The sequence below is a fragment of the Agromyces salentinus genome (assembly GCF_009749395.1).
Taxonomy (GTDB): domain Bacteria; phylum Actinomycetota; class Actinomycetes; order Actinomycetales; family Microbacteriaceae; genus Agromyces; species Agromyces salentinus.
The window spans coordinates 1-55541 of the sequence record NZ_WBIR01000002.1 but is presented as its reverse complement, the minus strand read 5'-3'; the positions used below and the strand labels follow the sequence as shown (position 1 = coordinate 55541).

The window sequence follows — 55541 nt, the reverse complement described above, 5'->3', positions numbered from 1 at the left end:
AGAGAACCTCGACCGCGGTTTCGAGGCCGTGATCCCCAAGCTCGACGACCTCGCCGCCGGTTCGACTCCGGGCGACGTGCTGAAGATGGTCGCCATGACGCTGATCTCCACCGTGGGCGGCGCCGCGGGGCCGCTCTACGGCACCGCCTACCTCAAGGCCGCGGCCGCCGCCGGGTCCGATGCGTCGCTCGACGGACCTGCCGTCGCGCGTGTGCTCGAGGCCGCCCGCGACGGGATCGTCGCCCGCGGAAAGGCGGAGGTCGGGGACAAGACGATGATCGACGCCTGGTCGCCGGCGGTCGAGGCGGCCGCGGCCGCCGCCGAGGCGGGCGCCGACGCCACGGCCGTGCTCGCGGCAGCGGCGTCGGCTGCGGCATCCGGTGCGGAGGCGACGGAACCGCTCGTGGCCAGGAAGGGACGCGCGAGCTACCTCGGCGAGCGATCGGTGGGGCATCGCGATCCCGGGGCGCAGTCGAGCGCGCTGCTGTTGCAGGCCGCGGCCGACGCGGCATCCGAGTCGACCGGTGCCTGAGGTGAGCGGCCGCGTCGGCGTCGTCTTCGTGTCGCACTCCTCCAAGATCGCGGCCGGCCTCGTGGAACTCGCCGCCCAGATGGCGCCGTCGGCTGCGCTCGTGGCAGCGGGCGGCACGGACGACGACCGCATCGGGACGAGCTTCGACCGGGTCATGTCCGCGATCGACGAAGCGGATTCGGGTGCCGGAGTGGTGGTGCTCTGCGATCTCGGCTCGGCGATCCTCACGGCGGAGACCGCGCTCGACTTCCTCGACGACGAGCTGAGATCCCGGGTACGGATCGTGGACGCACCACTCGTCGAGGGCGGTGTCGCAGCGGCGGTGGCGGCGGAGTCGGGTGAGGACCTGGAATCGGTCGTGCGGGCAGCGCTGTCCTCGGCGAGCGGAGGCGCGCCGGGCGTCGTGAACGGCGCTGGCGAACCGCAGGCGACGCTGCCCGGTCCGGCCGACGCCGGCCCCGGGACGTCCGCAGGTCCGGTGCGGACCGTCACCCTCGTGAACGACGACGGCCTGCATGCGAGGCCCGCGGCCGTGCTCGTGAAGCTCGCGAGCAGCTTCGACCAGAAGGTCACCGTGAACGGCACGGATGCCAGGAGCCTGCTCGCGATCATGTCCCTCGGACTCACCAAGGGCGCGTCGCTCCGGATCGCGAGCGACGACCCCGCCGCCGGTGACGCCGTCGCGGCGATCGCCGACCTCGTGGAATCGGGGTTCGGCGAGGTGTGACGGGGCGGCCGGCGCCGCCCGCCGTCGGTTCAGTTGCCGCCGGCGACCCGGATGTCCGCACCCGAGGTGTAGGACGCATCGTCCGACAGCAGGTAGACGACCGCTCCGGCGATCTCGTGGACCTCGCCGGGCCTGCGCATCGGGATCCCGGGAGCTCGTTCGTCGGGCGCGTTCGGCCGCCCGGCCGCGGCATGGATCTCCGTGCGCGTGGTGCCGGGGGAGACCGTGTTCACGCGCACGCCGACGGGGCCGAACTCCTTCGATGCCCCGGTGGTGAGCGCGTTCAGGGCGGCCTTGCTCATGGCATAGGTGATGTAGGTGTTCGGCGAACCGCTGGTCGCGGCGCCAGAGGAGATGTTCACGACGCTGCCGCCGTTGCCCCCGCGCTCGGTCGACATGTGGGCGATCGCGGCCTGCGTCACCACGATCGGCGCGAGCACGTTCACCCGGAACACGAGTTCCGTCTCCTCGAGGGGGGCGTCGAGGAAGGGGCCGATGCGACCGGTGATGCCCGCGTTGTTCACGAGACCCGTCACGGTGCCGAACTCCGCGATGGCGGCGGGCACGACGGCAGCGGCCGCGTCGAGGTCGCTCATGTCCACCGCGATCAGCAGCACCCTGGAGCCCGATGCCTCGCACTCGGCCTTCACCGACTCGGCATCCGCGACGCGATCGCGGTAGGTGATGACGAGATCGTGGCCGACCCGCGCGAGGCGCCTGGCGATCTCCGCTCCGATGCCGCGGCTCGCGCCGGTGATGATCGTGACCGGTCGGGTCGTTGCATCCGTAACCATGGGACCAGCCTAGGACGGCCACGGATGCTGGCGGCGATGTCGGCCGAGGCGTAGCATCCGCTCATGGCAAGCACTGTGGCGAGCCCGTCCGAGGGCAACGACCGAGACCTGTACCTGCGTTCGTCGAGCGAATCGAGCCGGCGTTGAGCGCCGCATTCGGCCAGGGGAAGCCGGTGGATTACGGTCCCGATGACTCGGCCCCGACCGAGGACCGCCCGTGTCCGCTCTGCGGCCACCGCATGGGGGACCACGCCATCGACCATTCGACGCCGGAGTCGATCCTCGTCTGCCCGACCACCGACCGACTTCCCGAGCGGCCGATCGACACCCCGCTCAACGAGTTCGGCATGCCGGTCGAACCGGTCGAGGACGGCCGCACGAGGGGCATGTAGCCACGACGGGGCGCTCGCGCGGGAGTGATCTGTTCTCGGGCCTCGTTCGTAGATTGATGCTCCGAACGCATTGATCGTCGCGGTGAGTGGCCGCGGGTGCATGGATCACGGCCGGATCCATGCATGACGGGACGGGACGATACGTCATGGATGTCCTCATCGACGCGCACCCACGGTGCGACGTGGCGTGTCGACATCGCTCACGGGGACGCGCCGGGTGCTGCGACGACGCCGATGCTCAGTGATCCGCTCGTCGTGCACGCGACAGGGGAGGGGTACGTCCTCGGAGCGAGTAAGGCACGACTGTCGTCCTCGCAGCGGACGGCGCCGGCGCCGGAGCCGGGTTCGGAGAGCGGCAGCACGGACCGTGCGTGGCAGGACGAGATTCGCGGAGCCTCGGATTACGATGTCGGCATGGCCGTCAGCCGGAGCCGCGCGGCGGTGTATGCACGTCGGCGAAAGCGTCGCCTGGCGCAGAACACGCACGACCTCACCGATGCGCAATGGCAGGCGCTGATGGCCGAGTGGGGCGGATGCGCCTACTGCACGGCGAGTGATCGCCAGTTGCAACGCGATTGCGTCCAGCCGATCTCACGGGGCGGACGCTACACGCTCGGCAATGTCGTGCCGGCCTGCGGAGCGTGCAATGCGAGCAAGTCCAACGACGAGGTGACGTCGTGGCTGCGTCGCAAGAATTTCGACGAACGGATGTTCCTGATTCGGCAACATGAGATCGGCAGGTTGCTGGAGGAGCGATTCGCCGAGCCGGGACTCGCCGAGGGGCAGCCGTGAAAGCCGAGAGCCTCATCCTGACCTTCGTTCCGACATAATGTGCATTATCGGCGCATGGGGCGAGTGCATGGGCGCTGCTCGGTCTTGCCGCGGCTCCGTGCTCGCCATCCCGCGTCAGGATCGATCTCAGGGCGGGTTCATCGGCGTCGATCGCCTGGGAACAGGTCTTCCGACACGCTGCGTCTGCTGCTCTGCGTCCTGAGCGCCTGCGCGCCGTCACGGGCCGGCGATCCGCCGAACGACGTCGCCGACCCGGACGACCGGCTCTCAGGTCGCCGCGGAAAGCTTCCTTCAGCCCAAGACTCGATCTCAGCCGGCGGCGCGCGTGACGAGTTCGGCGATGAGCTTCGTGTCGGCGGGCGTGAGCTTGGTCACGGCGTACGAGGTCGGCCACATGCTGCCGTCGTCGAGGGCTGCCCCGTCGTTGAAGCCGAGCGTCGCATACCGCGCCTTGAACTTGCCCGCGGGCTGGAAGAAGACGACGGCCTTGCCGTCGGCGCCTGCGTAAGCGGGCATGCCGTACCAGGTGCGGGGTTCGAGCTGAGGCGCGTGCTCGAGGACGATGGCGTGGATCGCCTCGGCCGCCGCGCGGTCGTCGCCGTCCATGGCCTCGATGCTCGCGATGCAGTCGGCCAGTGCCTCGGCCGCCTTCTCCTCCGCCGAGGCCTTCCTGGCAGCCCTCTTCGCCTCAGCGGCGGCGGCCTTCATCGCGGCCCTCTCCTCGGCGTTGAACGCCTGGTGCGAAGGTTCCTTCTTGGTGGTCTTCTCGGTCATCATGCTCCTCGGTCGCGTGTGGTGTTCGTCTGGTGTCCGTTGCGTGGGCGGCATCCGCAACGTCATACGGGCTGCTGGATGCGGACCATGTTCCCGGCCGGGTCGCGGAACGCGCAGTCGCGGACTCCGTACGGCTGGTCGATCGGCTCCTGGGCGACCTCTGCGCCGCTCGCGGCGACCTGCTCGAACACGCCGTCGACGTCGCTCGTCGACAGCACGATGCTCGCGTAGGTGCCCTTCGCCATCATCTCGGCGACGGTGCGGCGTTCGTCCTCGGTGGTGCCGGGATCGGGAGTCGGCGGCGTGAGCACGATCGACGTGTCGGGCTGTCCGGCCGGGCCGACGGTGATCCACCGCATCTCCTTGTAGCCGACGTCGTTGCGCACGTCGAAGCCGAGGGTGTCCCGGTAGAACCGCAGCGACTCCTCGGCGTCGGTGTGCGGCAGGAAGGTGTATTGAATCGTGATGTCCATGTCTCCACGCTACGTTCGGGGAGCCGGACCGGCTTCTCGATTCCTGATCGGTCTCGCGACGCGCTTCGCGAGCACCGATGGGACCGCTTCGAAGATGCCGTCGGGCTGCTGGCGATACACGCTCGGCGGCACTCCCACGAGCTCCGTGAATCGCGTGCTGAACGTGCCGAGCGACGAGCAGCCGACGGCGAAGCAGACCTCGGTGACGCTCAGGTCACCACGACGCAGCAGCGCCATCGCGCGTTCGATCCGCCTCGTCATGAGGTAGCTGTACACGGATTCCCCGTATGCGAGCTTGAACTGGCGGCTGAAATGCCCGGCGGACATGTTGACGCCGCGCGCGAGTTCCTCGACGTTGAGGGGCTTCGCATACTCGCGGTCGATCCGGTCGTGCGCGCGCCTGAGCAACGCGAGATCGCGCAGCCGCTGGTCCTCCCCCGCGTTTCCGGTCACAGTGCGATTCTGGCACGAGGGTGCTCGCGACGCCCGCGACGGTGCGGGTGGTCGAGTCGGAGACTCGCGGCGACATCCGCGACATCCGCCGTGGTCTGGGAATACGCTGTGAGCGCACCATCCTGTCGCCCATCGAAAGGACCCGCTCATGTCTTCCCAGCAGCCACCCGTCGTCTTCGCGGCTTTCTCGCTGAACTCCGCGAACATGTCGAAGTCGGCCATCAACACGGTGCGTACGACGCTCGGGATCTCGGGCGCGATCGCCCTGATCATCGGCATCTTCATCACCTTCTGGCCGAAGAACGCGGCCGACGTGCTGACCGTCCTCCTGGCGATCTACTTCCTGATCGCGGGCCTCGCGTACATCGGCCTCGGGATCTTCTCCAAGGGCATCTCCGGTGGTGCGAGGGCCCTGGACATCATCCTCGGCGTGGTCTTCGTGATCGCGGCGGTCATCGCGTTCGCGAACATCCAGGCAGCTGCGAGCCTGCTCGCGGCGGTACTCGGCATCGTCGTCGGCATCGTCTGGATCATCGAGGGGGTCGTCGCGCTCGTGCAGTCGGGCGACGCACCCTCGCGGGGCTGGGCGATCTTCTTCGGCATCCTCAGCCTGGTCGCCGGCATCGTCCTGCTCTTCTCGCCGATCTGGGGCTTCGTGATCCTCTTCGTGATCACCGGCATCAGCCTGATCATCCTCGGGATCGTGCAGATCGTGCGTGCCTTCACGTTCGGCAAGGGCGTGACCACGGCCTGATGTGCCTCGAGACGCCTGCGGGCCGGTCGGGATGCTCCCGGCCGGCCCGCAGGCGTCGATGATGCGCTTTCGCGACGGTGATCAGCCCTCGGGCGGGAACCCCGAGACGTCGCCCACGTAGCGCGTGTGGTCGGCCGGAATCGGCTCGACGGCCGCGGCCGCGACCTCAGCCGCGAACTCGGAGACGTTGTAGAGGCGACCGGCGTCGACCTTGCGCGCCTCGATCGCACCGGGGTTGGCCCGCTCGAGAAGGGTCGCCGTGATGGTTCCCTCGATCATGTCGCCCGAGACGGTGACGAACTCGACGCCCGCGGCGTCGAGCTCGGGCAGCTTCGCCCGAAGCGCATCCTCGCCGGCGCGCTTGGACAGCGCGACGGGCTCGTACTCGGGCATCGTCGGCGTCGTGCGGATGAAGTGCGCCTGGTGGCTCGTCACGAACACGATGCGGGCCCCATCGGCGAGGTGCGGGAGCGCGTTGTCGACGACGTTGACCTGCGCGTCGCGGTTCAGGCGCATCGCGTAGTCCTCGCCCATGCCGGTCTCCATGCCGCCGGAGGCATTCAGCACCAGCACGTCGACGGGCCCGAAGGCGGCGACGGCCTCTTCGAACATCGAGGTGACGGATGCCGCGTCGGTGAGGTCGGCGCCGATGGCCACGGCGCGCCCGCCCGCAGCCTCGATGGCGGCGACGACCTTGTCGGCGCGCGGCGCCTTGCTGCGGTAGTTGACGACCACGGCAGCACCGGCTTCGGCGAGGTAGCGGGCGGTGTCGGCGCCGATGCCGCGCGAGGAACCCGTGACGAGGGCCACCTTTCCGGTCAGGGATCCTGGGGCGAGTGGATTGGTCACGTGCGAGTCTCCTCGGGGCAGTTCGGGTCGGACCGGTCGGTCCCGGCGATGCGCCGCACCGAGGATATCAACCCCCCGCGGCATCCGTCGTCCTGATAGTTTCGGTAGTGGGGCCGTGCGAAGGAGAACGAATTGGATGTGCTCACCCAGTACGCGTGGATCGCCTGGTTGGTGCTCATCCTCGTGTTCGCCACCATCGAGGTGTTCACCCTCGAGATGACGTTCCTCATGCTCGCGCTCGGAAGCGTGGCGGGCCTGCTCTCCGGGCTGTTCGGCATCCCATGGTGGGCCCAGTTCGTCGTCGCCGCGCTCGTGGCCGTCGCCCTGATCCTGACGCTCCGGCCATCCCTGCTCCGAGCGCTCCGGCGCGGTGCCGATCCCGCGCGGAGCAACATCGACGCGCTCATCGGCGCGGACGGCCGGGTCGTGCACACGGTCACGGGTGCCAGCGGCCAGGTCCGGCTCCAGAACGGCGAGGTGTGGACGGCACGCCTCTCCCCCATCACCGAACAGGCCGATGTCCCGGTCGGCGAGCGTGTGCTCGTCACGGGCATCGACGGTGCGACCGCCGTCGTCGTACCGGTCGAGAGGAGCACCCCCCAGTGAATGCAGGAACGGTGATCGCGACGATCGTCGTCATCGCGATCGTCATCTTCGTGGTCGTCGTACTCGTACGCTCGATCCGAATCATCCCCCAGGCCTATGCGGGCGTCGTCGAACGCCTCGGGCGCTACCACAAGACGCTCATGCCGGGGCTGAACATCCTGATCCCGTTCATCGACCGGTTGCGGCCGCTCGTCGACATGCGCGAGACGGTCGTCTCCTTCCCGCCGCAGCCCGTCATCACCGAGGACAATCTCGTCGTCTCGATCGACACCGTCGTCTACTTCCAGGTCACGGACGCCCGGGCGGCCACCTACGAGATCGCCAACTACCTCGGTGCGGTCGAGCAGCTCACGACCACGACCCTCCGAAACGTCGTCGGCGGACTGAACCTCGAGGAGGCGCTCACCAGCCGCGACAACATCAACGGCCAGCTGCGCATCGTGCTCGACGAGGCCACCGGCAAGTGGGGCATCCGAGTCTCCCGTGTCGAGCTCAAGGCCATCGACCCGCCCCTCTCCATCCAGGACTCGATGGAGAAGCAGATGCGCGCCGAGCGCGACCGCCGCGCGCTCATCCTGACCGCCGAGGGCACCAAGCAGTCGGCGATCCTCACGGCCGAGGGCCAGCGGCAGGCGGCGATCCTCCAGGCGGAGGGCGACGCGAAGGCGGCCGTGCTGCGTGCGCAGGGCGAGGCCGAGGCCATCACCACGGTGTTCAAGGCCATCCACGACGGCGACCCCGACCCGAAGCTGCTCGCCTACCAGTACCTGCAGACGCTCCCCGAGATCGCGCAGGGGCCGGCATCCAAGCTGTGGATCGTGCCGAGCGAGCTCACCGAGGCATTGAAGGGCATCGGGACCGCCTTCCGGCTGCCGCCCGGGATGCCGGGCTCCAGCCAGCCCACGGCGCCGGGCGCGAACCCGCCTGCACGCGACTAGCGGGTGCGCTCGACCTACCTCGACCCGCCGAGGCCGCGTGTGCTCGCGCACCGCGGCCTCGCGATCGAGGTCCCCGAGAACTCCCTGGCCGCGTTCGAGCGGGCGCTCAACGCGGGTGCCGGATACCTCGAGACCGACGTGCGCCTGACGCGCGACGGCATCGTGGTGATCGCCCATGACGAGACCATCGAGCGCATGACCGGGCGGGGCGACTCCGTCGCCGCACTGACGATGGCGGAACTGCGCTCCATCGACCTCGGGTCGGGACAGACGTTCAGCACGCTCGCCGAGGCGCTCGAGGCATTCCCCGATGCGCGCTTCAACATCGACGTCAAGGTCGCAGATGCAGTCGGCCCCGTCGTCGACGTGATCCGCTCGACCGGGGCATCCGATCGCGTCCTGCTCACGAGCTTCTCCGATGCGAGGCGACGACGACTCGGCGAGCTCCTTCCCGGAGTGGCGACCTCCACGGGCCAGGCGGGCGTCATCCTCGTGCTGCTCGCCTCCTGGCTCCGTTCTCCGTCGCTCGCGCGACGCGGGCTCCGCGGTGCCGCGGCGGTGCAGGTGCCCGAGCGGTTCCGGATGATCCGGGTGGTCTCGCCCGGCTTCGTCGACGTCGTGCATCGCGCCGGTGCCGAGGTCCACGTCTGGACAGTGAACGAGACGGAGGACATGCGGCGGCTCCTTGCGATGGGCGTCGATGGCCTGGTGAGCGACCGTCCGGACCGCGTGATCGCGCTCCTCGACGGCCAAAACTGAGAATTCCCCGGCAATCACCCAGCCTCCGGAAGGGGAATGCCCAGCTTGATCGTTTATACCTAGAGACGATCGAGAGGAGCTCGCCATGGCAGACCGGAGCCTACGAGGCATGCGCATCGGCGCTCAGAGCCTGCAGAGCGAAGACGGAGTGATCTTCGCCGAGCGCGCTGAATACAGGTACCGCTGCGCGGCCTGCAACCACGAGACGGTCATGATCTTCTCGGCCGAAGCCGAAACCCCCGAGGAGTGGGAGTGCCGCAACTGCGGTGCGCCCGCAACGCTGCTCGTGGATTCGAAGCCGGTCGAGATCGACCGTTCGGGCGAGAAGGTCGCCCGCACCCACTGGGACATGCTGCTCGAGCGCCGCACGCGCGCCGAGCTCGAGGAACTGCTCGAAGAGCGCCTCGCCTTCCTCCGCGCCCGCCGCGGACAGAAGCAGAGCGCCTGACGCGTTCCCCCGTCGACGCCGCCTCCGTTCGGAGGCGGCGTTCGTGGTTTCAGGGCGACTTCGGGTGGCTCCTGAGCCGTGCGAGGATGCCTGCCACCACGAGACCGAGCGCCGCCCCCCAGACGAGCAGGGACGGCAGCCAGACGCCCATCGCGACGGCAGGCGTCGACCCGTCGCGGAGGGCGACGTCGGTCACCATCGCCCCCGGTTCATAGGCCGGGAGCGAATCGATCGTCCGGCCGGACGGATCGATGACCTGACTCGTTCCCACGGTCGAGATGTTGACGACGGAACGGCCCGTCTCGATCGCCCGGAGCCGCGCGATGGCGAGCTGCTGCTCGTTCTCGTCGGTGCCTCGGAAGTCCGCGTTGTTCGTCTGGAGCATGAAGAGCTGCGCGCCGTCGTCGACGGCCTCCCAGACGAGGTCGTCGTAGATCACGTCGAAGCAGATCGCGAGGCCCGTGACCGCGTCGCCCAGGTCGAAGACCGGGGCATTCGTGCCGGGCGTGTACCCACGCTGCACGAGGCCGATGAGGTCGGGCGCGATGGCGTAGTAGAAGTCGCGATCGGGGATGTACTCGCCGAACGGCACGGGGTGCCGCTTGTCGAACGTGGCGACGGCGCCCTCGCCGTCGCGCCAGAGCATCGACGTGTTGAAGTACTCCTCGCCGCGCATCGTCACCGTGTTCAGCAGCACGGGGGCATCCATGCGCTCGCTCAGGTCGTCGAAGACCCCGGCGACCTCCTCCGAGCGCGTCGGGTCGATGTCGGACCCGCCCTCGGGCCAGAGCAGCACGTCGATGCCCGCCTCGTCGGCGATGGGCTCCGTCGCATCGAGCTGCGCGCGCAGCACGTCGCCGGGTTCGCGCTCGTCGAAGTACCCCGACGGCCCGTTGCCCTGCACGCTCGCCACGCGCAGCGTGCCGGCATCCGTCGTCTGCCAGGCGGGGACGAGCATGGCGACCAGGGCGACGGCGACCGCGGGAACGGCCGACCGGATGCCGCGGCGCGAGCCGAGCCGGACCCACTCGATGATGCTCGCCACGATGAAGACCATCACGAAGCCGAGCCCGGTGCTGCCCGCCCAGGAGACCACGTCGGCGAAGGGGCTCTCGGACTGGCTCAGCGCGGCCCTGCCCCATGGGAAGCCGCCGTACGGGAACGTGCCGACCACGGCCTCCCGGAGGCACCAGAGGCCGGCGACGAGCGCGGGCAGCACGAGGACGCGGACCCAGGTCGCATCGCTCGCGCGTGGGACCCAGCGGTAGGCCAGCGTGATGAGCAGCGCTCCCCCGGCGACGAACAGCGATTCGAGGAGCGAGAGGGCCAGCCACGGGATGGGCCCGAGATAGAGCGAGGTCCAGGACACCTGCTGGAGATAGAAAGCCAGCCCGAACGACAGGCCGACGAGCAGGGCCCCCCACGCCGATCTGCCGATCAGGCTGACGAGGGCGAGGGCGATGCCGAGGAAGGCGAGCGGCCACCACGACACCCCCGGGAACCCCAGGTCGTAGATCAGTCCACCGATGACGGCGGTGACGACGGCCGCCCAGAGGGGCAGCACGGGCTTCGGGAGGGGCACCAGAATAGCCTAGGTCCAGTTCACTGGGAGGTCGCGAGCGCCTGCTCCGCTCACCCCGCCACGTCGTAGGCGACCACGCCGCGGCGGACCAGGTCGATGGCCGCGCGCGCCGTCGCCCCGAGTTCGGCATCGGCGACGATGGAGATCTGGTCGAGCAGGTCGACCACCTGCTTCGCCACGCGGACGAAGTCGCCCGCCGCGAGGTCGGTGTCGCCGAGCACGGCGCCGAGGCCGGCCCCGCTCGCCCAGGCGTGCATGGCCACGGCCAGCGCCGGTGACGGGACCTCGCTGCCGGCGAGCCGGTGGTCGCGCTCGAGGTCGTCGAGATGCGCCCACACGTCGGTCGTGCGCTCGAACGCGTCCCGGAACCGTCCGCGGGGCAGCCGGAACTGCTCGCCGCGATCGTCACGGCGGGGTTCGTAGATCAGGGAGACCGCCATCGCCGCGACGGAGGGCGCGTCCAGGCCGTTCCAGTACCCGTGCCGCAGGCATTCGGCAACCAGGAGGTCGCGCTCGCCGTAGATGCGCTTCAGGATGCGGCCGGCCGAGGTGGAGACGAGCGACCCGTCGTCGGCGCGCTCGAAGTAGCCGAGGATCTCGAGCACCTCCGCAACCCGGTCGAACCGCTTCGCGATCTGCCCCGTACGGCTGTGGATCTGACGCGAGAGCTGCTCGTGCTCGCGATGCAGGCGCCACCAGCGCTCCGCCCAGCGGGCATGCTGCTCCCGCTCGGCGCAGCCGTGGCACGGATGCGCCCGCATCTGCTTTCGGGCGGCCACGAGGTCGCGCTGCATCCGCTCGCGCTGGCCGTGCGTCGAATTGCCCTTCGACGCCTGGCGCTCGAGGTCGCCGATGCGTCGGCGGATGGCGGCGTACTCCGAGAAGTCGCCCAGATGGCACTGCATCGCCTGCTCGAAGCCCGCCATGGACTCCTCCTGCTTGCGCAGCGTGCGCGCGAGGTCGACCACGGCGCGGTCGGCCTGGAACTGGGCGAACGAGAGCTCGAGGATCTGGCGCGTGCGCTCGCGACCGAACTGGTCGACGAGGTTCACGGCCATGTTGTAGGTCGGCTTGAAGCTCGAGTTCATCGGGTAGCTGCGCCGTGAGGCCAGGGCGGCGACCGACTCGGGATCGAGCCCGTCGACCCATTGGATGACCGAATGCCCCTCGACGTCGATGCCCCGGCGCCCGGCTCGACCGGTGAGCTGGGTGTACTCCCCCGGCGTGATGGGGACGCGAGCCTCGCCGTTGAACTTCTCGAGCTTCTCGAGCACCACGGATCGCGCCGGCATGTTGACGCCGAGCGCGAGCGTCTCGGTGGCGAAGACGACCTTCAGCAGCTTCCTCTGGAAGAGCTCCTCGACCACCTCCTTGAAGGCGGGCAGCATTCCGGCGTGGTGTGCGGCGACGCCGCGCTGCAGCCCCTCGAGCCAGTCCCAGTAGCCGAGGACGGCGAGGTCCTCGTCGCGGAGCATCTGCACGCGCGACTCGACGATGCCCCGGATCTCGTCGCGTTCGGCCGTCTCGGTCAGGCGGATGCCGGAGCGGAGCACCTGCCGGACGGCCTGGTCGCAGCCCGCACGGGAGAAGATGAAGAAGATCGCCGGGAGCAGGTGCTTGCCGTGCAGGAGGTCGACGACCTCGGGTCGGTCGATGCGGCCGGTGCCCTGCCCGCCGCCCTGATGGAATCGGCCACGGTCGCCGCCTCGGCGGCCTCGGGCCGAACGCGAGGTGATCGATCGCCCGCCGGCGCGGGCGAGCTGCATGAGCTCGGGATTGACCCGGTTCGTCGCAGCGGTGCCCGAGGAGTCGAACAGGTCCACGAGCTTCGCCTTGACCAGGACGTGCTGCTCGAGGGGAACCGGGCGATCCTCCGAGACGATGACGTCCGTGTCGCCGCGGACGGCCTGCAGCCAGTCGCCGAACTCCTCGGCGTTGGACACCGTCGCGCTGAGCGAGACGAGCCTGACCGCCTCGGGCAGGTGGATGATCACTTCCTCCCAGACCGCGCCGCGGAACCGGTCGGCCAGGTAGTGCACCTCGTCCATGACGACGTAGGCGAGGCGGTCGAGCGTCGGTGACTCGGCGTAGAGCATGTTCCGCAGCACCTCGGTCGTCATGACGACGATGCGCGCGTTCGAGTTGACGTTGGTGTCGCCCGTGAGCAGCCCGACGTCCTCGTGGCCCCACGTCTCGACGAACTCCTGGTACTTCTGGTTCGAGAGGGCCTTGATCGGCGTCGTGTAGAACACCTTCGCGCCCGTCTCCTGCATCGCCAAGTACACGGCGAACTCCGCGACGACCGTCTTGCCCGCGCCCGTGGGTGCGGCGACGAGCACGCTTCGGCCCTCGTCCAGCGCGCCGCACGCGGCGCGCTGGAAGGGGTCGAGGTCGAATCGCTGCGCGGCGGCGAAGTCCTGGAGTCGGGGGCGTCGGCGCTGTTCGCGCGACAGGGCGTACCGTTCGGCCGGCGAGAGGCTCATCCCCTCAGCCTAGACAGCCGCGCCGAACTCCTCGCGGTTTCGGCGCTCGACACGGCGATCGTGCAGGTGGGCGATGAACCACGCCAGGAAGTACAGCCCGATCATGGGGATCGCGAGCATGAACATGGACACCACGTCGGCCGACGGGGTCGCGATGGCCGTGAAGAGGACGATCACGAGGATGGCGATGCGCCAGGACTTGATGATCGACGCGGCCGTGATGACCCCCGCGAAGTTCAGGAGCACGATGAAGACGGGCAGCACGAAGGCGATGCCGATCGCGATCACGAGCTTCTGCACGAAGTCGAGGTATTCCTTCGCGGTCAGCAGGCTCTCGCCGCCCTCGGGGACGAAGCTCGTCATGAGCCGCACGATGTTCGGGAGCACGAACCATCCGGCGGCGCATCCGGCCAGGAACAGCGGGATCGCGGATGCGAAGAAGCCCAGCGTGAAGCGTCGCTCTCGGGTGTTCAGCCCGGGCACCAGGAAGGCGAAGATCTGGTACAGCCAGACCGGACTCGAGATCACGATGCCGATGGTGAAGGCGAGTTGCAGGCGCAGGTCGAATGCGCTCGAGATCGTCGGGAAGACGATGCTCGTTCCGCCGGGAGCGCCTTCGGCACCATGGCCCTGGGCTTCCGCGGCCTTCAGCACCGGGTCCTGGATGGCGTCCCAGACGAACAGGTCGGTGAGGATCCAACCCACGATCGCGCCCGCCACGATCGCGATCGCCGCGATGAAGAGTCTCTTGCGGAGCTCGATCAGATGCGCGCCGAGCGACATCCGCCGCTCGCGGTTCTTCTCTCCGCGAGCCGTGGTCGCGGACATCGGGTCAGGCGCCCGAGGACGGATCGGGCTTCTTCGTGCCCTCGGCCGTGGTCGCCGCGGGCTTGGCCACGGCGTCGTCGCCGGCGTCGGTCGCGGTGCCGGCCTTCTCGGAGTCGGGGTCGCGAACCTCGGACTTGAGGATCTTCATCGACTGCCCGAGGCTCCGCGCGAGCGCCGGAAGCTTCGGCGCGCCGAAGAGCAGGAGGATGATGACCAGGATGATCAGGAAGTGCCATCCGGTGAGGTTTGCGAACATGCGGCGTCCAATTCTGACGGGGATGTGGCTGCCACTCTACCTGTTCGGAGTGACGACGACTCACGACTCGGGGACGGATGTCTCCTCGTAGCCACGAAGTCCTGCCGACGCCCACTCGGCCACGGCCGCACGCGCGTCGGCCGGCGCCACGACCGTCACGAGACCAGGCAGACCCGCGACCAGGCGCTTGAGGCCGTGCACGTGCGCGAGGCGGAGGGTCACGCGCAGCCGGTCGCCGACCGGTTGCGATGAGGAATCCGCCAGGTAGTCGGCCAGCAGGGGCAGCGCCTCGGCCGCGACGTCGACGACGACGTCGAGGTCGGAGGACGAGCCCTGGAAGAGCGTCTCGGGCACCTCGAGGCCCGCGTGGTCGCCCACGGGCTCGTCGGTCACGAGGACCGAGCTCATGCGGTCGACGCGGAAGTTGCGGACGTCCTCACGGGTGTGGCAGTAGGCCTGCAGGTACCAGTCGGCGTCCTGCGAGAGGATGCGCAGCGGGTCGGCACGTCGCCGGCCCGCCTCGCCTCGCGCGTTCAGGTAGTCGAACTCGAGCTGCCGGCCGCTCGTGATCGCCTCGCGGATGCGCGCGAGGGAGGCATCCGCAGCGGGCTCGGCGACGGCGAGACCCGAGGGCGTCGCCGACGCGCCGGCCCGCAGCTTCGCCATGAGCGAGGCCAGGGCGCTGCTGTCGGCGTTCTCGGGCAGCGCGGCGAGGTACTGCAGGCCCGCGATGAGCGCCGCCGCCTCGCGTGCGGCCAGGCGCGGGGCCTCGTCGATCGCGACGTGGTGGACGATGACGATCTCGTCGCCCTCCTCGAACGCGTCCCAGTCGATGTCGAAGAGGTCGTTCGACTGGTAGGTGCCCGTGTCGCCGGGCAGGCCCGACATCGCGATGAGGCGGACCGCCTCGCGGATCTGCTCCTCGGGCACGCCGAAGTGCGCCGCGGCCTCATCGACGCCGACCACCTGCTGCTCGATGAGGTAGGGCACGAGGGAGAGCAGGAACACGAGCTTGTCCGGCGCCCGGAGCGCCTGGCGGCGCGGACTCATCGGCCGGCCTCCGATCCGGTGGCGGCGTGGGCCTCGGCGACGATGCGGAGGCGGTCGCGCACGGCGTCGCGGAGCGACTCGGGGGTGAGGACGCGGACCTCGGGGCCGTAGGCGGCGAGCTCGTCGGCGAAGGCGTCGACATCGGTGAAGTGCAGGCGGATGACGCCCGCATCCTCGTCACCGCGCACCGCGCGCTTGCCGAGCCGGACCTCCGCGTCGCTGCCGGCCGTGACGGCGAGGTCCGCGGCATTGCTCAGGCGCAACTCGTCGAGTTCGGCGAGGATGCGGTCCTGCACGCCCTCGGGCGGTGCGTCGAAGCTCGTGCTCGCGAGGATCTCGACCGGGCCGACGATGCGCGAGAGCAGGAACGTGCGCAGCCCGTCGGCGTCCACATCGAGGCCGTGCAGGTGCCAGCGGCCCTCGTGCAGCACGACGGCATACGGGTTGACCCGACGACGACGCGGGGCGACTTCGCCCGGTTTGAGGTACTGGAAGCGCACCTGCTGGCGTCGATCGAGCGCCATCCGCAGCGGTTCGAACGCGGCATCGCGCACCCGCAGCCTCGGGGCGTAGCCGATGACCGGCTCGCGCGGCTCGATGCCGAGGCCGCGGATCTTGGTGAGCGCTCTGCGGGAGTCCTCGGAGAGCGAGACGCCGCGCCAGACCTCCCCCGCCAGGCCGAGCAGCGCGAGCTCGTCGGGCGTGAAGCGGACCTCGTCCGGCAGGTCGTACTGGCCCTTGGGGATGCGGTAGCGCAGGGCCTGGTTGTCGCCCGGTCGATCCGGCGACTCGACGGTCTCGAGCGGGATGCCGAGTTCGCGGATCTCGTCCTTGTCGCGCTCGAACTGGCGCTCGAGGTTCGCGTTGCCGCCGTGCCGGTCGTAGCGCTCGGCGTAGCCGCGCACGGTCGAGAGGATCTCGGCCTTCAGCAGCCCCGTCTCGGTCGCGAGGAGGGCGAGGACCAGCGAGAACAGGCGGTCCTCGACCGGGATCCTCACGTCTGGCTTCGCTCGCGCACCGGTCACAGGAGCGATCTTACCCACGCCTGCGCGCCCGGTCGCCCGGTCGCGCGAGGACGCCGGATCAGATCACGCCCAGGATGTCGATGACGAAGAAGAGCGTCGACCCGGCCGGGATCTGGGCATTCCCCTGATCGCCATAGCCCTCGGCCGGAGGGATGATCACGCCGACCTGCGAACCGACCTTCTGGCCGATGATCGCCTTGGAGAAGCCGGGGATCACCTGCGCGTCCTCGCCGACGGTGAACGTGGCCGGTGCGCCGTTCTCCCAGCTCGAGTCGAAGACGGTGCCCTCGTCCCACAGGACGCCGGTGTAGTTGACAACGACGGTGTCGCCGTCTTCGACGACCTCGCCCGAGCCCTCGAGCAGGGTCTCCTGCTGAAGTTCCTCCGGTGCGTCGGCCTTCGGCACCGTGATGCCCGGGCGGCCGTCGGGTGCGAGGACGACGGCCGGGAAGCCGTCGCGCGTGAGCTGAGGTGTTCCGTCGGCGCGCGGCGGGAACGCCCGCGTGACGTCCATCACGAGCACGAGGCTGTCGGTCGGCTCGACCTGCAGCGACGGGTTGCCGTTCGGTCCGAAGCCGTCCTCCGGGGGGATGACCACGGCGACCCGTGAGCCCTCACGTGCGCATGTGAGCGCCTTCGTGAAGCCGACCATCGGCTGGTTGTTCGCCGCGATCGGCACGGGGCCGGTCTCGTCGAACCCCTGCGTGGCGATCTCCTCGCCGGTGGCCCCGTTGTAGACGGCGAACCCGACCAGTGCCAACTGGCCCTCGGCGAGCACCGGTCCGGTGCCCTCGACGATCACGCTGCACTGCGACTCGGTCGGTTCGAGCGGGGTCGGGAAGGAGGCCTTCGGCTGCTCGCCGAAGTCGCCGGTGACGGCGACCGCCTCGGACGACCTGCCGGAGGTCGCTCCCGGGCTCGACGCCTCGTCGGAGGCGGGCGTCGAGGCGCAGCCGGTGAGGGCGACGGCGACGAGGCCGGCCGTGGCGATGAGCGCGAGGGACGAGCGCACAGATCCTCGATTCTTCGTGGGTCTCGGGAGGGACGGGAGAAGCCTACTCAACTTCGGTCGAGGGTTCGGTCGGAGCGTCCGCGAGGTCGTCGCCGTCGGATGCGGAACCGTGATCGCCGTCCCGCGAACGCGTGGCCGCGGCGTCCGCCGCCCGCACGCGACGGCGGAGCGCCTTGTCGCTGACCTGGCGCTCACCGAGCGCGCCGGGGGTCCAGGCCTCGACGTCCTCGTCGCTGAACTCGGTCTTGGACGGGCGTCGCTTCAGCTCGGGGAGGATCGTGTCAGGCGCGAGCCTGCGTGCCGTGAGCAGGAAGCCGGTATGCGCGATCATGCGGTGATCGGGCCGGACGGCGAGGCCCTGCACGTGCCATCCGCGGACCATCGTCTCGGAGGACTGCGGTTCGGTGTACTGACCCGTCGCGCGGATCGCCTCGGCGACCCGGGACAGTTGGGTGGCCGTGGCGATGTAGCAGAGCAGCACGCCGCCCGGCTTCAGCGCGGTCGAGACCGCGTCGAGGCACTCCCAGGGGGCGAGCATGTCGAGCACGACGCGGTCGGCGGATGCCTCGGGCGCGACGTCGGGGAGGACCTCCGCGAGGTCGCCGAGGGTGATGGACCAGTTCTCGGGGTCGGCGCCGTGGAAGGTCGCGACGTTGTCGCGCGCGACGCTCGCGAAGTCCTCGCGGCGCTCGAACGAGAGGAGGCGCCCGGCGGGACCGATGGCGCGGAGCAACCACAACGAGAGCGCGCCCGAGCCGACTCCGGCCTCGACCACGGTCGCCCCGGGGAAGATGTCGGCCTGCGCGAGGATCTGCGCGGCATCCTTCGGGTAGACGATCGCGGCGCCGCGCGGCATCGACATGACGAAGTCGCTCAGCAGCGGGCGGAGCGCGAGGTACTCGATGCCGACCTGGTTCTTCACGACCGACCCGTCGGGCCGGCCGATGAGGTCGTCGTGGGCGAGCAGGCCCTTGTGGGTGTGGAACATCTTGCCCGACTCGAGGGTGATGGTGTGCATGCGGCCCTTCGGGCCCGTCAGCTGCACGCGATCGCCGACGAGGAAGGGGCCGCTGCGCTCGCCCCGGCTCTGCTCGCTCATGCGGTTGCCTTTCGTGATTCGGTCAGGGCCGCGACGTCGGCGACCGTGCGGCCGTCGAGGCTGGACCAGAGCACGCTCGCGGGAGACCCGTCGAGCGAGACGATGTTGGGGATGCCGACCGTGATCGCACCGGCAGCCGCCGCAGAGGCGACGCCCGTGGGCGAGTCCTCGAAGGCCACGCAGTCGGCGATGTCGACGCCGAGCTCCCCCGCTGCCGTCAGGTACGGCTCCGGATGCGGCTTCGGATTCGTCACGGAGTCGCCGGTCACGATCGCGTCGAACGCGTGGAACGGGATCTCCTTGATGACGTCATCGGCCATCGCCCGGACCGACATGGTCACGAGCGCCGTCGGGACGGATGCCTCGCGGAGCGCGAGGAGCAGTTCGCGGGCGCCCGGCCGCCACGGCACGCCGAACTCGTGCAGCTGCTGCCGCACGCGCTCCGTGAGCCAGGCCACGATCGCGTCCGCGTCGAGCTCGACGCCGAGGTCCTGGAAGATCTTCGCCGACTCCCAGAGGCCGCTGCCGACCAGCTGGAGCGCGTCTTCGTGGGTCCAGGTCCCGCCGAACGACCCGACGAGCTCCTCTTCGGCGGCCATCCAGTACGGTTCGGTGTCGACGAGGGTTCCGTCCATGTCCCAGAGGGCGGCGGCGGGATGGCGTGTGGTCACGACCGTCAAGTCTACGGGGCACGGCCTATTCTGGAGTTGACCCGGCCTCCGCCGGGCGGAGAGTGGGGCACCAGGCGTGGATCAAGCGGCCGGATTCGAGGGCGGACGACTGCTCGTGGTCGCGTTCGAGGGGTGGAACGACGCCGGCGAGGCGGCGACCGGGGCTGCGAAGCTGCTCTCCGAGCGGCTCGGGCTCGTCGAGATCGTCGCGGTCGACCCCGAGCTCTACTTCGACTACCAGTTCACGAGGCCCACCGTGGTGCAGACCGACGACGGCTCTCGTCGCATCGAGTGGCCAGGTGCGGCGCTGTACGGCCCCGCCGACCGCCCGCCGCTCCTCCCCCAGGACCAGCCGTTCGACCCGTCCGCGGTCGACGAGGACGAGCGCGTCAGCGGGCCGGGCGCCGACACGTTGCACGTGCTGCTCGGCGCCGAACCGGCACGGAGCTGGAAGGGCTTCGCCGCAGAACTCGTCGACCAGGCGCTCGCCGCCGACATCGAGGGCGTGGTCCTGCTGGGCGCGATGCTGGCGGACGCCCCGCACACGAGGCCCCTCTCGGTCTTCGCCTCGAGCGAGAACCGGGAGATCCGGGATCGGCTCGGGCTCGAGCGCTCGAGCTACGAGGGACCGGTCGGCATCCTCAGCGTCATCGCCGACCAGGCCGAGCGCGCCGGGATCCCCACCGTCTCGTTGTGGGCGTCCGTTCCCCACTACGTGCACAACGCGCCCTCACCGAAGGCCGTGCTCGCACTGCTCGGCAAGCTCGAGGAGCTCACCGGCCTCAGCATCCCGAGAGGCACCCTCGAGGAGGAGGCCAAGACCTGGGAGTCCGGGGTCAACGCGCTCGCGGCCGACGACGAGGACATGGCCGGGTACATCGCGCAGCTCGAGCAGGCACGTGACGCCGTCGACGCCCCCGAGGCGAGCGGCGAGGCGATCGCGCAGGAGTTCGAGCGCTATCTGCGCCGCCGTGGCGACGGTCCCGACGGGCGCGGCGAGCCGCCCCGCGGCGAGGGGCCGCGCGACGACCCCCGGCGTCCGCGCGACGCCTGATCGCGGCATCCGCTCGCCTCCCGTGGGCGACGGTCGATCCGTGCATCGCCGCGTCGCGGCATCCGGCGGTCAGGGCTGGATGGCGCCCGTGCCGAGCAGGATGAACAGCGTGGTGCCGAGCAGCACCCGGTAGATCACGAACGGCAGGAAGCTGCGCTTGGAGATGTAGCTCATGAAGAACGCGATCACCAGCAGACCGACGACGAAGGCGACGAGGGTCGCCGCGCCGGTCTCCACGAGGTTGTAGACCGACGGCTCGCCCCAGCTCTTGGCGAGCTGGTACAGCCCGCTGCCGAAGACCGCGGGGATCGCGAGCAGGAATGCGTACCTGGCCGCCGCCGCGCGCTCGTAGCCGAGGAAGAGGCCGGCGGTGATGGTGCCGCCCGACCGCGAGACGCCGGGGATGAGCGCGAGCGCCTGCGCGAACCCGAAGATGATGCCGTGGCCGACGGTGAGGTCGTCGAGCTTGCGGCGCTTCGCGCCCGCCCAGTCGGCCAGCCCGAGGATCAGGCCGAAGACGACCAGCATCGTCGCCACGATCCAGAGGGAACGGAACGTCGTCTCGATCTCGTCCTGGAACAGCAGGCCGAGCACGACGATCGGGATCGAGCCGACGATGATGAGCCAGCCCATGCGGGCGTCGGGGTCGTTGCGGGGCACGCGACGCGTGAGCGAGCCGAACCAGCGCGAGATGATGCGCACGATGTCGCGCCAGAAGTAGACCACGACGGCCGTCTCGGTGCCGAGCTGGGTGATGGCGGTGAACGCCGCTCCGGGGTCTTGGGCGCCTGGCAGGAACTCCCCGAGGATGCGCAGATGGGCGCTGGAGGAGATCGGGAGGAACTCGGTGAGTCCCTGGACGAAACCGAGGATGAGCGCTTCGATCACGTGGGTGCCGCCTTCTCTCTCCGGCTACCCGGAGTTCAGACCGTCAGTAGTCGAGGAGCAGGTCGCGGAGGACCTGTCTACCGAAGACTAGTGCGTCCAGTGGCACGCGTTCATCGACCCCGTGGAACATCGCCGGGAAGTCGAGGCCGTCCGGGAGGCGCAGCGGGGCGAACCCGTACCCGCTGATGCCGAGCCGGCTGAGCGACTTGTTGTCGGTGCCGCCCGAGAGCAGGTACGGGAAGACGGGCGCTCCGGGGTCGTGCGCGTGGATCGCCCGGTGCACGGCATCGACGAGCGCGCCGGAGGTCGGCGACTCGAGTCCGACGTCGCGGTGCACGATCTGGATCTCGATGTCGTCGCCGGCGATTCGGGCGATCTCGGCGAGCACCTGCTCCTCCTCGCCCGGCAGGGTCCGGATGTCGACCAGCGCCTCGGCGCGGTCGGGGATGACGTTGTGCTTGTACCCGGCCTCGAGGCCGGTCGGGTTCGAGGTCGTGCGCAGCGTGGCCGTGATGAAGCCGGACGCCGATCCTGTCGCGAGGGCGAGCTCGTCGGGCGAGACCTGCTCGGGGTCGACGCCGAGCACGTTCGCGACCTCGCCGAGGAGCTCGCGCGTCGTGTCGGTCAGGCGCACCGGCCACTCGGTCGCGCCGATGCGGGCGATGGCGCCGGCGAGCTTCGTGATCGCGTTGTCGCGGATCAGTCGCGACCCGTGGGCTGCGCGTCCCCGGGCGATGAGGCGCACCCAGAGCAGCGACTTCTCCCCCGTCTGCAGCAGGTAGGCCCGCGTGCCGCCGACCGTGATCGAGTACCCGCCGACCTCGCTGATCGCCTCGGTGGCGCCGGCGAAGAGCTCGGGGTGGTCGTCGACCAGGCGGCTCGCGCCCACGCCGCCGCCCGCCTCCTCGTCGGCGAAGTACGCGACGACGATCTCACGTTCGGGGAGGCGGCCGGATCCGAGGATGTCCCCCAGCGCCGTGAGCATCATGGCGTCCATGTCCTTCATGTCCACCGCGCCGCGGCCCCAGAGCATGCCGTCGCGGATCTCGCCCGCGAAGGGGTCGACGCTCCAGTTGCGCGCATCGGCCGGCACGACGTCGAGGTGGCCGTGCAGCACCAGCGCCGGCTTGTCGGGATTGCGACCGGGCACGCGGGCGACGACGCTCGTGCGACGCGGTTCGGGCTCGAAGAGCTGCGGCTCCAGGCCGAGGGCGCGCAGGTGCGCCTCGACGTATTCGGCGGCCTCGCGTTCGCCCTTCGCCTTGCCCTCGCCGTAGTTCGAGGTGTCGAACCGGATCAGGTCCCGGGCGATGGCCGCGGTCGCCTCGAGTTCGACATCGGGGTCGTGGCCGGGGTCGTGCGCGGGCGTCGGTGCGGATGTCTCGGACATGCCCTTCACCGTAGCCGCCGGGGGCGGTCGGGGCGACGGATGCCGCAACGCGGCGGCATCCGGACACGTGAACGGGCCGCTGATCGGCGCTCGGCGCGTCGGGCCCGGTGGGTGCGCGTTCGGTTCGCGGCCGTGGTCAAACGGACGCTCGGAACCGTGCTAATGTCTTATCTCGTGCCAAGCGAGAGATCGCGAGGCAGACACAACGCGCGGGTGGCGGAAATGGCAGACGCGCTAGCTTGAGGTGCTAGTGCCCTAACGGGCGTGGGGGTTCAAGTCCCCCCTCGCGCACGCGATGTGTCGAGAAGGCCCGGATCGGTTTCGATCCGGGCCTTCTTGCATTCTCCCGACCGCATCCCTGCCGGGCGTCGATTCCTCGTGACGGTGATCTCCGGCCGGTTTCCGGTCGTCCTTCGAGTGCACCTCGAAGGTCGGACGTTCGGCGTGCTCGACTTGCCACATTCGAACATGTGTTCGAAACTGGTGGAGTGACCATGACCGCTCCCCGTTCCGCGCCCGCGCCGCATGCGACGCGCGTCGAGGAGCTGCAGGCCCGCATCCGCGGCATGCAGGCGACGCGCCTCGAGACGAAGGCCGTGCCCACGCACCCGGCCTTCGCCGACGTGCTGCCCGGCGGCACGCTGCGCGAGGGAACGGTCGTGCAGGTCGAGGGGTCGATGACCCTGCTCATGGCTCTGCTCGCGGGCCCGAGCGCCGGCGGCGCGTGGGCCGCGGTGGTCGGCATGCCCGAGTTCGGCGTCGAGGCGGCCTCCCGCTTCGGCATCGCCCTCGAACGACTCGTGCTCGTGCCCGACCCCGGGGCCCAATGGCTCGCGGTCTCCGCGGCGCTCGTCGACGTCATGCCGGTCGTCGCGGTGCGTCCGGCCACGAGGGTCTCCCCCGCCGAGGCGAGCCGCCTGCAGGCGCGGCTCAGGCAGCGCGGCACCACCCTGCTCGTGGCGGGTGCGTGGCCGGGCAGCGACGCCCGGCTCGGGCTCGAGGCCAGCGAATGGCACGGCATCGACCGCGGACACGGCAACCTGGTCGATCGCGAGGTCGTCGTGAACGCGGCCGGTCGCGGGGAGTTCGCGCGCCACGCCCGCTCACGGCTCCGGCTGCCGGGGAGATCGCTCGAGTTCGCGCCGGTGCCGGCCGGACCCGGACCGGCTGAACCCGTGCTCGCACCTGCAGCTGCATCTGCGCCGATCCCGCCGAGGTCGGTCGCCCCGGAGCTCCCCGCCCCGGTGTCGATCGTGCCGCGCCCGATCGCCATCGGACTCGTCGGCCAGGCCCGCAGGAGGGCCGGATGAACGCCGACCTCGGCCGCACGATCGTGCTCTGGTGCCCCGACTGGCCCGTGCACGCCGTGCGTCACGAACTCGGCATCGATCCGTCGGCGGCGATCGCCCTCATCGAGGGCGGCCTCGTGTTCGCCTGCTCCGAGGGGGCGCGACGGCAGGGCGTCCTGCGTGGGCTCAAGCTCCGCGAGGCGCAGCTGCGCTCGCCGGAGCTCATCGTGCACGACTACGACGCCGCGCTCGACGTGCGCGTGTTCGAACCGGTCGTGCGGCGCATCGAGCAGATCGTCCCCGGCGTCCAGGTGGTGCGCCCGGGCACGCTCGCCATGCGGGCACGGGGACCCGCTCGCTACTACGGGAGCGAGCAGGCCGCGGCATCCGCCCTGCTCGCGACGACCGCCGAGCTCGGGCTCGTCGACGTGGGCATCGGCGTGGCCGACGGGCCGTTCGCGGCCGAGCAGGCGGCGAGGGCGACCCGTGCGGGAACCCCGGCGACCGTGGAGCCGGCTGGATCCGGCGCGGCATCCGCGCCACCCTCGGTGAAGATCGTCGCGCCGGGGGCATCCGCCGTGTTCATCGCCCCGCTGTCGGTCTCGCTCGTTGCCGACCCCCGCACCACGACGCTGCTCAACCGGCTCGGCGTGCACACGCTCGGCCAGTTCGCGGCGCTGCCGGAGGTCGACGTGCGCCGGAGGTTCGGCGCTGCGGGCGCGTTCGCGCACGACCGCGCCTCGGGGCGCGAGCAGGCGCGGGTGCTGGCCCGCACTCCCCCGCCCGAGTTCGAGGTCGAGCAGCACTTCGAGCCGCCGCTGGACCGCATCGACCAGCTCGCGTTCGCGTTCCGCATCGGCGCCGAGGAGTTCATCCAGCGCATGCGTGCCGTCCGACTCGTGTGCACGGGCCTGCGGGTCGAGATCGACGACGAACGCGGAGGACACTCGAGTCGCAGCTGGCTGCATCCGCGCTGGTTCACGCCCGCCGACGTCATCGACCGGGTCCGCTGGCAGCTGCAGGGCGCGGGAACCGCCGACACCGGCCTCGCATCGCCGATCGTGCGACTCCGCGTCATCCCCGAGCGCGTCGACTCGACCGGCAACCACGAGGAGGGGCTCTGGGGCGGTGCGCCCGACGAGCGCGTGCACCACGGCCTCACGCGCGTGCAGAGCATGCTCGGGCACGATGCGGTGGTCACGGCATCCGTCGGCGGCGGGCGCATGCTGGCCGACCGGCAGGTGCTCGTGCCGTGGGGCGATCGCGCGCCGGCGCCGGCGCGGGCCGATGACGCCCCGTGGCCGGGCAGCCTGCCCGCGCTCGCGCCGGCGAGCGTGTTCCGCGATCGCCTGCCCGTGGCCCTGCTCGATGCCCGCGGCGCCGTGGTGACGATCGACGACCGCGGGGCGATCTCCTCGCCGCCCGAGCGATTCGCGGTCGGCGAGGCGCTCGCCGCCACCCCGACCACGCGGTCGCGGACCCGCGACGGGTTCGGCGCCGCCCCCGTGCGCGCCTGGGCGGGGCCCTGGCCCGTCGTCGAGCGCTGGTGGGACCCCGAGCACGCCAAGCGCGTGCACCGCTTCCAGATCGTCGACGACGACGGCTGCGCGTGGCTGCTGGTGCGCGACGCCGAGGGCTGGTGGGCCGAGGCGAGGTACGACTGATGGCGCGCAGACGCATGGGCGGGTGGTGCTGATGGGGTGGAACAACCCGGGCATCCCGTGGTCCGAACTCGAACGCCGACTCTCCGACCGGCAGCGGCCGGGGGCGCCGAAGCTCATCGCCGACGGCGGCGACGGTCCCGCGTTCAGCCGCAAGCGGCATCCGTACCGTCCGTCGGAGGGGCTCGAGGCGCCGGCCGGGCCGGTCGTGCCGTACGCCGAGCTGCACGCGCACTCGACGTACAGCTTCCTCGACGGCGCCTCGGCGCCCGAGCAGCTCGTCGAGGAGGCGCACCGGCTCGGGCTCACGGGTCTCGCGATCACCGACCACGACGGGTTCTACGGGGTCGTGCGGTTCGCCGAGGCGGCCGAGAGCTTCCCCGAGCTCGAGACCGTGTTCGGCGCGGAGCTCTCGCTCGGGCTCTCCGCCCCGCAGATGGGGGCGGCCGACCCCGAGGGCGAGCACCTGCTCGTGCTGGCCAGGCAGCAGGAGGGGTACCACCGCCTCGCGAGCGCGATCACCGAGGGGCAGCTCGCCGGCGGCGAGAAGGGGCGCCCGGTGTACTCGCTCGAAGCCCTCGCCGAGCATGCAGGCGATGAATGGATCATCCCCACCGGATGCCGCAAGGGAATGGTTCGGCGTGCGCTCGCGACCGAGGGGCCGGATGCCGCGTGGCGCGAGCTCGACCGCCTGATCGCCCTGTTCGGCCGCGACCACGTCGTCGTCGAGCTCTTCGACCACGGACATCCGCTCGACCAGCAGAACAACGACGTGCTCGCCGAGCTCGCCACGCGCGCCCGGATCCCGCTGCTGGCCACCAACGCCGTGCACTACGCGACCCCTGGCGAGCACCGGCTCGCCTCGGCGCTCGCCGCGGTGCGCGCCAGGCGCAGCCTCGACGAGCTCGACGGCTGGCTTCCGGCATCCGATGGGCTGCACCTGCGCTCGGGGGCCGAGATGGCCGAGCGGTTCGCGCGCTATCCGGGGGCGGTGGCCCGCTCGGCGACGCTCGCCGCCGAGCTCGGGTTCACGCTGCGGAGTGCCAGGCCCAGGCTGCCGAGGCAGGAGGTGCCGGAGGGGCACACGCCCATGAGCTGGCTGCGCGAACTGGTATGGGCGGGCGCCGAGCGCCGGTACCCCGGAATGCCCGAGCACGTGCGCGAGCGGCTCGCACGCGAGCTCGACGTCATCGAGCTGAAGGACTTCCCGGGCTACTTCCTCATCGTGTACGACCTCGTGCGAGAGGCGCGAAGCCGCGGCATCCTGTGCCAGGGCCGTGGCTCGGCGGCGAACTCGGCGGTCTGCTTCGTCCTGGACATCACCGCGGTCGACTCGATCTACTACGGGCTGCCGTTCGAGCGGTTCCTCTCGGCGCTGCGCGACGAGGAGCCCGACATCGACGTGGACTTCGACTCCGACCGTCGCGAGGAGATCATCCAGTACGTCTACGGGAAGTACGGGCGCATGAACGCCGCCCAGGTCGCGAACGTCATCAGCTACCGCCCGAAGGCCGCGGTGCGCGACATGGCGAAGGCGCTCGGCTACTCGACGGGCCAACAGGACGCCTGGACCAGGCAGGTCGAGCGGTGGGGCGCGGTGGTGAGCACCGACGACCACGACATCCCGGCACCCGTGGTCGAGCTCGCCGAGCAGCTGCTGAGCTTCCCCCGGCACCTCGGCATCCACTCGGGCGGCATGGTGCTCACCGACCGTCCCGTCGGCGAGGTGTGCCCCATCGAGCACGCGCGCAAGGAGCACCGCACGGTGCTGCAGTGGGATAAGGACGACTGCGCGTGGATGGGCCTCGTGAAGTTCGACCTGCTCGGCCTCGGCATGCTCGCCGCGCTGCAGTACACGTTCGACCTCGTGCGCGAGCACACGGGCGAGACCTGGGAGCTCGCGACGCTGCCCAAGGAGGAGGCCGCGGTCTACGACATGCTCTGCCGTGCCGACTCGATCGGCGTGTTCCAGGTCGAGTCCCGTGCGCAGATGGGCACCCTCCCCAGGCTGCAGCCCCGCTGCTTCTACGACCTCGTCGTCGAGATCGCGCTCATCCGCCCCGGGCCGGTGCAGGGCGGTGCGGTGCACCCCTACATCCGCCGGCGCACGGGCGAGGAGAAGGTCAGCTACCTGCATCCGAAGCTGGAGCCCGTGCTCGAGCGCACGCTCGGCGTGCCGCTGTTCCAGGAGCAGCTCATGCAGATGGCCGTCGCCGTCGGCAACTGCAGCGCGGCCGACGCGGACCTGCTCCGCCGGGCCATGGGCTCCAAGCGCGGCGTCGAGAAGATCGACCGACTGCGCGCCAAGCTCTACGCGGGCATGGCCGAGAACGGCATCGAGCCCGACGTGGCCGATTCCATCTACGAGAAGATCGAGGCCTTCGCGAACTTCGGCTTCGCCGAGAGCCACGCCCTGAGCTTCGGCCTGCTCGTCTACGCGAGCTCGTGGCTGAAGCTGCACTACCCGGCTGCCTTCCTCGCGGCCCTCCTGCGCGCCCAGCCGATGGGCTTCTACTCGCCGCAGACGCTCACCGCCGATGCCAGGCGACACGGGGTGCAGACGCTGCGGCCCGACATCCTGCGCTCGGGGGTGCATGCCGGGCTCGAGGCGCTCGATGCCGGCGTGTCGGGCGGCCGCGACGGTCCGGCCGGCGCCGACCGCGACGATGCGGGCGGCTCGGCAGGTCACGCGGGCGGCTCCGAAGACGACGGATGCCGCGAGCCGACGGGCATGCCGACGTGCATCGATCCCGTGCAGCCGCCCGTGGGAACGTTCGTCAGGGAGGCACCCGACCGCTCGGCCGAGCACCGCCGCGACGGGGCGTTCGCCGTGCGCCTCGGACTCGCCGACGTCTCCTCGATCGGCATCGCCGTGGCGGAGCGCATCGTCGCCGAGCGCGAGGCTCGCGGGCCCTACCGCGACATGGCGGACGTCTCCCGCCGGGCCGGCCTGTCGGCCGAGCAGCTCGAGGCGCTCGCCGCGGCCGGGGCGTTCACCGGGTTCGACCTCGGGCGCCGCGAGGCGCTCTGGCTCGCCGGCGAGGCCGCGCAGGACCGCGAGGAGTACCTCGCCGGGTCGGTGGTCGTGGTGCAGCCGCCCCTGCTGCCCATGCTCTCCCCCGCCGAGCAGGTGGTCTACGACCTCTGGGCCACGGGCATCTCGCCCGACGACCACCCGATGCGGCACATGCGCGAGCGGCTCGATGCGCGCGGGGTGATGCGGGTCGACCGGCTGCTCCAGGCCGAGAGCGGACGGCGCATCGAGGTTGCCGGCGTGGTCACGCATCGCCAGCGCCCGGCGACCGCCAGCGGCATCACCTTCATGAACCTCGAGGACGAGTCGGGCACCGTCAACGTGATCGCCGGGGTCGGCGTGTGGCAGCGCTATCGGCGCATCGCGCGGGAGGCGCCGGCGATGATTATCCGCGGCATCCTCGAACGCTCCGACCAGGGGGTCGTGAACCTCGTCGCCGACCGGTTCGAACGGCTCACCGTGTCGGCGCCCCTGCGCTCCCGCGACTTCCGTTAGCCTCGTCCGGTGCCTGCCTCGACCCACGCCCCGAACGGACCCGACCGCTACGGAGACGACGTGCTCGCCGGCGACTGGCGGGCGGCAGGGCGGCGCGTCATCCCGACCGTCGAGGCCGAACGCGACCTCGTCGTCGAGCTCGCCGCCGACGGGTACTGCGGCGCCGTGGTGGCGGTCGATGCGCAGCACGTGACCCTCGAGGACCGCTTCGGCAAGACGCGCATGTTCCCGCTCGGCCACGGCTTCCTCGTCGACGGGGCGGCCGTGCAGCTGGTGCGTCCGAAGCCCAAGGCGCCGACCGGCCGGCTCCGCACCGCCTCCGGATCGTTCGCGGTCGACGCGGCCCAGGCGAAGGCGCGGGTCGCCCTGCCCAGCCGCATCTTCGTCGAGGGCCGTCACGACGCCGAACTCGTCGAGAAGGTCTGGGGTGCCGACCTCCGCGTCGAGGGCGTCGTCGTCGAGTACCTCGAGGGCGTCGACGTGCTCGCCGAGCAGCTCGACGAGTTCCGGCCCGGCCCGGGGCGCCGTGCGGGCATCCTCGTCGACCACCTCGTGCCCGGCTCCAAGGAGCAGCGCATCGCCGACGCCGTCATGCGCGGCCCCCATCGTGCGAACGTGCTCGTGGTGGGGCATCCGTACATCGACGTCTGGCAGGCCGTGAAGCCGGCCCGCGTGGGCCGCGAGGAATGGCCCGTCATCCCCCGCGGCACCGAGTGGAAGCACGGCATCTGCGAGGCGTTCGGCTGGCCCCACGCCGAGCAGGCCGACATCGCACGCGCCTGGCAGCGCATCCTCGGGCAGGTGCGCGGCTACGGCGACCTGGAGCCGGCGCTCCTCGCCCGTGTCGAGGAGCTCATCGACTTCGTGACCGCTCCCGGCGCCTGAGGGGCGAGCCCGGCCGGGTCAGACCGAGAAGCCGCCGTCGCTCATGATCAGTTGTCCCGAGACCCAACGGCCGTCCTCGGACAGCAGGAACCGAACGAGCCTGGCCGCATCCTCGGGCGTCCCGAGCCGGCCGCTCGGCTGGTGCGCGGTGAGCGCCTCGCGGGTCGCGTCGTCCATCCAGCCGGTGTCGACGGGCCCGGGGTTGATGAGGTTCGCCGTGATCCCGAGCGGAGCCAACTCGCGCGCTGCGGCGACGACGATGCGGTCCAGCGCCCCCTTGCTCGCACCGTACGGGAGATTGCCCACCGTGTGATCGCTCGTGAGCGCGACGACACGGCCGCCGCCGGCGACCTGACCGGCGAATGCGCGGATGAGCAGCCATGCCGCCCTCGTGTTCACCGCGAAGTGCCGGTCGAAGCTCTCGAGCGTGGTGTCGAGGATGCCGGAGTCCACGCTCTCGGCATGCGACAGCACGATCGCGTCGATCGTTCCGAGCCGATGGCCGATGTCGGCGATGAGCCGGTCGGGCGTCTCCGGGTCCGCGAGATCCGCCTCGATGGCGATCGCGCGCCGCCCGAGCGCCCGGACCGCGGCCTCGAGGCGCTCGGGGTCGCGTTCGGGATCCGATCCGAGGGGTACCCGGCGCTCGTACGCCCGCCAGTGGGTGAACGCGACGTCCCAGCCCTCACGGGCGAGCTCGAGCACGATGGCGTGCCCGATGCCGTTGGACCGCCCGACGCCGGTCACGAGTGCGATGCGAGGACTCATCCTCCCCATGCTGGCAGAACTACGAGGGCTCGCCCGCACTGCGGGTTCCCTCCGCCGCCCCGCGACCGGGCTTCTCGTGTTCGGCACTCCGAAATGCTGCCAAGAACGCGGAATCGAGCGGATGCCGCGCCCGGCGCGGATATCGTGGGGCGAGGCCGCACGCGCGGCCGATGTCGTGATGATGCGGGAACGTGCCGCGCACGGTCCCAGACGGATGTGGATCGATGGGTCAGACCGAGACTGACGGAGTGCACGGCAGTGCCGCCGACCGGGCGCGATGGCGGCGCTACCTCGCCGACGAGCGCGCCGAGGCGGTCGTCTACCGCGAGCTGGCCGCGCGACGGACCGGCGAGGAGCGTGCCATCCTGCTCGCCCTCGCCGCCGCCGAGGGCCGCCACGAGGCGCACTGGCTGCGACTGCTCGGCGACGCCGGGACGACCGTTCCGCGGGCCGACCTCAGGACGCGGCTGCTGGGATGGTTCGCGCGTCGGTTCGGGTCGATCTTCGTGCTCGCGCTCGCCCAGCAGGCGGAGGCGCGTTCGCCGTACAGCAACGATCCCGACGCGACGCCGGCCATGGCCGCCGACGAGCGCATCCACGGCGAGGTCGTGCGCGGGCTGGCGGCGCGCGGCCGGCGCCGGCTCGCCGGAACCTTCCGCGCAGCCGTGTTCGGGGCCAACGACGGACTCGTCTCCAACCTCGCCCTGGTGCTCGGCATCGGCGCCACCGGCGTTCCCGCGTCGGTCGTGCTCTTCACGGGCATCGCGGGCCTCCTGGCCGGGGCGCTCTCGATGGGCGCCGGCGAGTACGTGTCCGTGCGGTCCCAGCGCGAGCTGCTCGCGGCATCCGCCCCCGACCCGACCGCGCGCGAGGCGCTCATCGACCTCGACATCGACGCGAACGAACTCGCACTCGTCTATCGCGCCCGCGGCATGGGCGACGCCGAGGCGCAGGACCAGGCGGCCAGGGTCGTCGCACGCGTGCAGGCAGCGGGCGCGCTCGCCACGGCGCCCTCCGATGCCCTCGCAATCCCCGAGGACGACGACGATGCGATCGGCACGGGCCTCGCGGCCGCCGTCTCGAGCTTCCTCTTCTTCGCCTCCGGCGCGCTCATCCCGGTGCTGCCGTGGATCTTCGGCATGAGCGGGCTGCCCGCCACGATCCTCGCGACCGTGCTCGTGAGCATCGCCCTCGTCATCACCGGTGCCACCGTGGGCGTGCTCTCCGGCGCCTCCCCCGTGAAGCGGGCACTCCGGCAGCTCGGCATCGGCCTCGGCGCCGCCGCCGTCACGTATGTGCTCGGACTGGCATTCGGAACGACGATCGCCTGAGTCCGTCGCCGCGCGGCCACACGGCGCGCGATGGGTCGCGCGGCGTGCACCATCGTCAGCCGACGAGCTTGTCCCAGCCGTCGCCGTCGACGTGCTCGAAGATCAGGTTCGTCTCGGTGTGGGCGACGGCGGGGTGGCCGGTGAGATGCGCGAGCACGAATTCGCGGAGCTCCTCGGCGTCGCGGGCGGCCACGTGCAGGAGATAATCCTCGGCGCCGGCCATGTGGTACACCGAGATGACGCCCGGAAGGTGCGGCACCTGCGATCGGAACGCGTCGATCTCCGAGCGGTCGTGCTTCACGAGCCGGATGGCGATGAGCGCCTGCAGCGACACCCCGAGCGAGGCGAGGTCGACCTCGACGCGGTATCCGCGGACCGTGCCGAGGGCCTGCAGCCGGCGCAGGCGCAACGAGACCGTGGACTCGGCGACGCCGACCTCGGCCGCGAGGGCCGCTCCCGACGCGCGGGCGTTGCCGGACAGGGCTCGGAGCAGCGCGCGGTCGACGCGGTCCAGTTCGGGCTTCTCGGCCATGCGGGTGCCTCCAACGAGTCGGGTTGCCTGACTCCGTGAGAGTCGCTCATCCGGAATCATACGAGGCGGAGCGGATGCCGACCGTCTTCGTGACGGTCGGCGGCAGGCGCGCCGCGGCGGGCGACGTTCAGGCGGCTGTCTCCGGCTGTGTGACCCGCGCGGGGTTGCGGATGCCGAACCAGGAGACGGCTCCGCCGATCACGAGGGCGGCCGCGACGAAGATCGCGACGCTGCGATACCCCTCGACGTCGAGTCGGGAGCCGGCCACGACGCTGATGCTCGCGATCGCGATGAGGCCCGCGATTCGGGAGACGGCGTTGTTCACGGCCGAGCCGATGCCCGCCCGGCCCGGCTCGACGGCGCCGAGGATGGCCGTGGTGAGCGGTGCCACCGTCATCGCCATGCCGAGCCCCATGACGAGGATGCCGGGCAGGAACTGCCACCAGTAGACGAACTCCTCATCGACGGCGAGCGTGAGGAGGTAGCCGACGCCGACGACCACGGGCCCGGCGGTCATGAAGATCCGCGGTCCGAATCGACCGGCGAGATCGCCGAACCGCGACCCGAGCAGGACGAGCATGATGGTCGGCGGAAGGGTCGCGAGCCCGGCCATCGTGGCACTGAGCCCGGCGGTCTCCTGGAGGAAGATCGTCATCGCGAACGGCCCGAGCGAGAACCCCGCGTAGATGAACACGGTCGCGAGGTTGCCCATGGCGAAGTTCCGCGCCGCGAAGAGCGACAACGGGAGCATCGGCTGGGCCGTGCGCCGCTCCTGCAGCACGAAGAGGACGAGCGCGAGCACGCCGACGATGAGCGGGACGAGGACCACGGGCGAGGTCCAGCCGTAGCGGCCCTCCTCGATGAGGGCGAAGACCGTGCCGGCGAGCCCCACGACGCCGAGGCCGGCGCCGAGCCAGTCGATGCGGTCGTGGTCGGGGTTCGGCTCGTCGCGTCCGAGCCGTCGCATGAGCAGGAGGACGTACGCGATCGGCAGCAGGTTGATCCAGAAGACGAGGCGCCATGACAGGAGGTCGACGAGGACCCCGCCGAAGAGCGGTCCGAGGAGGAAGGCGCTGGTGGTCCACGCCGTCCAGCGCCCGATCGCGCGCCCCTGGTCGGTCGTAGCGAAGGTCGCGACGATCAGGGCGAGCGAACTCGGCACCAGGAGGGCTCCTGCCGCGCCCTGGAACGCACGCGCCACGACGAAGAACACCCCGGTGGGGGCGACGGCGCAGAGCACCGACGTGACGGCGAAGCCGTAGAGCCCGATGCGGATGATGCGCAGGCGCCCGAACGAGTCCGACAGGGAGCCGGCCAGCAGGATCAGTGATCCGAGGGTCAGCAGGTACGCGTCGACCGCCCACTGCTGGAGGGCGAGGCCGCCGCCGAGGTCCTCCGCGAGCGAGGGCAGCGCGACGTTGATGACGGCGCCGTCGAGGAAGGCGATGAACGAGACGACGATCGCGACGACGAGCACTCTGGTCTGGCGATCCATATGGCCATGCTGGCACAGCCCGCGCTCGGCCTCGCGAGCCCGCCTCGGCCCGTGGGTGCGTTCAGCGGCTGCCGAGGCGCTTGCGCAGGTAGTCGATGCGGGACTGCAGCTGGGTCACGGTCGCCTGCGCGACCGCCGGCCCGCCGCACACCCGCCGGAGCTCCGCGTGCACCATGGAGTGAGCTTCGCCCGTGTGCCGCGCCCAGAGCCCGACGAGGCTGTTCAGCAGGGTCCGCTGCTCCTTCAGCGTGCGGTAGAGCGCGACGGGCTCGGCGCTCTCGACGGGGTCGGCCTGCTTGCGGCGCTCCCCCGCCCGTCGCGCCTGCCGCGACTGACGATGCCGGAGCAGCTCGGAGACCTGCTCGGGCTCGAGCAGCCCGGGGATGCCGATGAAGTCGAACTCCTCGTCGCTGCCGGGTTCGGCGAGGGTGCCGAACTCGGTGCCGTCGTAGAGCACGCGGTCGAACGAGGCGTCCGAGGCGATGGCCTCCCACGTGCCGAACTCGAGCTCCTCGGAGGCGCGCTCCTCGCGGTTCGCGGATTCGAGCAGGCTGTCGTCGAGGCCGTCGTCGTCGGCATCGTCGCCCTCACGGCGATCGAGGGCGTGGTCGCGTTCGAGCTCCATCTGCGACCCGAGGGCCATGAGGATCGGCACGTTCGGGAGGAACACCGATGCCGTCTCGCCACGTCTGCGCGCTCGCACGAAGCGGCCGATCGCCTGGGCGAAGAAGAGCGGCGTCGACGAGCTCGTGGCATACACGCCGACCGCGAGACGCGGCACGTCGACGCCCTCGGAGACCATGCGCACGGCGACCATCCACCGGCTCGTGCCCTCGGAGAACTGCTCGATGCGCGAGCTCGCCTCCTTCTCGTCGGAGAGCACCACGGTCACGGGCTCGCCGCAGATCTCCTCGAGGATCTTCGCGTAGGCGCGGGCCATGCTCTGGTCGGTCGCGATGACGAGCCCGCCGGCGTCGGGGATGCCGTGCCTGACCTCCGTGAGGCGGCGGTCGGCCGCGGCGAGGACCGCGGGGATCCACTCGCCGGTCGGCTCGAGGGCCGTGCGCCAGGCCGCCGAGGTGATGTCCTTGGTGTTGTCCTCGCCGAGCCGCGCCTCCATCTCGTCGCCGGCACGGGTCTTCCAGCGCATGTGCCCGGCGTAGACCATGAAGAGCACCGGTCGCACGACGCCGTCGGCGAGGGCTCGACCGTAGCCGTAGGCGTAGTCGGTCTGCGACAGCCGCACCCCGCTCGCGTCGGCCTCGTACTGGACGAAAGGGATCGGCGCCGTGTCCGACCGGAACGGCGTGCCCGTGAGCGACAGGCGCTTCGTCGCGGGCTCGAACGCCTCGCGGATCGCGTCGCCCCAGGAGAGCGCATCGCCGCCGTGGTGCACCTCGTCGAGGATCACGAGGGTTCGGCCCGACACGGTGAGCTCGCGGTGCAACGCGGGCCGCATCGCCACCTGCGCGTAGGTGACGGCGACGCCGTGGAAGTGCCGGGCGATGCTGCCGTGCGCGTTGCGGAAGCCCGGGTCGAGGCGGATTCCGGCGCGAGCCGCGGCATCCGCCCACTGGCGCTTGAGGTGATCGGTCGGGGCGACCACCGTGATGCGGTCGATGACGCGGCGGGCTCGGAGTTCGGCCGCCAGTCGCAGGGCGAACGTCGTCTTGCCCGCGCCGGGCGTCGCCGCGGCGAGGAAGTCGCGGGGCATGTCGGCGAGGTACTGCTCGAGGGCCTCTGCCTGCCAGGCGCGGAGCTTGCTCGCCGTTCCCCATGCGGCGCGTTCGGGGAAGGAGGGAGAGAGGTGCTCGGCGGCCGAGGTGCCCGGCTGGTTGCCGGATGGGGTCGCTGTGCTCACTGGACTCGAGGGTAGTCGAGGCTGCCGACATCCTCGAACCGACGTACCGGCGCGAGCTCGACGACGACGCGTCCGGGACCGCCTCGCGGGCTTTGGCAGAATGGGGGCATGGTCACCCAGCAGCACCCCTGGTCACGCTACGTCGCCATCGGCGACTCGTTCACCGAAGGCATCGGCGACCCCGAGCCCACGGTCCCGGGAGGCAATCGCGGCTGGGCCGACCGAGTTGCCGAGGTGCTCGGCCAGAGCAGCGAGGACTTCGCGTACGCGAACCTCGCCGTGCGCGGCAAGCTCATCCGCCAGATCATCGACGAGCAGCTGGAGCCGGCCCTCGCGCTGCGCCCAGACCTCATCACGATCTCCGCGGGCGGCAACGACGTCATCCGCCCGGGGACCGATCCCGACGAGATCGCCGCCCGGTTCGAGCACGCGGTCGAACGGCTCTCGCGCGACCACGCCACCATCGTGATCTTCACGGGGGTGGATGTCGGCTTCTCCAACGTGTTCCGCGGCATCCGCGGCAAGGTCGCGATCTACAACGAGAACCTCCGCATCGTCGCGAAGAAGTACGACTGCATCGTCGCCGACCAGTGGGCGCTGACCGAGATCCAGGACCAGCGCATGTGGGCGCCCGACCGCCTGCACCTGAACGCGCTCGGCCACCACACGGTCGCCCGCATGGTGCTCGAGGCGCTCAACGTCGAGAACGACCTGGAACCGTCCCGGCCCGAACCGCTCCCGGCGAGCACATGGCGCCGGGCTCGCGTCGAGGACTTCTCGTGGGCGCGCGAGTATCTCGTGCCGTGGGTGGTGCGCCGCATCCGTCACCAGTCCTCGGGTGACCGCATCCAGGCGAAGCGGCCGGATGCCGCGCCCTACTCGCTTCCGGACTGAGCGGCCGCGTCGAGCCCGCCCGGGTTCGTGAGACGCCACCAGGCGCCCGGATCCGACAGCGACGCGTCGATCACGAGCGGCACCGTGATCTCCTGTGCGCCGGCCCGCACGATGATCGTGCCGACCTCGTCGCCGCGGTTCGCGAGCGTGACGGGATCTGCGTCCACCTCGACATCGACGGGGGTGTCGTTCCAGACCAGCACCGTCGCGCCGTCTGCGGCCCGCCCCCGCGCCGTCTCGCCCCACGGGGTGTCGTACTCGGCGAGGACCTGGTTCGCCTCGAGCGGCGTGACCTCGTGGAATCCGGGAGCGACGGAGTCGAGCATCGCCGCGATCGCCTCGTCGATGACCGCGTGCGTCTCGCCGCCCATGAGCACGCCGACCACCGTGACCGTGGAGGAGCCGACCGCGTAGTCGGCCGTGAACAGCAGGTTGGCCGCGTCGTCCGTCGTACCGGTCTTCATCCCGTCGACGCCGTGCGTGCCGAGGAGCTTGTTCGAGTTGGTCAGGGTGCCGAGCTCGGGGATCTCGACGCTCTTCGAGGCGACGATCGCCGCGATCGTCGGGTCCTCCAGCGCGATCTCGCCGAGGAGGATCATGTCGGCGGCCGTACCGACGTTGTCGTCGGAGATGCCGCTCGAGTCGACGACCCGCGTGTTGACGAGCCCATGCTCGGCCAGCCAGGCGTTCGCCCGTTCGACGAGGGCCGCCTCGGAGCCGAACGCCCAGTTCGAGATGGAGATGCCGTAGTTGTTGCCCGACGGGATGAGCAGGGCTTCGAGGCTCTCCCTGAGGCTGAGGGTCGCGCCCGCCTCGACCGGGGCCACGGACCCGTTCTGGGCGACCATGTCCCAGTAGATGTCGACGTCGGCGTCGGTGTACTCGATGTCGGGGCCGGCCTCGCCGGCCGGGATGGGATGCTCGGCGAGCACCGTGAGCGCGGTGATGACCTTCGTGATGCTGGCCATGGCCATGGGCGTCTGCTCGTTGCCGGCGGCGAGGAGGCCCTCGAAGCCGACCGCGCCGACCGCGAAGGCGCCGAATCCGGGCAAGGCGAGTTGCTGCGGGGCTGCGGCCACCGGCTCGGGATCCGTGACGGCGGGGGCCGCCGCAGGCACCGGTGCGCCGAGCGCGCTCGCGGTGTAGATGCCGGTGCCGGTGAGGAGGGCCAGGACCACCGCGAGGGCCGTGAAGACGACGATGCGCCGGCGTCGGTACACGCGGGCATCTGGCTTGACCTCGTTCATCGGGCCCTTCCGGCGGCGTCAGCCGGTTCCACCTGGAGTGCGTAGAGCACCACCGCGGCCGCCGCTGCGACATTGAGCGAGTCGACGCCGTGCGCCATCGGGATGCGCACGACCTCGTCGGCCGCATCGAGTGCGGTGCGGCTCAGCCCGTCGCCCTCCGCGCCGAACACGAGCGCCAGGCGGTCCGGTGCGTCGTCGGCGAGTTCGCGCAGGCCGATGGACCGGTCCGAGAGGGCTAGGGCCGCGACCGAGAACCCGGCGCCGTGGAGCAGTTCGACGGCCTCCGGCCACTCGGGCAGCCGGGTCCACGGCACCTGGAAGACCGTGCCCATGCTGACCCGGACGCTGCGCCGGTAGAGCGGGTCGGCGCAGCGCGGGCTCACGAGGACCGCGTCGGCCCCGAGCGCCGCGACCGAACGGAAGATCGCGCCCACGTTCGTGTGGTCCACGATGTCCTCGAGCACGACGACCCGTCGTGCACCGGCCAGGAGCTCGGCGGGCTCGGGAAGGGCGGGTCTCTCGAATGCGGCGAGGGCTCCACGATGCACGCGGTACCCGGTGATGGCCTCGAGCTGCGCGGCATCCGCGAGGTGCACGGGCACGTCGAACGGTGCCAGCTCCGCCTCGAGGCCCGCGAGCCACTTCTCCTCCATGAGCACCGAGCGCGGGCGGTGGCCCGCCCGGATCGCGCGCCGGATCACCTTCGCGGATTCGGCGATGTAGAGGCCGTTCGCGGGCTCGTGCGCGCTGCGGAGCGAGACATCCGTGAGGCCCGCATAGTCTGCGACCGCGTCGGATGCCGCATCGCGGACTCGTTCGATGTGCATGATCCTCCCGACCCAAGCCTGCCAGTCCCGAAACAAACCGGAAAACCGACGCGTCTAGAATCAGACGATTCGAAGGGAGCACCGGTGACATCCGACCTCGAAGTCCCCGTCCGCGGCGGTTCGGCACTCGATCAGGCGATCGACCTGCTCCGCGGCGCGCGCGTCGCGGTGCTCACGGGCGCCGGCGTCAGCACCGACTCCGGCATTCCCGACTATCGCGGCGAGGGTGCCCCGGTGCGCACGCCCATGACCTTCCAGGCGTTCCTCGCCTCCGAGGCCGCCCGCGAGCGCTACTGGGCCGGCAGCCACCTCGGCTGGCGCGCCTTCGGCGCCGCCCAGCCCAACACCGGCCATCGCGCCCTCGCCCTCCTCGAGGATGCGGGCGTCGTCGGCGGGCTCGTCACGCAGAACGTCGATGGCCTGCACCGCCGCGCCGGCAGCCGGCACGTGGTCGAGTTGCACGGCGGCATGGACCGGGTCCTCTGCCTGACCTGCGGCCAGCAGTTCGCACGGCAGGCGGTGGCCGACCGCCTCGCGCTGCTGAATCCCCGCATCGAACTCGAGGGCCAGTTCCCCATGAACCCCGACGGCGACGTCGACGTCGACGATGCCGCCTCGCTGGTCATCCCCGACTGCACGGTGTGCGGCGGCATCCTGAAGCCCGACGTGGTGTTCTTCGGGGAGTTCGTGCCGCCGGAGGTGTTCGCGGCCGCCTCCTCGGTGGTGCGCGGCGCCGACGTGCTGCTCGTGGCCGGTTCCTCCCTCGTGGTGAACTCGGGCATGCGACTCATCGAGCTGGCCCGTCGTCGGCGCATGCCCATCGTGGTCGTGAACCGCGGCATCACGAAGGGCGACAGCCGGGCGGCGATCAAGGTCGACGCCGGCACGAGTGAGACGCTCGCGGCGTTCGCGGCGGCCCTCGCCTCCTGAGATCGGGCTCGCTCGCGCTCTCTGCCGGCGAACGCCGACGGCTGCCTCGCTCGAACGCGCGTCGCCCGCGATCCTGCCCGGGCCCGCCGAACGCAGTCCGGTGCGCGACAGCCGGCGCCGAGGCGAGGTCAGCGTCGGCGGCGCGACCGCCCGCGTCGCGAGCCGGGGCCCGCGGTGCGCATCATGAGGTCGAGCAGCACCTCGGCGGAAGCGGCCCACGTGTATTTCGCCGCGACGACGACGGATGACGCGGACCGGCGCTGCCATTCGTCGCCGCGCTCGAGCGCCCAGAGCGCCGCGACGAGCGACTCGGGGTTCTCGGCGTCGAAGTAGAGCGCCGCGTCGCCGCCGATCTCCCGGAAGATCGGGGTGTCGCTGACGACGACCGGCGTGCCCAGGCGCATGGCCTCGACGAGGGGGATGCCGAAGCCCTCGGCCTTCGACGCGTGCACGAGTGCCGTCGCTCCAGCGAGCAGTTCGGCGTAGGCGGCATCCGACACGCCGTCGTGGAACACGAGCCTCGCCTGCGGTGCCAGGCGCGTGAGACGGGCACGCTCGCCGCGCTCGATGCGGCTGAGCAGATGGAGTTCGTGGTCGGGCAGTGCGCCGACGGCGCGCACGAGCGTGTCGACGTTCTTGTACGGCATGTACGAGCCCATGTAGACCAGCCGGTGACCCTCGGGCCGCGACCGCGGGAGTTCGGGGGTGGCCAAGTCGTCGGCGGCGTTCGGCACGACGGTGACCGGCCGATGCGTGAGATCGTGTTCGCGGATCAGCCCGGCGGTCGTCTCGGACACGGTCACGACCGCGTCCGCACGGTTCAACAGCAGGCGCTGGGGCCACCACGCGAGGTGGTAGAGGCGCCACAGCAGTCGAACCGGCGCGGGCAGGTCGCGCGGCGGGGTCGGGTTCTCGTAGTAGATGAGGTCGTGGAGGGTCAGGAGCAGCTTGTAGGTGCGGCCCCAGGAGCCCATGGTCTGCATCGGCGAGAAGACGACGTCGGGCCGCAGCCGACGGACCTGGAGGGCCACGAGCGGCTCGCGGAGGCTCGTCGGCGAGCTGACGAGTTGCCACGGGAGGTCGGGCAGCATCTCGAGCTGGCGATGGTCGCTGATGAGCATGGTCAGCGGATGCCGCCGGCCCAGCTCGGTGACGATGCCCGCGGTGAAGCGGCTGATGCCGTCGTGTCGTCCGATGCGGATGTAGCGGCAGTCGACCACGATCCTCACGCGTGGGCCTCCGAGCCGAGGAAGCCGAGGATGTGGCGCGCGGCCTCGCCCGGCGTCTCGTAGTGGATCAGGTGGCCGACCTCGGGGATCACCTCGAGTCGTGCGTCGGGGAACATCGTGGCCAGACGCCGTTCGGCCTCGATGGGGGTCACGTCGTCGCGCTCTGCGGCGATGAGGAGCGTCGGCACGGTGATCTCCGCCGCGACCTCGCTCACGTCGTGGCTCACGGAGGTGGTGAAGGACTCGAGCACGGAGGTGCGGCTGCCGAAGGCGGAGAAGTACCGGTCGTGCTGGTCGTGGATCCACCTGCGGAGCGGCTTCGACCTCGTCTTGGCCATCGTCACGCTCATGATGCGCACGATCGCGCCGTTGCGCAGGAGGGCGAATCCCGGCCGCTCGGGCAGCGCCGCAGCCGTGCGGTAGTAGAGCACCGCGAGCCGCGTCATGACCCCCCGAGGGCCTTCGAGGGCGGGCGCGCCGATGGGGTTGACCAGGATCAGCCGTTCGGGCGAGAGCCCCCCTGCGACGGCGGCTGACGCGACGATGGAGCCGAACGAGTGGCCGAGCAGGGTGTACGGGGACTCGATGCCGGCCTCGCGGATGAACGCGCCGAGCCAGTCGGTGTAGGCGTCGAGGTCGTGCTGGCGGTCGCGGAACGTGGATGACGAGCCGAAGCCGGGGAGGTCGGGCGAGACGATGCGGAACCCGGGGAGCTGGGCGACGACGGGCTCGAGCCCGTGGTGGTCGCCGCGGAACCCGTGGACCAGCACGATCACCGGCGCATCGGCGGCGCCGTACTCCCACCACGCGGTCTCCGTGCCGAGGACGGTGAGCCGGTGCTCGCGGACGGGGATTCGCGCGAGCTGCTCGGCGTACGGGGAGACGATCATCCCGGTCATTCTACGGCGCGACGCCTGTGCGCCCGTCGCTCTCCACAGGCGGTGCGCTCCGCCTGTGGCCGCCCGGGCCGGCGGATCCGCCTGACACGCGGCGTCCTCCCCCGGCGATGTCGGTCCGCGCCCGTAGCCTTCGAGCATGCACCCCGAGAACTTCGCCAGCTGGGCAGACACCCTCGCCGTCTTCGACCTCGAGACCACCGGCATCGACGTCGACACGTGTCGCATCGTGACCGCACACGTCGGCGTGATCGGCATCGACGGGCGCGTGCTCGAGCGCCATGAGTGGCTGGTCGATCCCGGCGTGGAGATCCCGACCGCCGCGTCGCTGATCCATGGCGTGAGCACCGAGCGGGCGCGGGCCGAGGGCGCTGCGGCGCCGACCGCCGTCTCCGAGATCATCGGCGCTCTCGCGGATGCCGCGGCCCGCGGTCTCCCGATCGTCGCGTACAACGCCGCGTACGATCTCACGGTGCTCGCGCGGGAGGCGGAGCGGTACGGCCTGCTCGGCCTGCCCGGACCCGATGCGGTCATCGACCCGCTCGTCATCGACAAGGCCGTCGACCGCTACCGCCGCGGCAAGCGCACCCTCTCGGCCACGGCCGAGCACTACGGCGTCCGTCTCGACGACGCGCACGATGCCGGCGCCGACGCCGTGGCCGCCGGCCGCGTGGCGCAGGCGATCGCCAGGGCGTACCCCGAGCTCGCCGCCATCGCCGTCGGCGAACTGCATGCCCGCCAGGTCGACTGGTGCCGCGACCAGGCCGAGAGCTACCAGTCCTGGCGGCGCAGCAACGGCGAACCGGAGTTCACCACGTCGGGAGCCTGGCCGGTGCGCTGAACAGGGTCGCGCGCGAACCTGCAGCATCAGACGTCGGATGCCGCGCGACGACGGGTCCTCGCCGAACTGTCATGAGGGCGGCTCGGCGAGCTCGAGGCCGAGTGGGCATGACGAAGGGGCGGTCGACCAGGTCGACCGCCCCTTCGCTCGGCGTGACTACTTGCCGAAGCTCTTGAAGCGCTGGTTGAACTTCTCGACGCGGCCGGCCGAGTCCATGATGCGCTGCTTGCCCGTGTAGAACGGGTGCGACTCCGACGAGATCTCGACGTCGATGACCGGGTAGGTCTCGCCGTCGAGCTCGATCGTCTTGTCGCTCGAGACCGTCGAACGGGTGAGGAAGGTGGCACCCGAGGCGAGGTCGCGGAAGACGACGGCGGCGTACTCGGGGTGGATGTCGGTCTTCATGGTGACTTCCTTGCTGATCGGATGATTTCTACAGAATCCCGCCGGCGACGTGTGCAGCACAGCGGGAAAGCATGAATGGCCCGGGGGCCAGCTATCGATTCTAGCAGAATCGAACGCGTTCGACGGTCAGTTGGCGCGCGCGGCGAATCGACCGTTGCTCTCGGTCAGTTCGATCGGGATGCCGAACGCCTCGGTCAGCGTCTCGGACGTGAGGGCTTCGGCGAGCGGGCCTGCCGCGACGATGCCGCCCTTGGCCAGGAGCAGGGCGTGCGTGAACCCCTTGGGGATCTCCTCGACGTGGTGCGTCACCATCACGATCGCCGGCGACGCGGCGGACGCGGCGTAGCCGCCCAGGAGTCCCACGAGTTCTTCACGGGCACCGAGGTCGAGGCTCGCGGCCGGCTCGTCGAGCAGCAGCAGTTCGGGATCGGTCATGACCGATCGCGCGATCTGCACCCGCTTCTGCTCGCCGTCGGAGAGGCTGCCGAACCGGCGGTCGGCGAAGCCCTCGAGACCCCATTCGGAGAGCACGCGCTGCGCGCGGCGGGTGTCGATCTCCTCGTACTCCTCGTTCCAGCGACCGGTCACCGAGTACGCGGCGGTGAGCACGGTGTCGATGACCGTCTCGTTGCGCGGGATCTTGCGCGCCATCGCCGTCGACGCGAACCCGATCATCGGCCGCAGCTCGAAGACGTCGGTCTTGCCGAGCTTCTCCTCGAGCACGGATGCCTCACCCTTGGTGGGATGCATCGCCGCGGCCGCGATCTGCAGGAGCGTGGTCTTGCCCGCGCCGTTCGGGCCGAGCACGACCCAGCGCTCGTCGGAGGCGACGCTCCAGTTCACGCCGTCGAGAATCGAATTCCCGTCGCGAACCACCGAAACATCCCGGAACTGCAGCACCGTACTCGCCATGTCTCCAATGCTATCGGGAGCACGGGCCCCCGAATGCCCGCCACGGCATGGCGAGCACCCGGCGACGTGACGGTGCGATGCTCAGCGGCCGAGCACGCGCGCGTAGACCTCGCGGGTGCGGGCGGCGATGGCATCCCAGGCGAAGTGCTCCTCGGCCCGCCGGCGTCCGGCCGCTCCCATCGCCGCCGCGCCGGCCGGGTCCCGGACGACCCGGGTCAGCGCCGCCGCGAGGTCGGCGACGAAGCGCTCGGGGTCCAGGGGGGTCCCGGTGCCGTCGTCGGCCTGCTCGATCGGCACGAGCACGCCGGTGACGCCGTCATCGACGACCTCGGGAATGCCGCCGGTGGCCGTGCCGACCACCGGCGCGCCGCACGCCATCGCCTCGAGGTTCACGATGCCGAGCGGCTCGTAGACCGACGGGCAGACGAAGGCGGTGGCCGCCGTGAGCAGGGCCGTGAGCTCCGGCCGCGGGAGGTGGCGGTCGATCCAGACGACGCCGTCGCGCTCGGTGCGGAGCTCGTCGACGAGACCCGTCACCTCCGCCATGATCTCGTCGGTGTCCGGTGCGCCGGCGCACAGCACCAGCTGGACGTCGGGCGGCAGCAGCCGGGCGGCCCTGAGCAGGTACGGCAGTCCCTTCTGGCGCGTGATGCGGCCCACGAAGACGACCGACGGACGATCGGGGTCGACGCCGAGGGCGCGTGCCAGGTCGGCGTCGCGATTCGGGCGCCAGTCCGCCAGGTCGATGCCGTTGTAGACGACCTCCACCTTGGCCGGATCGATCGAGGGATAGGACCTCAGGATGTCGCGGCGCATGCCCTCGCTCACGGCGATCACGGCGTCGGCGTCCTCGAACGCCGTGCGCTCGACCCACGACGAGAGCCGGTAGCCGCCCCCGAGCTGCTCCGCCTTCCAGGGGCGCAGGGGCTCGAGGCTGTGCGCCGTGACCACGTGCGGGATGCCGTGCAGGCGCTTCGCCGTGAACCCGGCGAAGTTCGCGTACCAGGTGTGCGAGTGCACGAGGTCGGCTCCGGCGGCATCCGCGGCCATCAGGAGGTCCACGCCCATGGTGCCGACCGCCGCGTTGCGACCGGCGAACGCATCCGGCGTCGCGTACCCGAAGGCGTCGGCCTCGTCGCGCTCGGCGCCGAACGCCCGGACCAGGACGTCGATGTCATGTCGCAGCGCACGGACGAGCTCGGCGACGTGCACGCCGGCCCCACCGTAGATCTCGGGCGGATATTCACGGGTGAGCAGGTCGACGCGCATGTGGAAACGCTAGCGCAGCGGCCGCATCCGACACGTGTCGACTTCGCGTGCCGGAACCGGCTCCGCTCTGACTACGCTTGGGGCATGGCCACGCGCAAGGTATTCGGCATCGTGCTCGCAGGCGGTGAGGGCAAGCGACTCATGCCCCTCACCGAGGATCGGGCGAAACCCGCCGTGCCCTTCGGCGGCCAGTACCGCCTGATCGACTTCGCCCTGTCGAACCTGCTGAACTCCGGGCTGCGGCAGATCGTCGTGCTCACGCAGTACAAGTCGCACAGCCTCGACCGCCACGTCTCGCAGACCTGGCGCATGAGCGGCCTGCTCAACTCCTACGTCGCCTCCGTGCCCGCGCAGCAGCGGCTCGGCAAGCGGTGGTTCTCGGGCTCGGCCGACGCGATCCTGCAGAGCCTCAACCTCATCTACGACGAGCAGCCCGACATCATCGTCGTCGTCGGCGCCGACCACGTGTACCGCATGGACTTCAGCCAGATGATCGAGGCGCACATCGCCTCGGGCGCGGCCGCGACCGTGGCCGCCATCCGTCAGCCGATCTCCCTCGCCGACCAGTTCGGCGTCATCGAGGTCGACCCGGCGAACCCCGAGCACATCCACCGGTTCCTCGAGAAGCCGACCGACCCCGTGGGCCTGCCGGACTCCCCCGGCGAGGTGCTCGCCTCGATGGGCAACTACGTGTTCAACGCCGACGCCCTCATCGACGCGGTGCTCCGCGACGGGGAGCGCACCGACTCGAGCCACGACATGGGCGGCGACATCATCCCGGCCTTCGTCTCACAGGGCGCGGCGGGCGTCTACGACCTGCAGCGCAACGACGTGCCCGGCTCCACCGACCGCGACCGCTACTACTGGCGCGACGTCGGAACCATCGACTCGTTCTTCGAGGCGCACCAGGACCTCATCTCGGTGATGCCCATCTTCAACCTCTACAACCGCGAGTGGCCGATCTTCAGCCAGCAGTTGAACTCGCCGCCGGCGAAGTTCACCCGCGATGCCCGCGGCACGCTCGGAACCGTGATCGACTCGATCGTCTCGCTCGGGTCCGTCATCTCCGGTGCGCACGTCGAGCGGAGCGTGCTCGGCCCGTGGGCCGTCGTCGGCTCCGGTGCCCACGTCTCCGACTCGATCCTCTTCGACCGGGCCCGCATCGACGCCGGCGCGACCGTGCAGCGGGCGATCCTCGACAAGGAGGTCGTCGTCGAGGCGGGGGCGCGCATCGGCGTCGATCGCAACGAGGATCTCGCCAGGGGCTTCATCGTCACCGACAGCGGCATCACGGTCGTCGGCAAGGGCTCGCGCGTCCGGGCTTCGCACGCGTGAGCGGGCGTACCACCGGCCGCCCGCGCGGCCCGCTCGTGGTGCTCGACGCCGACTCGACGCTCATCCGCGAGGAGGCCATCGAGTTGCTGGCCGAGGCTGCGGGCAGCCTGCCGCTCGTCGCGGAGGTCACCGAGCGCGCCATGCGCGGCGAGCTCGACTTCGCCGCGAGCCTCCGTGAACGTGTCGCGACGCTCGCCGGCCTGAGCGAGTCCGACCTTGCGCACGCGCGCACGCGCATGACGCCGACGCCCGGCATCCACGAGCTGGTCGCGGGGGTGCATGCCGCCGGCGGCCTCGTCGGCGTCGTCTCCGGCGGCTTCCACGAACTCCTCGACCCGCTCGCCGACTCCCTCGGGCTCGACTTCTGCCGGGCGAACCGGCTCGAGGTCCGGGACGGCGTCCTCACGGGGCGCGTCGACGGTGCCATCGTCGACGCGGAGGCCAAGGCTCTCGCGCTCGAGGAATGGGCCGGCGCGGCATCCGTGCCCGTGCGCTTCACCGTCGCCGTCGGCGACGGGGCCAACGACCTGCGCATGCTTGCGCGGGCCGGGCTCGGCGTCGCGTTCTGCGCGAAGCCGGTCGTGCGAGAGCAGGCGGATGTCGCGATCACGACGCCCGACCTGAGCCAGGTGCTGGCGCTGCTCGGCCTTCGCGGCTGAGCCGCCGCGGAGGGCGGCCTTCGGCTGGACGAGCGCTCGCTGACCGGTTCTTCGACCGGGTGCCGTGCGCCGGACGGGCTAGTGCCCCATGCCGAGGCCGCCGTCGACCGGGATGACGGCACCCGAGATGTACCCGGCGTCATCGCCCGCGAGCCAGGCGACGACCCGTGCGACCTCATCGGGCGACGCGAAGCGCCCGAGCGGGATGTTCTTCTTGTACTCGGCCTGCTGCGCCTCGGGGAGCTCGTCGGTCATGTCGGTCTCGATGAACCCGGGGGCGACCACGTTGGCCGTGATGTTGCGGGCGCCGAGCTCGCGCGTGAGCGAGCGGGCCATGCCGACCAGGGCCGCCTTCGAGGACGAGTAGTTGATCTGCCCGGGCGAGCCGTAGAGGCCGACGACGCTCGAGATGAGCACGACGCGTCCGAACCGGGCCTTGAGCATCCCCTTCGAGGCGCGCTTGACGACGCGGAACGCACCCGTGAGGTTCGTGTCGATGACGCTCGTGAAGTCCTCCTCGGTCATGCGGAGGAGCAGCGTGTCGCGCGTGATGCCGGCATTCGCGACGAGGACCTCGACCGGTCCGAGCTCGGCCTCGATCTCGGTGAAGGCGCGATCGACGGATGCCGCGTCGGTGACGTCGGCCCGCACGGTCAGCGTGCCCTCCGGCCCCTCGCCGGAGCGTGCGGTCACCGCGACCCGGTGCCCCTGGGCGACGAACTCACGGGCGATGGCGTGGCCGATGCCGCGGTTGCCGCCGGTGACGAGGACGGTGCGGGGCGTGGTCATGCGTGGACTCCATTCCGATGGGGATCGGCCCGAGGCGAGCCTGTCTCAGCATAGTGATGCTCGTGCAGGGCGATCCGTCCGGTGGGGGCCGCGCAGCGGGCGGGCGAGACGTAGGCTTGTATGGAGGAGCGCCGCACCGACCTGCGACGACGAGATGAAGCAGCAATCGATCACGAGCCTGCCGCCCTCACCCGAGGCCGAGCAGCGGTCGCGCATGATCAAGTACTCGATCGCGATGGGCGTGCGCCTGGTGTGCATCGTCGCGATGCTCTTCGCGCGCGACTGGTGGCTCGTGGTGTGCGCCGTCGGCGCGATCGCTTTGCCGTACTTCGCGGTCGTGATCGCGAACGTCGGTTCGCCGGCGCGCATCCCCGCGGTCGAGCGGCCGGGCGGCATCCTCCCGGTCCGGCCCGGGGCGGATGCCGCGGGCCCAGGGGCGGGCTCCGCTGCGGGCTCGGACGAACGCGCCGGTGAAGCCGGGCACGCAGCATCCGACCCTCCACGGAATGACCGAGACGAGGATGGGCGATGATCGGCGGCATCGGGGACACCCCGCAGGACGTCTGCTCGCGGGCGGCCTGCCAGGAGGGCGCGACCTGGCGCATCGACTGGCAGAACCCGCGCATCCACCTCGGCGATCGGTGGAAGACCTGGCTCGCGTGCGACGAACACGTCGACTACCTGCGCGGTTTCCTCGAGGCGCGTTCGTTCCCGGTGCGCGTCGAGCAGTTCTCCGGAGCCCTCGACGGCTCCGCCGAGGTCGATTCGTGAACGACTGGGCCTTCCTCAGGTCGCGCCGATGGGCCGGGTACCTCGCGCTCGTGGTGGTCTTCGCCATCGTGTGCTGCGCCCTCGGCATGTGGCAGTTCGCGAGGCGCGCCGAGGCCCGCGCGGAGATCGCCCGCATCGACGCCAACTACGACGCGCAGGCGGTCCCGGTGCAGGACGAGCTGCCGGAGCTCGACGGATTCGACGTCGATCAGCGCTGGCAGGTCGTCGCGCTGTCGGGACGGTACCTCGCCGACGAGGAGGTCGTCGTCCGCAACCGACCCAACCAGGGGGGTGCCGGATTCGAGGTGCTGACGCCGTTCCTCCTCGACGACGGGTCCGTGTTCGTGGTCGACCGCGGGTGGGTCGCGCAGGATTCCGAGGCGCGCCCGAGTGACTACGCCGCTCCCCCGACCGGCCAGGTGGAGGTCGAGGCGCGGTTGAAGGCGGGCGAGGGTCGGATCAACGGCCGGACCTCGGCCGGAGACGAGTTCGCCACGATCGACCTCGACGAGCTCGCCGAACGCGTCGACCAGCCGACCTACACGGGCGCGTACGGACTGCTCGTGCAGTCCGGAGCGGAAGCCGCCGACCCGCCGGTCGCCGCGACCCGCCCCCTGCGTGACGAGGGACCGCACCTGTCGTACGCGCTGCAGTGGTTCGTCTTCGCCATCATGGGCTTCGTCGGGCTCGGCTGGGCCGCACGACAGGAACGCCGGGCCCGCGACGAGGCCTCCGGCATCACCCTCGGCGAGAGCCGGCCCGCGCCGCGCAAGGTGAACCGCACGCAGCGCAAGGACGCCGACGCCGACCTCGAGGACGGCGTGCTCGACCGGCGCTGACCTCAGGCGAGCTCGATGAGCTCCTGGTACTCGCGGCTCCAGTGGTCCTCCGTGCCGTCGGGCATGATGAGCACGCGCTCGGGGTTCAGCGCCTCGACGGCGCCGGGGTCGTGCGAGACGAGCACCACGGAACCCTCGTAGTGCGCGAGCGCGTCGAGGATCTCGGCGCGGCTGGCGGGGTCGAGGTTGTTCGTGGGCTCGTCGAGCAGCAGCACGTTGGCGCCCGAGACGACGATCATCGCGAGGGCGAGTCGCGTCTTCTCGCCGCCGGAGAGCACCCCGGCCGGCTTGTGCACGTCGTCGCCCGTGAACAGGAACGAGCCGAGCACCTTGCGGGCCTCGGTCTCGGTGAGGTTCGGCGAGGCGCTCACCATGTTCTCGAGCACGCTGCGCTTGACCTCGATGGTCTCGTGCTCCTGGGCGTAGTAGCCGACGCGGAGGCCGTGGCCCGCCTCGACGACGCCCGTGTCGGGTGCGTCGACGCCCGCGAGGATGCGGAGCAGCGTCGTCTTGCCCGCGCCGTTCAGGCCGATGATCACGACCTTCGAGCCACGGTCGATCGCGAGGTCGACGGCGGTGAAGATCTCGAGCGAGCCGTAGCTCTTCGAGAGGTCGCTCGCGGTGATCGGGGTGCGACCGCAGGGCGCGGGCGTCGGGAAGCGGAGCTTCGCGACGCGGTCGACGGCGCGCACCTCCTCGAGGCCGGCGAGGAGCTTCTCGGCGCGCGCGACCATCTGGTGCGCGGCGGCCGCCTTGGAGGCCTTCGCCCCGAACTTCGCCGCCTGCATCTGCAGGACGCCGGCCTTCTTCTCGGCGTTGGCGCGCTCCTTCTTGCGGCGCTCCTCGTCGGCGGCGCGCTGGCGCTGGTAGTGCTTCCAGCCCATGTTGTACACGTCGATGCTCGACCGGTTCGCGTCGAGGTAGAACACGCGGTTGACGACCTCGTCGACGAGGACCACGTCGTGGGAGATCACGATGACGCCGCCCTTGTAGCCCTTCAGGAACTCGCGGAGCCAGATGACCGAGTCGGCGTCGAGGTGGTTCGTGGGCTCGTCGAGGATCATCGTCTGCGCGTCGGAGAAGAGGATGCGGGCGAGCTCGATGCGCCGTCGCTGGCCGCCCGAGAGGGTCTTCAGCGGCTGGTCGAGGATGCGATCGGGGAGGTTCAGGTTCGACGCGATCGACGCGGCCTCGGCCTCGGCGGCATACCCGCCGAGCGCGGTGAAGCGGTCGGTGAGGTTGCCGTACTTCTTCATGGCGCGCTCGGCGACCTCGGGGTCGTCGCTGCCCATCTGCATGGACGCCTCGTGCATGCCGAGCACGAGCGAGCCGAGTCCGCGCGCATCGAGGATGCGCGTGCGCGCCAGCATCTCGGGGTCGCCCGAGCGCGGGTCCTGGGGCAGGTAGCCGATCTCGCCGGTGCGGTCGATGCGGCCGCCGGTGGGCATCGTCTCCCCGGCGAGGGTCTTCGTGAGCGTCGTCTTGCCAGCCCCGTTGCGGCCCACGAGGCCCACTTTGTCGCCGGCCGAGACCCGGAAGTCGACGTGCTCCATGAGCACGCGTGCGCCGACGCGGATCTCGAGATCGTGTACGGCGAGCACAGTGAGCCTCCGGGAGGATGTGGTGGTGGGGTCGTGCCGAGGGGCACAGCCTCCCAGTGTATCCCGAGCGGATGTCCCCGAGCTGTGCGTCTCCCCCGGGCGCGGCCTTGCGTGTCGGCACTTTCCTCATGTCGGTGGCGACGAAGAGAATGGACGCATGACGACGGATGCCGCGACCGGCGCGGCGAACACGGCGGTGCGTCGCTCGCGGCTCGCGGCCCACGGGTTCGACGGCGGATTCGCCTCGCCGCAGGCCGCGCTCGATCGGCTCCTGTGCGTGCAGGCGCAAGATCTCGCGGCAGCGAAGTGGGTGCTCGGCGCGAGGGTGCCCGGTTCCGACGAGGCGATGATCGATGCGGCCATCGACGACGCCTCGCTCCTGCGTTCCTGGCCCATGCGCGGCACGCTGCACTTCGTCGTGCCCGGGTTGCTGCGGCCGATCCTGCGTCTCACGGCTGCGCGACTGATGCAGCGCGCGGCCAAGGGGCATCGCGACGAGGGCATCGACGACGAGGTGCACGCCGCTGCGCGCCGGGTCGCCGTCGGCGAACTCGAGGGCGGCCATTCGATCACGCGCGACGGGCTGCAGGCGGCGTGGAGCCGGGCCGGCATCCCGACCGAGGGCCAGCGCGGGTACCACCTCATCTGGCGACTCGCGAACGAGGGCCTGCTCTGCTGCGGCCCGGTCGACACCCGTGCGCGGCAGCGCTTCGTCCTGCTCGACGAATGGTCGCCGGCGAGCAGCGACGAGCCCGATGACGAGCAGACGCTCGCGCTGCTGTTCGCGGGCTACGCACGAGGCCACGGCCCCGTGTCGGTGCGCGACTTCGCCTGGTGGACCGGGCTCACCCTCACCTCCGCGCGCACCGCGCTCGCGGCTGCCGGCGACTCGGTGGCCGCCTACGACGAGGAGCGCTACGTCGCGGTCGACGCTCCCCCGCCGCTCGCCGCGGATCGCAGCACGAGGCTCGCCCTGGCGCCCTTCGACGAGTACTTCCTCGGCTACGGCGACCGCACGGCGGTCTGCTCGGCCGATGACGCGGCGCGCGTCGTCCCGGGCAAGAACGGGCTGTTCCTGCCGATCCTCGTCGCCGACGGCGAGGTGGTCGGCACCTGGCGGCGCTCGCCCGAGCGGCGCGGGGCGACGCCGATCGAGGTCAGCTCGTTCGGGCCCGCCGATGTCGGGGAGCAGTTCAGGCCCGCCTTCGAGCGATGGGGGGCCTTCTGGTCGACCCGGGTCGGCGAAGTCACCGCATCAGCCTGAGCCTGAGCGCCTGCCCGACCGGGCGTGCGGACGACGAAGGGCCGGACGCTCGAGGCATCCGGCCCTTCATGACGGCCGAACGGCCGTTGACTCGTGCCTACTGCGCGAGCGCCGCCTGCAGTTCGAGCGTGATGGTGACCTTGTCGCCGAGGAGCACGCCGCCGGTCTCGAGAGCGGCGTTGTAGGTCAGGCCGAAGTCCTCGCGGTTGATGACGGTCTTGGCGGTCGCGCCGGCCTTGTAGTTGCCGTAGGGGTCGCCGCCGAAGCCACCGAACTCGAAGTCGAAGGTCACGGGCTTGGTGATGCCGCGGATGGTGAGGTCGCCGTCGACCTTGAAGTCGCCGTCCTCGACGCGGACGCCGGTCGAGACGAAGTCGATCGTCGGGTAGGTCTCGGCCTCGAAGAAGTCGCCGGTGCGGAGGTGACCGTCGCGGTTCGGCTCGTTCGTGTTGATCGAGGCGACCTCGGCGGATGCGGTGACGGTCGAGTCGAGGGGGTTCTCGGCGGTGACGAAGGTCGCGCTGAAGCGCTCGAACTTGCCCTTCACCTTGCTGATCATGATGTGGCGGATGCTGAAGGCGACCTCGCTGTGCGCGGCGTCGATCGTCCAGGTGCCTGCGCGGTAGCCGGGGATCTCGATTCCGGTGGCGGTGTTCGTCATGGTTCAGTGTTCTCCGTGTTCGGTAGCTGTTCGTGGCTCGTTCGGCCACACACATGCAAACGCATGGAACTGTCGATGGTATTCCCGAGTCTCCGAAGTTTCTCGAGAATCACTGGACCGAGGTTAGTCGGAGCGTCAGCACGCGCTCGACCGCATCGTCGAGCCGCGCCTCGGGAACGCGTCCATCGGACACCGCGCGGCTGATGGCCCCGACGAGGCCGTCGACGGAGACGCCCACCTCGGCAGGATCGGCGGGAAGGACGTAGAGCAGCAGGTCCGCGCCCGAGGCCATCGCGCGGATCGCGTTCTCGTTCGGGTCCGCGAACTCCGCCAGGTCGTTGCCCTGCAGCATGAGCATGTCATCCGTCACGACCACGCCCTCGAAGCCGAGGTCCTCCCGCAGGATGCGATGCCACTCCGCCGAGAGCGAGGCGGGCGCAACATCCACCGACGGATAGGCGAGGTGTCCGGTCATCACCAGCTCGGCGCCGGCGTCGATGCCCTGCTCGAACGGGATCGCCGGGCCGCTCCGCCATTCGTCGAGCGTCTGCGGAGCCGTCGGCAGGCTCGAGTGCGAATCCCCGGGCGCCTGTCCGTGGCCGGGGAAGTGCTTCAGCGTGCTGAACACGCCGCCCTGCTCTCCGGCCACCGCCGCAGCGACGCGGGCCCCGGCCGAGGCGGGATCGGTGCCGAGCACCCTCGAGGCGATGAAGGAGTCGAGGTCGTCGGTCTCGTCGGCGACGATGCCGAAGTTGACGGTGATCCCGGATGCCGCGAGCGTCGCCGCGCGATCGGCGAACGCCTGCGTGGTGGCAGCGGGGTCCTCTCCGCGAAGCGCCTCGGCACCGGGCGCGGCATCCCACGGCAGGCGCTGGACGTCACCGCCCTCCTCATCGATGCCGATGAGGGCCGGCGCCTCAGGGTCGACCTGCACGGCGCTCGTCAGCGCGGCGAGTTCCTCGGGGGTGCCCGGCACGTTGTCGCCCATGAGGATCAGCCCGGAGACGCCCCGCTCCACATAGGCGCGGAGCGGTGCCGGGTCGAGCCCGGGGGCATGCAGCATGAGCACGGCCGCCGCCTTCTGCTCGAGGCTCATGTGCGACATCCGCTCGTCGACGAACTCGGCGACGGGATCGACCGGCGTCGGCGTCGGGGTCGCCGTCGCGGACGATGGGGACGGCGCGGTCGTCGATGCCTCGGGCGCCGTCGCTGCCGCGGTGCACCCCGACAACAGGGCCGTCGCGGCGACCACGGCGGTGACGAGGGCGAGCCGGGTGCGCATCCGGACGAGTCTACGCTGCGTGTCCGCCCGCCGATCGAGATGGCGCTGGGTAGAGTGGCCGGGCTCGAAGGGGGTGTTCGTGCGCGGCTTCGTCCATGGTTCGCTGGCGGCGGTCCTCGTCGCCGCCCTTCTGCTGCCCGCCACGAGTGCCGTCGCCGAGGACTATCCGACCTGGGACGAGGTCGAGGCGGCGAAGGCCGAGGTGGGGGCCGGTGAGGTCCAGGCCCGGCGCATCACGGCGTTCGTCGACGAACTCGAGGCCGAGGCTGGCCGGCTCGGCGACGCGGCGATCACGGCCGCGGCGGACTCGGCCGCCGCCGAGCAGGCGAGAGCGGATGCCGCCGCGCGAGCGGCCTCGCTCCGCGATCAGGCGACGCGGGCCGCAGCCGCTGCCGAGGAGACGTCCGCAGCGCTCGGCCGGACGGCCGCGGTGCTCGCACGTTCCGGCGGGGCCGACGTGGGGCTGCGCCTCCTGTTCGACGGCGATTCCGCGACCCGGCTGCTCGCCGGCCTCTCCCGGGCGGCGCAGTTGACCAACCTGATCGGCGGCGTCGCAGCCCGAGCCGACGCAGCCGAGGCGGATGCCGAATCCCTGAGCGATCAGGCCGACATCGCCGAGTCCGAGCGCGAGCGACTCGCCGCGGAAGCCGAGGCCGCGGCCGAGGCCGCAGAGGGTGCCCACGTCGCGGCCGAGGCGCGCGCGGCCGAGCAGCAGTCGACCCTCGACACGCTGTACGCGCAGCTCGCGAGCCTGCGCGATCGGTCGGTGGAGGTCGAACGACGGTTCCGGATCGGCGAGCAGGAGGCGAAGGAGCGTGCGGAGCGCGAGGCGGCCGCTGCCGCTGCAGCCGCGGCGGCAGCGGCTGCAGCGGCCGGCGGCGGCGCTGGGGGCGGCGGGGGCGGCGGGGGC

General features: G+C 71.0%; 55 protein-coding genes, 1 tRNA gene and 1 pseudogene (1 of these 57 running past the window's edge). 26 read left to right on the top strand and 31 right to left on the bottom strand.

Annotated elements, in window-relative coordinates; translation table 11 throughout:
- Together dhaL and dhaM are read left to right on the top strand one after the other, a co-directional pair.
- Positions 1-532 carry the 3' portion of a dihydroxyacetone kinase subunit DhaL gene (dhaL, locus tag GQQ95_RS03165; RefSeq protein WP_157426208.1) on the top strand. The gene continues 116 nt to the left of window position 1, outside the view, so the window shows 532 of its 648 coding nt (coding positions 117-648); its start codon lies beyond the left edge, outside the window; its stop codon occupies positions 530-532.
- A gap of 1 nt (position 533) precedes the next feature.
- Positions 534-1259: a dihydroxyacetone kinase phosphoryl donor subunit DhaM gene (dhaM, locus tag GQQ95_RS03160; RefSeq protein WP_157426450.1), complete on the top strand. Its 726-nt coding sequence runs from the start codon at positions 534-536 to the stop codon at positions 1257-1259.
- 29 nt (positions 1260-1288) lie between these two features.
- On the opposite strand, the gene GQQ95_RS03155 is transcribed toward dhaM, so the two are convergent.
- Positions 1289-2053 carry an SDR family NAD(P)-dependent oxidoreductase gene (locus GQQ95_RS03155; protein WP_157426207.1) on the bottom strand — a complete coding sequence of 255 codons (765 nt, stop codon included), beginning with the start codon at positions 2051-2053 and terminating at the stop codon, positions 1289-1291.
- Positions 2054-2292: 239 nt separating this feature from the next.
- Here GQQ95_RS03155 and GQQ95_RS03150 point away from each other — a divergent pair, with 239 nt between their 5' ends.
- Together GQQ95_RS03150 and GQQ95_RS19790 are read left to right on the top strand one after the other, a co-directional pair.
- A complete protein-coding gene (locus tag GQQ95_RS03150; RefSeq protein ID WP_170296944.1) occupies positions 2293-2445 on the top strand; it encodes a hypothetical protein in 153 nt (50 codons plus the stop codon).
- A gap of 123 nt (positions 2446-2568) precedes the next feature.
- The gene (locus tag GQQ95_RS19790) at positions 2569-3237 is read left to right on the top strand and encodes an HNH endonuclease (RefSeq protein ID WP_343032758.1); all 669 of its coding nucleotides are present in this window, start codon (positions 2569-2571) and stop codon (positions 3235-3237) included.
- A gap of 309 nt (positions 3238-3546) precedes the next feature.
- Here the strand turns inward: GQQ95_RS19790 and GQQ95_RS03140 are convergent, their stop codons facing one another.
- The 3 genes from GQQ95_RS03140 to GQQ95_RS03130 form a co-directional block, all read right to left on the bottom strand.
- Complete coding sequence (locus GQQ95_RS03140; protein ID WP_157426205.1) at positions 3547-4011, bottom strand: iron chaperone; 465 nt, start codon at positions 4009-4011, stop codon at positions 3547-3549.
- 62 nt (positions 4012-4073) lie between these two features.
- Complete coding sequence (locus GQQ95_RS03135) at positions 4074-4484, bottom strand: VOC family protein (protein WP_157426204.1); 411 nt, start codon at positions 4482-4484, stop codon at positions 4074-4076.
- 9 nt (positions 4485-4493) lie between these two features.
- Complete coding sequence (locus GQQ95_RS03130; protein WP_246205163.1) at positions 4494-4937, bottom strand: helix-turn-helix transcriptional regulator; 444 nt, start codon at positions 4935-4937, stop codon at positions 4494-4496.
- A 148-nt stretch (positions 4938-5085) separates the two neighbouring features.
- Between GQQ95_RS03130 and GQQ95_RS03125 the strand changes: the two genes are divergently transcribed.
- On the top strand, positions 5086-5691 hold the full coding sequence (locus tag GQQ95_RS03125; RefSeq protein WP_246205162.1) for an HdeD family acid-resistance protein: 606 nt from the start codon (positions 5086-5088) through the stop codon (positions 5689-5691).
- A gap of 81 nt (positions 5692-5772) precedes the next feature.
- Here GQQ95_RS03125 and GQQ95_RS03120 read toward each other — a convergent pair whose 3' ends face one another.
- The gene (locus GQQ95_RS03120) at positions 5773-6540 is read right to left on the bottom strand and encodes an SDR family oxidoreductase (RefSeq protein ID WP_157426202.1); all 768 of its coding nucleotides are present in this window, start codon (positions 6538-6540) and stop codon (positions 5773-5775) included.
- Between the two features lie 138 nt (positions 6541-6678).
- Between GQQ95_RS03120 and GQQ95_RS03115 the strand changes: the two genes are divergently transcribed.
- From GQQ95_RS03115 to GQQ95_RS03100, 4 genes are all read left to right on the top strand, one after another.
- The gene (locus GQQ95_RS03115) at positions 6679-7146 is read left to right on the top strand and encodes an NfeD family protein (protein ID WP_246205176.1); all 468 of its coding nucleotides are present in this window, start codon (positions 6679-6681) and stop codon (positions 7144-7146) included.
- Positions 7143-8084, top strand: coding sequence for an SPFH domain-containing protein (locus tag GQQ95_RS03110; protein WP_157426200.1), 942 nt, complete (start codon positions 7143-7145; stop codon positions 8082-8084). Before GQQ95_RS03115 ends, GQQ95_RS03110 begins: the two co-directional genes overlap by 4 nt.
- 3 nt (positions 8085-8087) lie before the next feature.
- Complete coding sequence (locus GQQ95_RS03105) at positions 8088-8843, top strand: glycerophosphodiester phosphodiesterase family protein (protein ID WP_157426199.1); 756 nt, start codon at positions 8088-8090, stop codon at positions 8841-8843.
- A gap of 85 nt (positions 8844-8928) precedes the next feature.
- Positions 8929-9291 carry an RNA polymerase-binding protein RbpA gene (locus GQQ95_RS03100; protein ID WP_157426198.1) on the top strand — a complete coding sequence of 121 codons (363 nt, stop codon included), beginning with the start codon at positions 8929-8931 and terminating at the stop codon, positions 9289-9291.
- 49 nt (positions 9292-9340) lie between these two features.
- On the opposite strand, the gene lnt is transcribed toward GQQ95_RS03100, so the two are convergent.
- Genes lnt through GQQ95_RS03055 form a run of 9 tightly spaced genes read right to left on the bottom strand, consistent with a single transcriptional unit; the run spans position 9341 to position 19297 of the window.
- Positions 9341-10873 (bottom strand): apolipoprotein N-acyltransferase, encoded by a 1533-nt coding sequence (gene lnt / locus GQQ95_RS03095; protein ID WP_246205161.1) that lies wholly within the window; start codon positions 10871-10873, stop codon positions 9341-9343.
- Positions 10874-10923: 50 nt separating this feature from the next.
- Entirely contained in the window at positions 10924-13356 is a 2433-nt protein-coding gene (locus GQQ95_RS03090; protein WP_157426196.1) for a DEAD/DEAH box helicase, read from the bottom strand.
- 9 nt (positions 13357-13365) lie between these two features.
- A complete protein-coding gene (gene tatC / locus GQQ95_RS03085; protein ID WP_157426447.1) occupies positions 13366-14139 on the bottom strand; it encodes a twin-arginine translocase subunit TatC in 774 nt (257 codons plus the stop codon).
- 49 nt (positions 14140-14188) lie between these two features.
- A complete protein-coding gene (gene tatA / locus GQQ95_RS03080; protein WP_157426195.1) occupies positions 14189-14440 on the bottom strand; it encodes a twin-arginine translocase TatA/TatE family subunit in 252 nt (83 codons plus the stop codon).
- Between the two features lie 60 nt (positions 14441-14500).
- Complete coding sequence (locus GQQ95_RS03075; protein ID WP_157426194.1) at positions 14501-15490, bottom strand: helix-turn-helix transcriptional regulator; 990 nt, start codon at positions 15488-15490, stop codon at positions 14501-14503.
- The gene (locus GQQ95_RS03070) at positions 15487-16515 is read right to left on the bottom strand and encodes a helix-turn-helix transcriptional regulator (protein ID WP_157426193.1); all 1029 of its coding nucleotides are present in this window, start codon (positions 16513-16515) and stop codon (positions 15487-15489) included. The genes GQQ95_RS03075 and GQQ95_RS03070 overlap by 4 nt, the downstream gene beginning before the upstream one ends.
- Before the next feature lie 58 nt (positions 16516-16573).
- Positions 16574-17527 carry an FKBP-type peptidyl-prolyl cis-trans isomerase gene (locus tag GQQ95_RS19745; RefSeq protein ID WP_157426192.1) on the bottom strand — a complete coding sequence of 318 codons (954 nt, stop codon included), beginning with the start codon at positions 17525-17527 and terminating at the stop codon, positions 16574-16576.
- 43 nt (positions 17528-17570) lie between these two features.
- Complete coding sequence (locus GQQ95_RS03060) at positions 17571-18626, bottom strand: tRNA (adenine-N1)-methyltransferase (protein WP_157426191.1); 1056 nt, start codon at positions 18624-18626, stop codon at positions 17571-17573.
- Positions 18623-19297, bottom strand: coding sequence for an HAD family hydrolase (locus tag GQQ95_RS03055; protein ID WP_246205160.1), 675 nt, complete (start codon positions 19295-19297; stop codon positions 18623-18625). Before GQQ95_RS03055 ends, GQQ95_RS03060 begins: the two co-directional genes overlap by 4 nt.
- Before the next feature lie 76 nt (positions 19298-19373).
- On the opposite strand from GQQ95_RS03055, the gene GQQ95_RS03050 reads away from it, so the two are divergent.
- Positions 19374-20351, top strand: a complete 978-nt coding sequence (locus tag GQQ95_RS03050) for a PAC2 family protein (RefSeq protein WP_246205159.1) — start codon at positions 19374-19376, stop codon at positions 20349-20351.
- A gap of 69 nt (positions 20352-20420) precedes the next feature.
- Here the strand turns inward: GQQ95_RS03050 and GQQ95_RS03045 are convergent, their stop codons facing one another.
- Entirely contained in the window at positions 20421-21239 is an 819-nt protein-coding gene (locus GQQ95_RS03045; RefSeq protein WP_157426190.1) for an undecaprenyl-diphosphate phosphatase, read from the bottom strand.
- A 43-nt stretch (positions 21240-21282) separates the two neighbouring features.
- Positions 21283-22629, bottom strand: coding sequence for a M20/M25/M40 family metallo-hydrolase (locus tag GQQ95_RS03040; protein ID WP_157426189.1), 1347 nt, complete (start codon positions 22627-22629; stop codon positions 21283-21285).
- A gap of 207 nt (positions 22630-22836) precedes the next feature.
- On the opposite strand from GQQ95_RS03040, the gene GQQ95_RS03035 reads away from it, so the two are divergent.
- The 5 genes from GQQ95_RS03035 to GQQ95_RS03015 all read left to right on the top strand — a co-directional run bounded on the left by GQQ95_RS03035 (position 22837) and on the right by GQQ95_RS03015 (position 29993).
- A tRNA-Leu gene (locus tag GQQ95_RS03035) sits at positions 22837-22920 on the top strand.
- A gap of 203 nt (positions 22921-23123) precedes the next feature.
- Entirely contained in the window at positions 23124-23939 is an 816-nt protein-coding gene (locus tag GQQ95_RS03030) for a hypothetical protein (protein ID WP_157426188.1), read from the top strand.
- Entirely contained in the window at positions 23936-25582 is a 1647-nt protein-coding gene (locus tag GQQ95_RS03025) for a DNA polymerase Y family protein (protein ID WP_157426187.1), read from the top strand. Before GQQ95_RS03030 ends, GQQ95_RS03025 begins: the two co-directional genes overlap by 4 nt.
- A 31-nt stretch (positions 25583-25613) precedes the next feature.
- Entirely contained in the window at positions 25614-29108 is a 3495-nt protein-coding gene (locus tag GQQ95_RS03020) for an error-prone DNA polymerase (RefSeq protein ID WP_157426186.1), read from the top strand.
- A 9-nt stretch (positions 29109-29117) separates the two neighbouring features.
- On the top strand, positions 29118-29993 hold the full coding sequence (locus GQQ95_RS03015) for a DUF3097 domain-containing protein (RefSeq protein ID WP_157426185.1): 876 nt from the start codon (positions 29118-29120) through the stop codon (positions 29991-29993).
- Positions 29994-30011: 18 nt separating this feature from the next.
- Here the strand turns inward: GQQ95_RS03015 and GQQ95_RS03010 are convergent, their stop codons facing one another.
- Positions 30012-30761 (bottom strand): SDR family oxidoreductase, encoded by a 750-nt coding sequence (locus tag GQQ95_RS03010; RefSeq protein ID WP_212275249.1) that lies wholly within the window; start codon positions 30759-30761, stop codon positions 30012-30014.
- 224 nt (positions 30762-30985) lie between these two features.
- Between GQQ95_RS03010 and GQQ95_RS03005 the strand changes: the two genes are divergently transcribed.
- Complete coding sequence (locus GQQ95_RS03005) at positions 30986-32092, top strand: VIT1/CCC1 transporter family protein (protein ID WP_157426183.1); 1107 nt, start codon at positions 30986-30988, stop codon at positions 32090-32092.
- Between the two features lie 55 nt (positions 32093-32147).
- Here the strand turns inward: GQQ95_RS03005 and GQQ95_RS03000 are convergent, their stop codons facing one another.
- From GQQ95_RS03000 to GQQ95_RS02990, 3 genes are all read right to left on the bottom strand, one after another.
- Positions 32148-32624, bottom strand: a complete 477-nt coding sequence (locus GQQ95_RS03000; RefSeq protein ID WP_157426182.1) for an Lrp/AsnC family transcriptional regulator — start codon at positions 32622-32624, stop codon at positions 32148-32150.
- Positions 32625-32751: 127 nt separating this feature from the next.
- A complete protein-coding gene (locus GQQ95_RS02995) occupies positions 32752-34119 on the bottom strand; it encodes an MFS transporter (protein ID WP_157426181.1) in 1368 nt (455 codons plus the stop codon).
- A gap of 61 nt (positions 34120-34180) precedes the next feature.
- Positions 34181-35980, bottom strand: coding sequence for a DEAD/DEAH box helicase (locus tag GQQ95_RS02990; RefSeq protein ID WP_157426180.1), 1800 nt, complete (start codon positions 35978-35980; stop codon positions 34181-34183).
- 108 nt (positions 35981-36088) lie between these two features.
- Between GQQ95_RS02990 and GQQ95_RS02985 the strand changes: the two genes are divergently transcribed.
- On the top strand, positions 36089-36874 hold the full coding sequence (locus GQQ95_RS02985) for an SGNH/GDSL hydrolase family protein (protein ID WP_157426179.1): 786 nt from the start codon (positions 36089-36091) through the stop codon (positions 36872-36874).
- Here GQQ95_RS02985 and GQQ95_RS02980 read toward each other — a convergent pair.
- Both GQQ95_RS02980 and GQQ95_RS02975 read right to left on the bottom strand, forming a co-directional pair.
- Positions 36856-38121 carry a D-alanyl-D-alanine carboxypeptidase family protein gene (locus GQQ95_RS02980; RefSeq protein WP_157426178.1) on the bottom strand — a complete coding sequence of 422 codons (1266 nt, stop codon included), beginning with the start codon at positions 38119-38121 and terminating at the stop codon, positions 36856-36858. The genes GQQ95_RS02985 and GQQ95_RS02980 overlap by 19 nt on opposite strands.
- Positions 38118-38948, bottom strand: a complete 831-nt coding sequence (locus tag GQQ95_RS02975; RefSeq protein ID WP_157426177.1) for a TrmH family RNA methyltransferase — start codon at positions 38946-38948, stop codon at positions 38118-38120. The genes GQQ95_RS02980 and GQQ95_RS02975 overlap by 4 nt, the downstream gene beginning before the upstream one ends.
- 84 nt (positions 38949-39032) lie before the next feature.
- Here GQQ95_RS02975 and GQQ95_RS02970 point away from each other — a divergent pair, with 84 nt between their 5' ends.
- Entirely contained in the window at positions 39033-39878 is an 846-nt protein-coding gene (locus GQQ95_RS02970) for a Sir2 family NAD-dependent protein deacetylase (RefSeq protein ID WP_157426176.1), read from the top strand.
- 128 nt (positions 39879-40006) lie between these two features.
- On the opposite strand, the gene GQQ95_RS02965 is transcribed toward GQQ95_RS02970, so the two are convergent.
- Together GQQ95_RS02965 and GQQ95_RS02960 are read right to left on the bottom strand one after the other, a co-directional pair.
- A complete protein-coding gene (locus GQQ95_RS02965; protein ID WP_157426175.1) occupies positions 40007-41107 on the bottom strand; it encodes a glycosyltransferase family 4 protein in 1101 nt (366 codons plus the stop codon).
- Entirely contained in the window at positions 41104-41997 is an 894-nt protein-coding gene (locus GQQ95_RS02960; protein WP_425482546.1) for an alpha/beta fold hydrolase, read from the bottom strand. Before GQQ95_RS02960 ends, GQQ95_RS02965 begins: the two co-directional genes overlap by 4 nt.
- 145 nt (positions 41998-42142) lie before the next feature.
- On the opposite strand from GQQ95_RS02960, the gene GQQ95_RS02955 reads away from it, so the two are divergent.
- Positions 42143-42844: an exonuclease domain-containing protein gene (locus GQQ95_RS02955; protein WP_157426173.1), complete on the top strand. Its 702-nt coding sequence runs from the start codon at positions 42143-42145 to the stop codon at positions 42842-42844.
- 156 nt (positions 42845-43000) lie between these two features.
- Here GQQ95_RS02955 and GQQ95_RS02950 read toward each other — a convergent pair whose 3' ends face one another.
- The 3 genes from GQQ95_RS02950 to glgA form a co-directional block, all read right to left on the bottom strand.
- Positions 43001-43249 carry a type B 50S ribosomal protein L31 gene (locus GQQ95_RS02950; RefSeq protein ID WP_156997890.1) on the bottom strand — a complete coding sequence of 83 codons (249 nt, stop codon included), beginning with the start codon at positions 43247-43249 and terminating at the stop codon, positions 43001-43003.
- Between the two features lie 126 nt (positions 43250-43375).
- Positions 43376-44161, bottom strand: a complete 786-nt coding sequence (locus tag GQQ95_RS02945; RefSeq protein ID WP_157426172.1) for an ABC transporter ATP-binding protein — start codon at positions 44159-44161, stop codon at positions 43376-43378.
- Between the two features lie 81 nt (positions 44162-44242).
- Positions 44243-45430, bottom strand: a complete 1188-nt coding sequence (gene glgA / locus GQQ95_RS02940) for a glycogen synthase (protein WP_157426171.1) — start codon at positions 45428-45430, stop codon at positions 44243-44245.
- 84 nt (positions 45431-45514) lie between these two features.
- On the opposite strand from glgA, the gene GQQ95_RS02935 reads away from it, so the two are divergent.
- Both GQQ95_RS02935 and serB read left to right on the top strand, forming a co-directional pair.
- On the top strand, positions 45515-46765 hold the full coding sequence (locus GQQ95_RS02935; protein WP_157426170.1) for a glucose-1-phosphate adenylyltransferase: 1251 nt from the start codon (positions 45515-45517) through the stop codon (positions 46763-46765).
- Positions 46762-47424 (top strand): phosphoserine phosphatase SerB, encoded by a 663-nt coding sequence (gene serB / locus GQQ95_RS02930; RefSeq protein WP_157426169.1) that lies wholly within the window; start codon positions 46762-46764, stop codon positions 47422-47424. The genes GQQ95_RS02935 and serB overlap by 4 nt, the downstream gene beginning before the upstream one ends.
- A gap of 78 nt (positions 47425-47502) precedes the next feature.
- Here serB and GQQ95_RS02925 read toward each other — a convergent pair whose 3' ends face one another.
- Entirely contained in the window at positions 47503-48213 is a 711-nt protein-coding gene (locus tag GQQ95_RS02925) for a beta-ketoacyl-ACP reductase (protein WP_157426168.1), read from the bottom strand.
- A 154-nt stretch (positions 48214-48367) separates the two neighbouring features.
- Between GQQ95_RS02925 and GQQ95_RS02920 the strand changes: the two genes are divergently transcribed.
- The 3 genes from GQQ95_RS02920 to GQQ95_RS02910 are packed head-to-tail and all read left to right on the top strand — an operon-like array spanning position 48368 to position 49823.
- Positions 48368-48745: a DUF3099 domain-containing protein gene (locus tag GQQ95_RS02920; RefSeq protein ID WP_157426167.1), complete on the top strand. Its 378-nt coding sequence runs from the start codon at positions 48368-48370 to the stop codon at positions 48743-48745.
- Entirely contained in the window at positions 48742-48984 is a 243-nt protein-coding gene (locus GQQ95_RS02915; RefSeq protein WP_157426166.1) for a hypothetical protein, read from the top strand. Before GQQ95_RS02920 ends, GQQ95_RS02915 begins: the two co-directional genes overlap by 4 nt.
- Positions 48981-49823 carry an SURF1 family cytochrome oxidase biogenesis protein gene (locus tag GQQ95_RS02910; protein WP_157426165.1) on the top strand — a complete coding sequence of 281 codons (843 nt, stop codon included), beginning with the start codon at positions 48981-48983 and terminating at the stop codon, positions 49821-49823. The genes GQQ95_RS02915 and GQQ95_RS02910 overlap by 4 nt, the downstream gene beginning before the upstream one ends.
- 2 nt (positions 49824-49825) lie before the next feature.
- Here GQQ95_RS02910 and GQQ95_RS02905 read toward each other — a convergent pair whose 3' ends face one another.
- Positions 49826-51424, bottom strand: a complete 1599-nt coding sequence (locus GQQ95_RS02905; protein WP_157426164.1) for an ABC-F family ATP-binding cassette domain-containing protein — start codon at positions 51422-51424, stop codon at positions 49826-49828.
- A gap of 157 nt (positions 51425-51581) precedes the next feature.
- On the opposite strand from GQQ95_RS02905, the gene GQQ95_RS02900 reads away from it, so the two are divergent.
- Positions 51582-52688, top strand: a complete 1107-nt coding sequence (locus GQQ95_RS02900) for a winged helix DNA-binding domain-containing protein (RefSeq protein WP_170296942.1) — start codon at positions 51582-51584, stop codon at positions 52686-52688.
- 97 nt (positions 52689-52785) lie between these two features.
- Here GQQ95_RS02900 and GQQ95_RS02895 read toward each other — a convergent pair whose 3' ends face one another.
- A complete protein-coding gene (locus GQQ95_RS02895; RefSeq protein ID WP_157426162.1) occupies positions 52786-53349 on the bottom strand; it encodes a YceI family protein in 564 nt (187 codons plus the stop codon).
- A gap of 109 nt (positions 53350-53458) precedes the next feature.
- On the bottom strand, positions 53459-54631 hold the full coding sequence (locus GQQ95_RS02890; RefSeq protein ID WP_157426161.1) for a glycoside hydrolase family 3 N-terminal domain-containing protein: 1173 nt from the start codon (positions 54629-54631) through the stop codon (positions 53459-53461).
- Positions 54632-54710: 79 nt separating this feature from the next.
- Here GQQ95_RS02890 and GQQ95_RS02885 point away from each other — a divergent pair.
- Positions 54711-55541, top strand: a pseudogene (locus GQQ95_RS02885) (M23 family peptidase); the annotation flags it as partial.

Coding starts and splice junctions, on each gene's coding strand:
- GQQ95_RS19790 (WP_343032758.1), top strand. CDS start 2,569: ATGACGGGACGGGACGATACGTCATGGATGTCCTCATCGACGCGCACC.
- GQQ95_RS03010 (WP_212275249.1), bottom strand. CDS start 30,761: ATGAGTCCTCGCATCGCACTCGTGACCGGCGTCGGGCGGTCCAACGGC.
- GQQ95_RS02920 (WP_157426167.1), top strand. CDS start 48,368: ATGAAGCAGCAATCGATCACGAGCCTGCCGCCCTCACCCGAGGCCGAG.
- GQQ95_RS02945 (WP_157426172.1), bottom strand. CDS start 44,161: ATGGCGAGTACGGTGCTGCAGTTCCGGGATGTTTCGGTGGTTCGCGAC.
- GQQ95_RS03005 (WP_157426183.1), top strand. CDS start 30,986: ATGGGTCAGACCGAGACTGACGGAGTGCACGGCAGTGCCGCCGACCGG.
- GQQ95_RS02980 (WP_157426178.1), bottom strand. CDS start 38,121: ATGAACGAGGTCAAGCCAGATGCCCGCGTGTACCGACGCCGGCGCATC.
- GQQ95_RS02995 (WP_157426181.1), bottom strand. CDS start 34,119: ATGGATCGCCAGACCAGAGTGCTCGTCGTCGCGATCGTCGTCTCGTTC.
- tatC (WP_157426447.1), bottom strand. CDS start 14,139: ATGTCGCTCGGCGCGCATCTGATCGAGCTCCGCAAGAGACTCTTCATC.
- GQQ95_RS03135 (WP_157426204.1), bottom strand. CDS start 4,484: ATGGACATCACGATTCAATACACCTTCCTGCCGCACACCGACGCCGAG.
- GQQ95_RS02985 (WP_157426179.1), top strand. CDS start 36,089: ATGGTCACCCAGCAGCACCCCTGGTCACGCTACGTCGCCATCGGCGAC.
- GQQ95_RS02975 (WP_157426177.1), bottom strand. CDS start 38,948: ATGCACATCGAACGAGTCCGCGATGCGGCATCCGACGCGGTCGCAGAC.
- GQQ95_RS03040 (WP_157426189.1), bottom strand. CDS start 22,629: ATGTCCGAGACATCCGCACCGACGCCCGCGCACGACCCCGGCCACGAC.
- GQQ95_RS03125 (WP_246205162.1), top strand. CDS start 5,086: ATGTCTTCCCAGCAGCCACCCGTCGTCTTCGCGGCTTTCTCGCTGAAC.
- GQQ95_RS03140 (WP_157426205.1), bottom strand. CDS start 4,011: ATGACCGAGAAGACCACCAAGAAGGAACCTTCGCACCAGGCGTTCAAC.
- GQQ95_RS02960 (WP_425482546.1), bottom strand. CDS start 41,997: ATGATCGTCTCCCCGTACGCCGAGCAGCTCGCGCGAATCCCCGTCCGC.
- GQQ95_RS03100 (WP_157426198.1), top strand. CDS start 8,929: ATGGCAGACCGGAGCCTACGAGGCATGCGCATCGGCGCTCAGAGCCTG.
- GQQ95_RS03060 (WP_157426191.1), bottom strand. CDS start 18,626: ATGAGCGAGCAGAGCCGGGGCGAGCGCAGCGGCCCCTTCCTCGTCGGC.
- GQQ95_RS03090 (WP_157426196.1), bottom strand. CDS start 13,356: ATGAGCCTCTCGCCGGCCGAACGGTACGCCCTGTCGCGCGAACAGCGC.
- GQQ95_RS02900 (WP_170296942.1), top strand. CDS start 51,582: ATGACGACGGATGCCGCGACCGGCGCGGCGAACACGGCGGTGCGTCGC.
- GQQ95_RS03155 (WP_157426207.1), bottom strand. CDS start 2,053: ATGGTTACGGATGCAACGACCCGACCGGTCACGATCATCACCGGCGCG.
- GQQ95_RS03000 (WP_157426182.1), bottom strand. CDS start 32,624: ATGGCCGAGAAGCCCGAACTGGACCGCGTCGACCGCGCGCTGCTCCGA.
- GQQ95_RS02935 (WP_157426170.1), top strand. CDS start 45,515: ATGGCCACGCGCAAGGTATTCGGCATCGTGCTCGCAGGCGGTGAGGGC.
- glgA (WP_157426171.1), bottom strand. CDS start 45,430: ATGCGCGTCGACCTGCTCACCCGTGAATATCCGCCCGAGATCTACGGT.
- GQQ95_RS02890 (WP_157426161.1), bottom strand. CDS start 54,631: ATGCGCACCCGGCTCGCCCTCGTCACCGCCGTGGTCGCCGCGACGGCC.
- GQQ95_RS03020 (WP_157426186.1), top strand. CDS start 25,614: ATGGGGTGGAACAACCCGGGCATCCCGTGGTCCGAACTCGAACGCCGA.
- GQQ95_RS03025 (WP_157426187.1), top strand. CDS start 23,936: ATGAACGCCGACCTCGGCCGCACGATCGTGCTCTGGTGCCCCGACTGG.
- GQQ95_RS02925 (WP_157426168.1), bottom strand. CDS start 48,213: ATGACCACGCCCCGCACCGTCCTCGTCACCGGCGGCAACCGCGGCATC.
- GQQ95_RS02895 (WP_157426162.1), bottom strand. CDS start 53,349: ATGACGAACACCGCCACCGGAATCGAGATCCCCGGCTACCGCGCAGGC.
- GQQ95_RS02950 (WP_156997890.1), bottom strand. CDS start 43,249: ATGAAGACCGACATCCACCCCGAGTACGCCGCCGTCGTCTTCCGCGAC.
- tatA (WP_157426195.1), bottom strand. CDS start 14,440: ATGTTCGCAAACCTCACCGGATGGCACTTCCTGATCATCCTGGTCATC.
- GQQ95_RS03030 (WP_157426188.1), top strand. CDS start 23,124: ATGACCGCTCCCCGTTCCGCGCCCGCGCCGCATGCGACGCGCGTCGAG.
- GQQ95_RS03150 (WP_170296944.1), top strand. CDS start 2,293: ATGGGGGACCACGCCATCGACCATTCGACGCCGGAGTCGATCCTCGTC.
- GQQ95_RS03075 (WP_157426194.1), bottom strand. CDS start 15,490: ATGAGTCCGCGCCGCCAGGCGCTCCGGGCGCCGGACAAGCTCGTGTTC.
- GQQ95_RS02915 (WP_157426166.1), top strand. CDS start 48,742: ATGATCGGCGGCATCGGGGACACCCCGCAGGACGTCTGCTCGCGGGCG.
- GQQ95_RS02955 (WP_157426173.1), top strand. CDS start 42,143: ATGCACCCCGAGAACTTCGCCAGCTGGGCAGACACCCTCGCCGTCTTC.